This is a genomic window from Janthinobacterium sp. Ant5-2-1 (assembly GCF_001445815.1).
In the GTDB taxonomy this organism is placed as follows: Bacteria; Pseudomonadota; Gammaproteobacteria; order Burkholderiales; family Burkholderiaceae_D; genus Janthinobacterium; species Janthinobacterium lividum_E.
Genome location: NZ_LNCE01000008.1, coordinates 1 through 57,054 on the forward strand (window position 1 = coordinate 1; position 57,054 = coordinate 57,054).

54 protein-coding genes (1 of these 54 only partly in view) are annotated in these 57,054 nt (G+C 62.4%); 36 read left to right on the forward strand and 18 right to left on the reverse strand.

The genetic code is table 11. The features are described from left to right. From ASN89_RS28895 to ASN89_RS01950, 6 genes are all read left to right on the forward strand, one after another. The coding region (locus ASN89_RS28895) for a hypothetical protein (RefSeq protein ID WP_058048079.1) at window positions 1-510 on the forward strand (510 nt) is incomplete at its 5' end. After that, window positions 507-2,279 carry an ABC transporter ATP-binding protein gene (locus ASN89_RS01930; protein WP_058048080.1) on the forward strand — a complete coding sequence of 591 codons (1,773 nt, stop codon included), beginning with the start codon at window positions 507-509 and terminating at the stop codon, window positions 2,277-2,279. The genes ASN89_RS28895 and ASN89_RS01930, both read left to right, overlap by 4 nt. Window positions 2,280-2,289: 10 nt before the next feature. Beyond that, window positions 2,290-2,691: a GFA family protein gene (locus ASN89_RS01935; protein WP_058048081.1), complete on the forward strand. Its 402-nt coding sequence runs from the start codon at window positions 2,290-2,292 to the stop codon at window positions 2,689-2,691. A gap of 160 nt (window positions 2,692-2,851) precedes the next feature. After that, a complete protein-coding gene (locus ASN89_RS01940; protein WP_035818984.1) occupies window positions 2,852-3,166 on the forward strand; it encodes a hypothetical protein in 315 nt (104 codons plus the stop codon). Between the two features lie 32 nt (window positions 3,167-3,198). Then, window positions 3,199-4,005: an OBAP family protein gene (locus tag ASN89_RS01945; RefSeq protein ID WP_200968945.1), complete on the forward strand. Its 807-nt coding sequence runs from the start codon at window positions 3,199-3,201 to the stop codon at window positions 4,003-4,005. 54 nt (window positions 4,006-4,059) lie between these two features. Then, window positions 4,060-4,308, forward strand: coding sequence for a DUF3297 family protein (locus tag ASN89_RS01950; protein WP_058048082.1), 249 nt, complete (start codon window positions 4,060-4,062; stop codon window positions 4,306-4,308). 76 nt (window positions 4,309-4,384) lie between these two features. On the opposite strand, the gene ASN89_RS01955 is transcribed toward ASN89_RS01950, so the two are convergent. The 7 genes from ASN89_RS01955 to ASN89_RS01985 all read right to left on the reverse strand — a co-directional run bounded on the left by ASN89_RS01955 (window position 4,385) and on the right by ASN89_RS01985 (window position 11,809). Beyond that, window positions 4,385-5,263, reverse strand: coding sequence for a DNA-binding domain-containing protein (locus ASN89_RS01955; protein ID WP_058048083.1), 879 nt, complete (start codon window positions 5,261-5,263; stop codon window positions 4,385-4,387). After that, entirely contained in the window at window positions 5,253-6,182 is a 930-nt protein-coding gene (locus tag ASN89_RS01960) for a DUF692 domain-containing protein (protein ID WP_058048084.1), read from the reverse strand. Before ASN89_RS01960 ends, ASN89_RS01955 begins: the two co-directional genes overlap by 11 nt. Then, entirely contained in the window at window positions 6,182-8,206 is a 2,025-nt protein-coding gene (locus ASN89_RS01965) for a ferritin-like domain-containing protein (RefSeq protein ID WP_058048085.1), read from the reverse strand. The genes ASN89_RS01960 and ASN89_RS01965 overlap by 1 nt, the downstream gene beginning before the upstream one ends. Before the next feature lie 270 nt (window positions 8,207-8,476). Then, a complete protein-coding gene (locus ASN89_RS01970) occupies window positions 8,477-9,124 on the reverse strand; it encodes a hypothetical protein (protein WP_058048086.1) in 648 nt (215 codons plus the stop codon). Then, window positions 9,121-9,975 (reverse strand): hypothetical protein, encoded by an 855-nt coding sequence (locus ASN89_RS01975; RefSeq protein ID WP_058048087.1) that lies wholly within the window; start codon window positions 9,973-9,975, stop codon window positions 9,121-9,123. The genes ASN89_RS01970 and ASN89_RS01975 overlap by 4 nt, the downstream gene beginning before the upstream one ends. Window positions 9,976-10,056: 81 nt before the next feature. After that, entirely contained in the window at window positions 10,057-10,875 is an 819-nt protein-coding gene (locus ASN89_RS01980) for a glutaminyl-peptide cyclotransferase (RefSeq protein WP_200968947.1), read from the reverse strand. A 25-nt stretch (window positions 10,876-10,900) separates the two neighbouring features. Next, a complete protein-coding gene (locus ASN89_RS01985) occupies window positions 10,901-11,809 on the reverse strand; it encodes a LysR family transcriptional regulator (RefSeq protein WP_058048088.1) in 909 nt (302 codons plus the stop codon). 103 nt (window positions 11,810-11,912) lie between these two features. Here ASN89_RS01985 and ASN89_RS01990 point away from each other — a divergent pair, with 103 nt between their 5' ends. The 16 genes from ASN89_RS01990 to ASN89_RS02065 all read left to right on the forward strand — a co-directional run bounded on the left by ASN89_RS01990 (window position 11,913) and on the right by ASN89_RS02065 (window position 25,011). Continuing rightward, a complete protein-coding gene (locus ASN89_RS01990) occupies window positions 11,913-12,371 on the forward strand; it encodes a CidA/LrgA family protein (RefSeq protein WP_058048089.1) in 459 nt (152 codons plus the stop codon). Beyond that, window positions 12,368-13,057 carry an LrgB family protein gene (locus ASN89_RS01995; RefSeq protein ID WP_058048090.1) on the forward strand — a complete coding sequence of 230 codons (690 nt, stop codon included), beginning with the start codon at window positions 12,368-12,370 and terminating at the stop codon, window positions 13,055-13,057. Before ASN89_RS01990 ends, ASN89_RS01995 begins: the two co-directional genes overlap by 4 nt. Window positions 13,058-13,151: 94 nt before the next feature. Continuing rightward, the gene (locus ASN89_RS02000; protein WP_058048091.1) at window positions 13,152-14,243 is read left to right on the forward strand and encodes a hypothetical protein; all 1,092 of its coding nucleotides are present in this window, start codon (window positions 13,152-13,154) and stop codon (window positions 14,241-14,243) included. Between the two features lie 52 nt (window positions 14,244-14,295). Then, on the forward strand, window positions 14,296-15,381 hold the full coding sequence (locus ASN89_RS02005) for an HBL/NHE enterotoxin family protein (RefSeq protein WP_058048092.1): 1,086 nt from the start codon (window positions 14,296-14,298) through the stop codon (window positions 15,379-15,381). Next, entirely contained in the window at window positions 15,378-16,190 is an 813-nt protein-coding gene (locus ASN89_RS02010) for a hypothetical protein (RefSeq protein ID WP_152988408.1), read from the forward strand. The genes ASN89_RS02005 and ASN89_RS02010 overlap by 4 nt, the downstream gene beginning before the upstream one ends. Before the next feature lie 90 nt (window positions 16,191-16,280). Beyond that, complete coding sequence (gene mnmH, locus ASN89_RS02015) at window positions 16,281-17,372, forward strand: tRNA 2-selenouridine(34) synthase MnmH (protein ID WP_058048094.1); 1,092 nt, start codon at window positions 16,281-16,283, stop codon at window positions 17,370-17,372. 45 nt (window positions 17,373-17,417) lie between these two features. Further along, on the forward strand, window positions 17,418-18,482 hold the full coding sequence (selD, locus tag ASN89_RS02020) for a selenide, water dikinase SelD (protein ID WP_058048095.1): 1,065 nt from the start codon (window positions 17,418-17,420) through the stop codon (window positions 18,480-18,482). A gap of 29 nt (window positions 18,483-18,511) precedes the next feature. Then, a complete protein-coding gene (locus ASN89_RS02025; RefSeq protein WP_058048166.1) occupies window positions 18,512-19,390 on the forward strand; it encodes a putative selenate ABC transporter substrate-binding protein in 879 nt (292 codons plus the stop codon). A gap of 127 nt (window positions 19,391-19,517) precedes the next feature. Continuing rightward, window positions 19,518-20,330, forward strand: coding sequence for a phosphonate ABC transporter ATP-binding protein (locus ASN89_RS02030; RefSeq protein WP_058048096.1), 813 nt, complete (start codon window positions 19,518-19,520; stop codon window positions 20,328-20,330). Between the two features lie 17 nt (window positions 20,331-20,347). Continuing rightward, the gene (locus ASN89_RS02035) at window positions 20,348-21,160 is read left to right on the forward strand and encodes a PhnE/PtxC family ABC transporter permease (RefSeq protein WP_058048167.1); all 813 of its coding nucleotides are present in this window, start codon (window positions 20,348-20,350) and stop codon (window positions 21,158-21,160) included. Then, complete coding sequence (gene phnE, locus ASN89_RS02040; RefSeq protein ID WP_058048097.1) at window positions 21,157-21,954, forward strand: phosphonate ABC transporter, permease protein PhnE; 798 nt, start codon at window positions 21,157-21,159, stop codon at window positions 21,952-21,954. Before ASN89_RS02035 ends, phnE begins: the two co-directional genes overlap by 4 nt. Before the next feature lie 26 nt (window positions 21,955-21,980). Next, entirely contained in the window at window positions 21,981-22,346 is a 366-nt protein-coding gene (locus tag ASN89_RS02045) for a hypothetical protein (RefSeq protein WP_152988409.1), read from the forward strand. 56 nt (window positions 22,347-22,402) lie between these two features. Then, the gene (locus tag ASN89_RS02050; protein ID WP_235501825.1) at window positions 22,403-23,047 is read left to right on the forward strand and encodes a hypothetical protein; all 645 of its coding nucleotides are present in this window, start codon (window positions 22,403-22,405) and stop codon (window positions 23,045-23,047) included. Between the two features lie 2 nt (window positions 23,048-23,049). After that, a complete protein-coding gene (locus tag ASN89_RS02055; protein ID WP_058048100.1) occupies window positions 23,050-23,535 on the forward strand; it encodes a GNAT family N-acetyltransferase in 486 nt (161 codons plus the stop codon). A gap of 40 nt (window positions 23,536-23,575) precedes the next feature. Further along, window positions 23,576-24,154: a hypothetical protein gene (locus tag ASN89_RS02060; protein WP_152988410.1), complete on the forward strand. Its 579-nt coding sequence runs from the start codon at window positions 23,576-23,578 to the stop codon at window positions 24,152-24,154. A gap of 206 nt (window positions 24,155-24,360) precedes the next feature. Further along, window positions 24,361-25,011 (forward strand): hypothetical protein, encoded by a 651-nt coding sequence (locus ASN89_RS02065; RefSeq protein WP_152988411.1) that lies wholly within the window; start codon window positions 24,361-24,363, stop codon window positions 25,009-25,011. On the opposite strand, the gene ASN89_RS02070 is transcribed toward ASN89_RS02065, so the two are convergent. The 7 genes from ASN89_RS02070 to cyoA form a co-directional block, all read right to left on the reverse strand. Continuing rightward, window positions 25,012-25,548 (reverse strand): response regulator transcription factor, encoded by a 537-nt coding sequence (locus ASN89_RS02070; RefSeq protein WP_034748067.1) that lies wholly within the window; start codon window positions 25,546-25,548, stop codon window positions 25,012-25,014. Continuing rightward, window positions 25,538-26,887, reverse strand: a complete 1,350-nt coding sequence (locus ASN89_RS02075) for an ATP-binding protein (RefSeq protein WP_034748064.1) — start codon at window positions 26,885-26,887, stop codon at window positions 25,538-25,540. The genes ASN89_RS02070 and ASN89_RS02075 overlap by 11 nt, the downstream gene beginning before the upstream one ends. Then, entirely contained in the window at window positions 26,871-27,698 is an 828-nt protein-coding gene (locus ASN89_RS02080) for an SURF1 family protein (protein ID WP_058048103.1), read from the reverse strand. Before ASN89_RS02080 ends, ASN89_RS02075 begins: the two co-directional genes overlap by 17 nt. Continuing rightward, a complete protein-coding gene (gene cyoD / locus ASN89_RS02085) occupies window positions 27,695-28,081 on the reverse strand; it encodes a cytochrome o ubiquinol oxidase subunit IV (RefSeq protein WP_034748058.1) in 387 nt (128 codons plus the stop codon). Before cyoD ends, ASN89_RS02080 begins: the two co-directional genes overlap by 4 nt. After that, window positions 28,078-28,716, reverse strand: coding sequence for a cytochrome o ubiquinol oxidase subunit III (gene cyoC / locus ASN89_RS02090; protein WP_034788486.1), 639 nt, complete (start codon window positions 28,714-28,716; stop codon window positions 28,078-28,080). The genes cyoD and cyoC overlap by 4 nt, the downstream gene beginning before the upstream one ends. After that, complete coding sequence (gene cyoB, locus ASN89_RS02095) at window positions 28,709-30,712, reverse strand: cytochrome o ubiquinol oxidase subunit I (RefSeq protein WP_046682725.1); 2,004 nt, start codon at window positions 30,710-30,712, stop codon at window positions 28,709-28,711. Before cyoB ends, cyoC begins: the two co-directional genes overlap by 8 nt. Before the next feature lie 84 nt (window positions 30,713-30,796). Then, complete coding sequence (gene cyoA, locus ASN89_RS02100) at window positions 30,797-31,780, reverse strand: ubiquinol oxidase subunit II (RefSeq protein WP_046682726.1); 984 nt, start codon at window positions 31,778-31,780, stop codon at window positions 30,797-30,799. Window positions 31,781-31,997: 217 nt separating this feature from the next. On the opposite strand from cyoA, the gene ASN89_RS02105 reads away from it, so the two are divergent. Further along, window positions 31,998-33,344 (forward strand): MFS transporter, encoded by a 1,347-nt coding sequence (locus tag ASN89_RS02105; RefSeq protein ID WP_058048104.1) that lies wholly within the window; start codon window positions 31,998-32,000, stop codon window positions 33,342-33,344. A gap of 345 nt (window positions 33,345-33,689) precedes the next feature. Here ASN89_RS02105 and ASN89_RS02110 read toward each other — a convergent pair whose 3' ends face one another. Continuing rightward, window positions 33,690-34,142, reverse strand: coding sequence for an Hsp20/alpha crystallin family protein (locus ASN89_RS02110; RefSeq protein ID WP_058048168.1), 453 nt, complete (start codon window positions 34,140-34,142; stop codon window positions 33,690-33,692). Window positions 34,143-34,422: 280 nt separating this feature from the next. Between ASN89_RS02110 and ASN89_RS02115 the strand changes: the two genes are divergently transcribed. The 4 genes from ASN89_RS02115 to ASN89_RS02130 are packed head-to-tail and all read left to right on the forward strand — an operon-like array spanning window position 34,423 to window position 42,862. Further along, window positions 34,423-37,905, forward strand: a complete 3,483-nt coding sequence (locus tag ASN89_RS02115) for a response regulator (RefSeq protein ID WP_058048105.1) — start codon at window positions 34,423-34,425, stop codon at window positions 37,903-37,905. Beyond that, window positions 37,905-38,786 (forward strand): CheR family methyltransferase, encoded by an 882-nt coding sequence (locus tag ASN89_RS02120; protein WP_058048106.1) that lies wholly within the window; start codon window positions 37,905-37,907, stop codon window positions 38,784-38,786. Before ASN89_RS02115 ends, ASN89_RS02120 begins: the two co-directional genes overlap by 1 nt. After that, complete coding sequence (locus ASN89_RS02125) at window positions 38,776-39,966, forward strand: hybrid sensor histidine kinase/response regulator (protein WP_046682729.1); 1,191 nt, start codon at window positions 38,776-38,778, stop codon at window positions 39,964-39,966. The genes ASN89_RS02120 and ASN89_RS02125 overlap by 11 nt, the downstream gene beginning before the upstream one ends. 7 nt (window positions 39,967-39,973) lie before the next feature. Next, window positions 39,974-42,862: a PAS domain S-box protein gene (locus tag ASN89_RS02130; RefSeq protein ID WP_058048107.1), complete on the forward strand. Its 2,889-nt coding sequence runs from the start codon at window positions 39,974-39,976 to the stop codon at window positions 42,860-42,862. On the opposite strand, the gene ASN89_RS02135 is transcribed toward ASN89_RS02130, so the two are convergent. After that, on the reverse strand, window positions 42,856-46,056 hold the full coding sequence (locus tag ASN89_RS02135) for a PAS domain-containing protein (protein ID WP_235501826.1): 3,201 nt from the start codon (window positions 46,054-46,056) through the stop codon (window positions 42,856-42,858). The genes ASN89_RS02130 and ASN89_RS02135 overlap by 7 nt on opposite strands. Before the next feature lie 140 nt (window positions 46,057-46,196). Here ASN89_RS02135 and ASN89_RS02140 point away from each other — a divergent pair, with 140 nt between their 5' ends. The 5 genes from ASN89_RS02140 (at window position 46,197) to ASN89_RS02160 (ending at window position 50,048) form a co-directional block, all read left to right on the forward strand. Continuing rightward, window positions 46,197-47,111 (forward strand): alpha/beta hydrolase, encoded by a 915-nt coding sequence (locus tag ASN89_RS02140; protein WP_058048109.1) that lies wholly within the window; start codon window positions 46,197-46,199, stop codon window positions 47,109-47,111. A 12-nt stretch (window positions 47,112-47,123) separates the two neighbouring features. After that, window positions 47,124-47,645, forward strand: coding sequence for a demethoxyubiquinone hydroxylase family protein (locus ASN89_RS02145; protein WP_058048110.1), 522 nt, complete (start codon window positions 47,124-47,126; stop codon window positions 47,643-47,645). A gap of 288 nt (window positions 47,646-47,933) precedes the next feature. Beyond that, window positions 47,934-48,167 carry a hypothetical protein gene (locus tag ASN89_RS02150; protein ID WP_058048111.1) on the forward strand — a complete coding sequence of 78 codons (234 nt, stop codon included), beginning with the start codon at window positions 47,934-47,936 and terminating at the stop codon, window positions 48,165-48,167. 151 nt (window positions 48,168-48,318) lie between these two features. Next, window positions 48,319-48,741 (forward strand): hypothetical protein, encoded by a 423-nt coding sequence (locus ASN89_RS28505; RefSeq protein ID WP_152988412.1) that lies wholly within the window; start codon window positions 48,319-48,321, stop codon window positions 48,739-48,741. Window positions 48,742-48,818: 77 nt separating this feature from the next. Then, the gene (locus tag ASN89_RS02160) at window positions 48,819-50,048 is read left to right on the forward strand and encodes a hypothetical protein (protein ID WP_161911727.1); all 1,230 of its coding nucleotides are present in this window, start codon (window positions 48,819-48,821) and stop codon (window positions 50,046-50,048) included. Between the two features lie 339 nt (window positions 50,049-50,387). Here ASN89_RS02160 and ASN89_RS02165 read toward each other — a convergent pair whose 3' ends face one another. Continuing rightward, window positions 50,388-50,918 carry an SRPBCC family protein gene (locus ASN89_RS02165; RefSeq protein ID WP_058048114.1) on the reverse strand — a complete coding sequence of 177 codons (531 nt, stop codon included), beginning with the start codon at window positions 50,916-50,918 and terminating at the stop codon, window positions 50,388-50,390. A gap of 130 nt (window positions 50,919-51,048) precedes the next feature. Here ASN89_RS02165 and ASN89_RS02170 point away from each other — a divergent pair, with 130 nt between their 5' ends. Genes ASN89_RS02170 through ASN89_RS02185 form a run of 4 tightly spaced genes read left to right on the forward strand, consistent with a single transcriptional unit; the run spans window position 51,049 to window position 55,690 of the window. Next, window positions 51,049-51,483 carry a MarR family winged helix-turn-helix transcriptional regulator gene (locus ASN89_RS02170; RefSeq protein WP_058048115.1) on the forward strand — a complete coding sequence of 145 codons (435 nt, stop codon included), beginning with the start codon at window positions 51,049-51,051 and terminating at the stop codon, window positions 51,481-51,483. A 56-nt stretch (window positions 51,484-51,539) separates the two neighbouring features. Beyond that, the gene (locus ASN89_RS02175) at window positions 51,540-53,045 is read left to right on the forward strand and encodes a DHA2 family efflux MFS transporter permease subunit (protein ID WP_152988418.1); all 1,506 of its coding nucleotides are present in this window, start codon (window positions 51,540-51,542) and stop codon (window positions 53,043-53,045) included. A gap of 29 nt (window positions 53,046-53,074) precedes the next feature. Next, window positions 53,075-54,499: an efflux transporter outer membrane subunit gene (locus tag ASN89_RS02180; protein ID WP_235501828.1), complete on the forward strand. Its 1,425-nt coding sequence runs from the start codon at window positions 53,075-53,077 to the stop codon at window positions 54,497-54,499. Between the two features lie 21 nt (window positions 54,500-54,520). Next, the gene (locus ASN89_RS02185) at window positions 54,521-55,690 is read left to right on the forward strand and encodes an HlyD family efflux transporter periplasmic adaptor subunit (protein ID WP_058048118.1); all 1,170 of its coding nucleotides are present in this window, start codon (window positions 54,521-54,523) and stop codon (window positions 55,688-55,690) included. A 97-nt stretch (window positions 55,691-55,787) separates the two neighbouring features. Here the strand turns inward: ASN89_RS02185 and fusA are convergent, their stop codons facing one another. Next, window positions 55,788-57,054 carry the 3' portion of an elongation factor G gene (gene fusA, locus ASN89_RS02190; RefSeq protein WP_046683072.1) on the reverse strand. Its footprint extends 842 nt past the window's final position, so the window shows 1,267 of its 2,109 coding nt (coding positions 843-2,109); the start codon falls outside the window, past its right edge; the stop codon is at window positions 55,788-55,790.

Here is a 57,054-nt window from a genome sequence, read left to right on the forward strand (position 1 = left end):
GCCGTCGCCGGCAATATCTGGCTGACCCTGGCGGTGCTGCGCGCCAGCCGCCGCGAACGCATCGCGCCCACTGCGCTGGAGCCGGGCGAGCCGCTGCCTGCCGTGCAAGCCCGTCCGCTGGCTGGCGGCGCGCGTTTCCAGCCGGGCGCCGCCAGCCAGGCGGCCGTGCTGCTGTTTTTGGCCAGCCGCTGTCCGAAATGCGCGGAAAAGCTGGCGGACATCGAACTGCTGCTGCCGCTGGCACGCGAGGCCGGCCTAGCCATGTGGCTGATCAGCGAAGAACCGGCCCGGAGGCTGCGTGCCTTCTTGCCCGGCAACGCCTTGCGGGAAGCGGCGGCGCGGCTGACGCTGCGCGATTACCGGCGCGTGAATCCAATGATGAGTTCGCCTTCCTATGTGTTCGTCAATCACGAGGGTACGGTGGAAGCGACGGGCCTGATCGGCGATGAAGACTGGCTGGCCCTGGCCGGACAATTGAACGCCGTACCGTCGCAGGAGCGCGCCGCATGAGCAATATGAACTTCAGCCCGCATCTGGAACGCCTGCGCCTGCTGTACCCGGTGCGCTGGCGCATCGCCGCCGGCCTGCTGTGCATGGCCCTTACTGTGGGCGCGCAACTGGCCTTTCCGCAAGCCATTGCGTATTTCATCGATAACGTGGCGGAACTGACGCAGCGCGGCGTCACGCCGGGCATGGTGGCCGCCATGCTGGCCTTCAGCCTGCTGTATGCGCTGGCCTCGGCCGCCCGCTTCTATCTGCTGCAGTCGGGCGGCCACATGATCGTCATGGGCGTGCGCCGGCGCCTGTTCGACGTGGTGATCAACCAGCCCATCGCCTTTTTCGACAAGCACCACGGTGGCGAACTGAACAGTAGGCTCACGTCCGACGTGTCGGCTCTGCATGAAAGCCTGACCATCGGTGCGGCCAATGCCTTGCGCTCGCTGTGCGTGTTTGTGGGAGGCATCGCCATGCTGCTGCAGCTGTCGCCCATGCTGAGCTTGCCGCTGGCCCTGTTCATCCCCATCAGCCTGTATCTCGGCAAGTTATCGGGCAGCAATTACCGGACGCGCGCACGGGCCATTTCCGCCACCCTGGCCGCCAGCGGCAAGGTGGCACAGGAATATTTTGCCCATGCGCGCCTGGTGCAGGCCTTCAACCAGCAAGGCGGCGCCATGGCGCGCTACGCGCAAGCCATGCGCGAGCTGCTGGGCGTGTCCCTGGCCGGCACGCGGCTGCTGGCAGTGTTCCAGGGCGCGCAGGGCTTGCTCGCCTTTGTTGCTCTGCTGACCACCTTGTGCTTCGGCGCCCACCTGATCGGCCAGGGCCGCCTGAGCGTGGGCGAGCTGACGGCCTTTGTCATCTATGCCAGCATGGTGACGGACACGGCCGGCTCCATCAGCGAATTCTGGAACACGTGGATGCGCACGATGGGCTCGACCGACCGCATCTTCGAGATCCTGCGCAGCCACCGTGCCGTGCCCGAAGCGGTGCCACAACCGCCGCTGGCCGGCCATATCGCGCTGCGCGACGTGCGTTTTTCCTATCCCGAGCGCATGCAGGTGACGGCGCTCGACGGCGTCAGCCTGTCCATCCGCGCGGGCGAAAAAATCGCCCTCGTCGGCGCTTCGGGCGCGGGCAAGTCCACCATCGCCAGCCTCGTGCTGGGGCACTACCAGATAGACGCGGGCAGCCTGCAGTTCGACGGCATCGATGCGCACGTGCTGGGCGTGACGCAGCTGCGGCGCCAGATGGCCGTGGTGGAACAGGAACCGGCGCTGTTTTCCGGCAGCATCGCCGACAATATCGCCTTTGCCGTGCCGGACCGGGTCGTGGCGCGCGAAGCGATGGTGGCGGCGGCACGACTGGCGCATGCCCACGATTTTATTGCAGCCTTTCCGGACGGCTACGAAACCCTCGTGGGCGAACGGGGCGTTCAATTGTCCGGCGGACAGAAGCAGCGCATCGCAATTGCCCGCGCCATCCTGCGCGCGCCGAAAATCCTCATCCTGGACGAAGCGACCAGTGCGCTCGACGCCGCCAGCGAACAGCTGGTGCAGCACGCCCTCGATACTCTGATGCAGGGACGCACCACGATCATCATCGCCCACCGCTTTTCCACCATCGTCAAGGCGGACCGCATCATCGTCATGGACAAGGGCCGGATTTGCCAGCAAGGCACGCACGCCGAGCTGCTGCGCGCGGGCGGCCAGTATGCGCGGCTGATGCAGCAGCAGCTATCGCAATTCCAGCAGTTGCATGATAGTGCGGCAACCTTGTAAAGTAGGCCAGATGAAAAAAACCTACCATGGCAGTTGCCACTGCGGCGCCGTGCGCTTCGCGGCCGAGATCGACCTGGCTGCCCCCAGCCTGCGCTGCAACTGTTCCTACTGCCTGAAAATCCGCTGCTGGGCCAGCCTGGTGCCGCCTGCGGATTTTCGCTTGCTGGCCGGTGAGGCGGACTTGAGCGAGTATCGCTTCGGCGCCCGCCGCGAACGCCATTATTTTTGCCGCCATTGCGGCGTGCGCCCGTTCGGCCACGGTAATTCTCCCCGCAGCGGACCGTTCGTCGGCATCGGCGTCAGCTGCCTCGATGACGCCTCGGCGGCCGAGCTGGCTCAAGTACCCGTCACCTTTGTCGATGGCCGGCATGACGAGTGGGACATGCCGCCGCAGGAAACGCGGCATCTGTAGTAGCAATGTAGAAATGGTTGTCTGCTACCCCGGAGTTTTCCTACGTGGCGACAAGTCGTGTCCCTATGGCTAAGCCCGACGCAGGCAGCGAGAATGGTCTCAACGGTGCAGCCAATGTTGAACCGGATGATTTCGCAAATCAACCATAGGGGACACGACCATGACTTCGAACAGCAATGACAAATCGGGCAGCCAATCGGACAAACAGCAATCGGGCCAATCGGGCAGCCAGCAGTCGGACAAACAGTCCGGCACCCGTCAATCGTCGGGCGGCACCCAAGGCGGCACGCACGAGCAGCATGTCGAGGCGGGCCGCCAAAGCCACAAGAATGACGGCGACAAGCAATCGGGCTCGCAGCAATCGGGCCAACAGTCGGGCCAGCAATCGGGTTCCGGCACGGGCACGCGCGGCGGCACGCATGAGCAGCACGTGGAAGCGGGACGTCAAAGCCACAAGAATGACGACAAATCCTGATCCTCGGGCATGGCCCGATGCGCCTTCCTGATATGAAAGCACTGACGGCCATGCTGTGCGCCGGGCTGGGCATGGGCCTTGCCGCCTGCGGCGCCAGGAATACGGCATCGAACGTGGAGGCGCCGGGCACGCCGGCCGGGGTCTCCACGCGCGTACTGGACGCGGGTGCCGACGCATTGCAAGCCCGGCCGCCGATTGCGGCGCTAAACGCCTACCTTGACGGTTTTCATTTCTATAATGGCAATCTGCGCGGCCAGATGGAAGCGCACCACTATTGCGCCATCGTCAATGAAGAACTGATCCAGTGCGTGATCTACGACGGCAATGTCAAGGATGCCAAGCTGATGGGCGTCGAATACATCGTCAGCGCCAGGCTGTACCAGAGCTTGCCGGCAGAGGAAAAAGCGCTGTGGCACAGCCATGTGCATGAAGTCAAATCAGGCCAACTGATTGCCCCCGGCATTCCCGCCGTGGCGGAAAAAGCCTTGATGCAAAAACTCGTCGCCACGTATGGCAAGACCTGGCATACCTGGCACACGGATCTGCACAAGACCTTGCCGCTGGGCGTGCCGCAATTGATGATGGGTTTTACAGCTGATGGCCAGGCCGACGCCGCCATGGTCGCCGCGCGCGACCGCCGTTTCCGCATCGATTCCGCCGACAAACGCCGCCAGCGGGCCGATATCGCTGCGCCAGCCATCGTAGCCGGGGCCGATGCCTGGCAGCACGGCAAGACCATCCAGCTGGCCGACCCGACGGGAACGCAGCACGGTTCCTCATCACTACCGTCACCCTCCACGCACACGGCCGAACCCGCCATTTCGCGTCCGGCTAGATAGCCGGCACGCGAAAGGCCGTTGTCTGGAACCGCATTCTGGGCGATAATTACGCCCATGAACGATACCACCACCTTACCCCTATTGCCCGATCGCCTGTCGATCGACCCTAGCAGCCCTTACCACGTTGCAGCCGTGTTCGAGAACGACGTCGGCATCCGCTTCAACGACAAGGAACGTCTTGACGTGGAAGAATATTGCATCAGCGAACGCTGGATCAAGGTCGCTTCCACCAAGTCGCTCGACCGCCGCGGCCGTCCGCTGCAGATCAAGCTCAAGGGCAAAGTCGAAGCGTTTTACCGTTAAGCACTACTTGCAGTTGTTCCTGCAGTGTCATCGAGGCCGATTTTCATCGGCCTTTTTTGCGTCTGCCGCCGTCCGCTCACGCATCGATGATGACCAGCCCTGCCGCGGCAGCCATGGGCAGCCACAGCATGGCGTCGGCCAGCACTTCGTCCGGCTCCCTGCCACTGGACCGCGCCGCCTGCTGTGCACATTGCGCCAGCGGCGCGCCGCCGGCCTGCGCCTGCAGGTAATAAAACTGCCACGGCTGCAATTCCTGCATGGCAAGCCGGTAATGCAGGCGTGAAATGGCGACAAAGGCGGGAGCTGGCTTCGGCTGGGCCGGCACGGCGTCGTCGGGCGCGGCTTGCGCCTGTTGCCAGAAAGCACACATCGGAAACGACAGGGCAAGCAGCCGCGTGCACGGCGCCAGGCGCCAGGCCGGCGCATTTCCTAATAGCAAGTCAAGTCCGCAAGGCAAGATGGGCGGCGGGCGTTTTTCCAGCCCCGGCGCCCTGCCCGCCTCGCTGCGCGCCCGCTCCAGCTGCGCCAGTTCGACGGCAAAGCGCAAGGCATCTCCCTGTGCCCCGGCGGCACGCTGGCTGGCGGCGAGAAACTCGGCAAAACCGTCGCCCAGGTCATACAAGGTGGGCGAAGCGGATGGGTGGCGCCACACATAGGCGCGGGCAAAGAAGGCGAACAGCTCGTCGCCCATCACCTTGTGCAAGACGGGATAGTCGGCCTGCAGGCATTCGAGCAGGCGCTGCACGTAGCCGTCCGCATGGATGTGCAGCGGCGCAGGCCCGCCCCGCGCCCGTTTCAGCACTTGCTCCTGCGTCAAGCCGTGGCGCTCGCTGGCCAGCTGCGCACCGCGCACGGCGCCGCCGGGCACCGTCATGGCCGTCAGGAACCAGGCCTGCAATTGCGCCAGCGGCACGCCGGTTTCGCCAGCCTCGCCTGCGGCGGTGCTACGGCGCATGGGCGGCCTCCAGGTGAAAGCCCAGCGGCGTGGAGACGGCGGCGGCAACCTTGGCTGGCGCGGCGTCCGCGAATTCGCCCCGCCCGACCGCGCGCGCCTTGTCCAGCTCAAGCAGCAACTGCGGATACGGGGGAATCTCCGCATCCCATTCCAGCAGGGCCGACACGCCGCCCGTCAGCTGCTGCGCCAGCGCGTACAGGCGCCAGACCGCGTCCGGCACGGGCGCATCGTGGGTATCGATCAGCACGGCGCCGCAGACGGTGGGACCGGCCAGGTGGATCTGCACGATGTGGTCGTGCGGCAACTGGCGGATGTAGGCGGCCGCGTCATAGTCGTGGTTATGCGCGCTGACGTGGACATTATTGACGTCGAGCAAGAGCCCGCAGCCCGTGTCCTCGGCCAGGCGTCCCAGGAATTCCCATTCCGGCATGCTGGACTGGGCAAACTCGACGTAGGTGCTGGGGTTTTCCAGGATCAGGGGACGGCCCAGGAATTCCTGCACCTGCCGCACGCGTGCGCCCACGTGGCGCAGGCTGGCCTCGTCCAGCGGCAGCGGCAGCAAGTCGTGGCTGTTGAGCGAGGCGGCGCCCGTCCAGCACAGGTGGTCGGAAATCCACGCGGGCCGGATCTCGGCGGCCAGCTGGCGCAGCTTGCGCAGGTAGGCCAGGCTCAGGGGATCGCTGCTGCCGATCGACAGCGACACGCCATGCATGACGATGGGCACCTGCGCCGCCACCTGCTCGAGCACATGGCGCGCATAGCCGTGGTTGTCGATGAAATTTTCGCTGATGATCTCGAACCAGTCCACTTGCGGCCCGTGGCGCAGAATGTGCTCATAGTGCGGCGGGCGCAGCCCCACGCCCAGGCCCAGGTTCGGCAGGCCCAGGCGCGGCCGCGCCTCGTGCAGGATGCCCCGCATCAGGTCGACGGCGGCAAGGCCAGGCGCAGGTCGGTGGGCGCAGGCGGCGCTCCCACCGGCGTGCCGCGCGCCGCCATCACCTTGCCGTAGGCTTCCCAGGCCTTGTCGTAGACATTGTCGCTCAGCGCAAAGCTCATCGTCTGGCCCAGCGGCTTGCTGCGGTGATCGGGCGCGGGGCCGAAATCGTACAAGGTCATGGTGGCGGGCTCGGGCGGTTCCTTGCCTGTGGTGTTCGGATACAGCTGCGAGGCCGAAATCGGCACGGCGCAGCCGCCAAAGCTCGCGCATTTGTTGTCGCTGGGCGCGCTGTAGACTTTATCGGCCTCCGGTGGCGGTGGCGGCACATAGCACGGCGTGCCCGGCGACGCGGCGGCCTTGACCGAGTGGCCGCAGGACGAACCGCCCGTGTCGGCCTGGGCGAAGCCGCAGCCGCCCTGGGCGTGGCAGCCGTTGGAGCCACGGCATGTATGGTAGACGGCCAGCGCGGCGCAGGTGGACGATGCTTCGCCCTCCAGATGCATGCCCTGGCAAGCGTGGTACAGCACGGACTTGTCGGCCAGCGGCACGCCCGTCGCCAGGTTAGGCGCCTGGCCCAGCACGGCCCAGCAGATGGCCATGCGGTCGCCCGCGCCCACCATCGACGGATACGGGAAGTCCAGTTGCTGGTTCAGCCAGTACTGGTCCAGCACGGAAGTGATGCCGTAGATGGCGCCCGTGGCCACCGTGCTCAGCATTCCCAGGGTGCCGCTGGTATCCTTCAGGCGGTTCAGGGCGCCCGCCACGGCGGCCGGCGCGGGAATGTTCTTCGGCGCAGTGGCCGGATTGTAGCGCTCGTTGGTCAGCATGGCCTCGCTCCAGCGCCCGCCGTCCCTGTGCCAGCCGGCCCACGTCTTCACGGGCAGCATGGACTTGACTTGGCCGAAGCGCTCGTAGTGGTCGAACGGGGCGCTGTCGTGGCGCGCTTGGGCGTCGCGCGATTCGGCCTCCTTGCCATTGTTCGCGTAGGACGGGTAATCGCACTGCAAGGCGGCCAGGTCTTCGCGGTAATCGGGCTGCACGGCCATCAGCCGCTGCGCCGCGTCGCGGCGGTAGCGCTGGATGGCCGCTTCGCTGCCCTCACCCTGGTCCGTGATGGCCGCCATCATGTCGATGGCCTTGTTGAACGAACCCGTCTGGCCGCCATCCTGGTCCTGCGGGCCGAAGCAGGTGTCGAAGCGGGGAAATTCCGCCCGCGCATGGCCCTGGACACGGCTGTTGAACATGTCTTGCTGCACCGAACCGTTGACGAACAGTTTTTGCCACAGGGTCTGGCCATCCGTGTATTCGATGCTGATGTAGCGCGCATAGCATTCGTACATATAGCCGATGGTGCCGAACAGGGGCAGATCGTGCACGTGCTTGCCCGGCGTCCAGCCCGGCAGCGGCACCTCGGGGAAGTATTTCGTGTGGTCCTGGCTGTCGAACTCGGCCAGCTGGGCGCGGGCCTGCGCCTCGGGCTGCTCGATGGCGAGGAACAGGTCGCACTGGTTGTCGTTCAGCTCTTCCAGGTTGACGCGCACGTGGCGGTAGCCGGACGTGTCCTGCAAGTCGACGATGTGCGGGATCACGGTGCAGTGCTCGCCGTAGCAGGTCCAGCCATGGTCCTGCGATTGCAGCTCAGACCCCGTGAAGCATGGCGCCGTGCCGATGGCCGTGGCCAGGTTGGCCGCCATCTGCAAGTGCAGCATTTCTTGGATGAAGACGCTGAAGATGATATTGAAGGCTTTCTGCTCGGCCAGTTCGGGGCGGGCCGTGGTGCCCATGCCCGGCCACTGGCGGCCTTCATAATAGGTGATGCCTTTCGAGTTGATCTGGTGCGTGCCGTGGATCGAATACATGGTGGCCATGTACAAGGGAATGGTGAACAGTTCCACGCTGACGGCTGCCTGGGCGATAGCGCGCACGGCCGCCTTGTCGGTGTCCAGCATATCGAGCGGACGATTCGTGATGGCGGGCTGGGTGCTTCCTAAAACGGGCATTTTCATTCTGTATCTCCACAGGCAGGATGCGTTTCGGATATCGGGCCGGGCCGCGCCATCTGCGCGCGCTGTTCACGGCAAGGAAATCATACGCCTGAGAAAAATACTTTTGCGGCAAGATTTATGCGCTGGCCGGGAGGCAGCGCAGCCTGCATTGCGCCATGAAAATAGGCGTTTTCAGCCCCCATTCGATGACAATTGAATAGAATCGGCAAAACGCACGCGTGTATAAGCGCCGCACCGGCAGGCGCCGGCGCGTGGCTTGCATGGTGATAGTCAGGCGGCCGGCGGCGGCTGGAAGGCGCAAAAGCCGGGCCACTGCTCGCGGCTGTCGCACACTTTCAGGCAACCTTTATTGTCCTTGAACGTGGCGACGACCTTGATGGGAAAACCATAGTGTGGCGTGGTGGCCAGGAAGGCGGATGGGCAGCTTTGCTCGTTGCTGAAGCGGAAAGTGATTTCTTCGCGGCGGCCCTTGCGCTCAAAGCTCAGCATGAAGGTTTCATTGCTGTTCCACTGCGCCTTGCCCGGCACGCGGAAGCGGTAGCGCGGGTTGCCCGGCTGCTGGCCATCCAGTTTCTGGCCAAAGACGCGGCTGCTGGCCGTGGCCGTCTCGACCTTGGCAACCGGATACACGATGCCAAAGATATAGGTGCCGGCAAACCCCTGGTCGAAGCCGAGTCCCTTCTGGTAAAACGGCACGACGATATGCGGCGCGCCCGCGTATTCCACGGTATTGCGCGCCGTCGTGCGCGACGTCAGCTTGTCATCGGGCTCTTTGCCGAAGACGACGTCCAATTCCAGCAAGGCTTGCTGCTTGTCGATATCTTGCGCCAGATAATCCTTGGGGAACGTTTCTCCGTGCACGCAGCCAGCCAGCAAGGAGGCGGCGAAGCAGCCGGCGATCAGTTTGGATATTGTCATGGCTGTTTTCCTTCCGGCGGCGCGGAAATGAGGCCCAGCCCCGTCACTTGCAAGCCGTTCGTGCCTTGTTTCCATTGAAATTGCTGGCCGAACCAGGCCAGTTCCAGCTCGCGCCGGATACGGATCGAATCCGTGCGGCCCTTGCCCGCCTTGATGGCGGCGCTCGCCTGCGCGGAAGCGGTCTCCGACAAGGGTTTCAACCACCGTTGATAGGTATCGGGCGGCAAGGCCAGCACGCCAGCGACGCCGTCGTCGCGCGTGGCGACGATAATCCCCACCTTCGTCAGCGCATTCGTCAGATAGGCGCCGCGCCGCCCGTCGGGCGAGACGGAAACCAGCATGGACTGCGGATAGTCGCCGCTGACGTTGCCCGGCACGTCAAACCACAGCAGTTCGCCCGTGCCCGTATCGAGCGCGCGGCCGTCGCGGGGAAACAGCAGCACCTCGGGACGGCCAGGCTGCGGCACGCCCCATTCGGGGTCGCGTTCCGTGCGCACCATATTGTCGCGCTGCAAGGGACTGATGGGGCGCATCAGCGGTTCGCCATTCTGCACGCCAATGAGTATCGTGCCCTGACCCGTATAGCCCTTGGTAAAAGCCAGCAGCATGGGCTGGCCTTCGCGCGTGGCCTTGATGGGGCGCACTTCCACCACTTCGCGCGCGCCGCCGGGCCAGTAGCCGTGCCGGCGGAAAGACAAGGTGACCAGAGAGTCGTAACGGCCATTCGTGACGGCAAAGTCGCCGTATTGCCTGACCACCGGCATGTTGGGCGTCTGCGCCTGTGCGGCGGGCCAGATGGCGGCAAGCAGGCTGGCGGCGGCCGCCAGGCGGCATAAAGAGAGGGACAGCATGGCATCCTGTAAAGGTCGCACTGGGCGAAGAATCAGAATTCTAAACGATTCCTCCTCAGCAACACTGTCCAATTGAAAACATCAACGGCGCTGGATTTCGATCAGCTCGATCTCGAACAGCTTCGGCCACAGTTTGCCCGTGACAAACAAGCGCTTGCCCCGTGCATCCCAGGCGATGCCGTTGAGCACGGCGTCGGGATTGGCCGTGCCCCGCTGTTCCGGTGGCAGCAAGCCTGTCAGGTCGATCCAGCCGACAACCTTGCCGCTGGCCGGATCGATGCGGGCGATCACGTCCGCGCCCCACACATTGGCGTACAGCTCGCCGTCGACCATTTCCAGTTCGTTCAGGCGCTCGATGGGGCGGCCCTCGGCCTTGACCTCGAAGCGGCGCACCTCGGCCAGGGTTTTCGGATTGAGCACGCGGATGGCGGAACTGCCGTCGCTCATGTAGACGAATTTGCCATCGCTGGCCAGGCCCCAGCCTTCGCCCTGGTAGCTGAAGGTGCGTTTGAGCTTGAACGTTTTCTGGTCGAACACATAACCAGTCTTCGACACCCACGTCAAACCGATGATTTCATCGCCCACGTCCGTGATGCCTTCGCCAAACACTTTTTTGTCGAGCATGCTTTTCTGCAGCACCTTCCCCGTCGCCAGTTCCACCTTGCGCAAGGAAGACTGGCCATTCTGGCCCGTGCTTTCGTACAGATGGCCATCCTTGAACAGCAAACCCTGGGTAAATGCCTGGGGGTCGTGCGGATAGGTATTCTTGACGAAATAGCCATACACGGGAATGGCGGCCTGGGCATAACCCATTTCACTCATCAGGCCCACGGTGCATAGCAATCCCAGCAGCAATGAGCCTGCCGTGCGTTTCAGTCTGGCTTTACCTGTGTTCTTCATATTCTTGGCGGTGGTTGGCGAGCGCCTATTGTAATCGCCCGGGCTGCGCCATGCGCGCCCTGACGAGCTCCAGCCACGCGCGCGCGGCGAATGACAGCCGCCCTCCCCGGCGCCAGGCCAGCATCAGATTCCACTCCACAGGGGGACCATCGAGGGGAATGACTGTAAATTGCGTTTGATCCAGGGTATCGCAATACATCTTCGGCAGCAGGCAGATGCCCACACCCAGCTGTACCAGCGAGGCAATGAAATCCCACTGGCCGCTGCGGCCCGTGATACGCGGGGCAAAACCGGCCCGCTGGCAGGCATCGAGCACGATGTCATTCAAGGCAAACGCGGCGCCGTAGAAAATGAAGGGACTGCCGGCCAGCTCGGCCAGGGCCACGGAAGAGCGTCCCTGCCACTGAGAACCGGGCGCGGCCAGCAGGCACAGCGGCGAGCGCACGAGGGGCAAGGCTTCGAAATCCTGCCAGGTGGCCGCATTGCCCGGGTAGTCGAGCATGGTGCCCAGTTCCACCGTGCCGGTGCGCAAGTCGCGCTCGATCGCCTGCGTGCCGCTTTCGTACATCTTCAACTCGATGCCCGGATAGCGCTGGTGGTACTCGGCCAGCCACGGCGCCAGGGTCGAGTGCGTCTGCGGCGACACGCCGACGCGCAATTCACCCCGTTCCAGATGTTGCAAGTCGCGCAATTCCACCTTCAGTTCCCCGTGCAGGGCCAGCAACTCATGCGCGCGCGACAGCACCACCTTGCCCGCGTCCGTCAGGGTAAAGCGCTTGCCCGCGCGGTCCAGCAAGGCCAGGTCCAGCGACTGTTCCAGCTGGGCGACCATCTTGCTGACGGTGGGCTGCGTCACGTGCAGCTTGGCCGCCGCGCGCGTAAAACTGTTTTGCTCGACCACTTCGACGAAGTAGCGCAGGGAGCGGATATCCATGATGCATTCCAAAATCGAATGATAATCATGAGTTTAAGTCATTTTATCTTTTGATGCGGGCTCCCTACAATGAAACCTTCCCCCTGCCGCTAGAAAGCCTGCCGTGAAAGCCGTCCCTTATTCCACTACCGCCACACTTTCCGGCCCTGCCTGGCGCCACCCCGCGCAGACCGTGTGGCAAGTGGGCATCTTGATCGCCGCCTGGTGGCTGGCCGACGAAGCTGCCTCCGCCTTGCACTTGCCATTTTCCGGTGGCGTCGTCGGCCTGTTCGTGCTTGTGGCCCTGCTGCTGGCGGGCTGGGTGCGGCCCGCCGCCATCGAACTGGGTGCGAACTGGCTGCTGGCCAATATGCTCCTGTTCTTCATTCCGTCGGTCGTGTCCGTGGTGCAATTTACGCAACTGTTGAAGTCACAGGGTTTGATGCTGTTCGTAAATATCGGCCTGGGCTTTGCCAGCGTGATGCTGGCCACGGCCTTGACCGTGGAATGGGTCTGCCGCTATGAACGCCAATTGCGCCTGCAAAAACTGCTGCGCCAGCGCGCGGCCAGGGCGGCAGCATGAGTACTTTGCTCCTGTCGCTGCTGTTCTTGTTGCTGACCCTGGTGCTGTTCTACGCCAACCAGGCGCTGCACCGCCGCCATCCACACTTCCTGCTCACGCCCGCCATCTGCACCTCGGCGATACTCATCGTCATCGTGCAGGCCACCTCGACACCGTTCGCCACGTATTTCGGCGAAACGCGCTGGCTGCCGTGGCTGCTGGGCCCCGCCACCATCGCGTTCGCGCTGCCCATCTTCCAGGAGCGCAAGCTGATCCGCAAGCACTGGCTGGCCCTGTCGCTGGGCAGCTGCGCCGGCATCGTCGCATCGGTCGCCGCCACCCTGCTGCTGGATAGTCTCTTGGGCGTGCATGGCGACATGGCGCGCAGCCTGCTTGCCCGTTCCGTGTCGACGCCGTTCGCGCTGGAAGCGTCGCGCCACATGGGCGGCTCGGCCCAGTTGACGGGCATCTTCGTCGTCATGACGGGCCTGTTCGGCTTGATGCTGGGCAAACCGCTGCTGAAACTGCTGCCCTTGCGCATGCGCATCGCCCGTGGCGCCCCGTATGGCGCGGCCGCGCACGGCTTTGGCTTGTCCGTGGCGCGCCGGGTCGGCACGGAAGAAGGCGCCGTGGCCAGCCTGACGATGATCTTTTCCGGCGTCGTGACGGTGCTGCTGGCGCCGCTGCTGGGGCGATTGCTAGCTTAACGTTCCCTTGGCGCGATTGCGGCAGGTCAAAGCGGCAAGCGCGGGTTGGGCGATAGTGTGCGGAGTCCCGTTCGCCCACCATCCTGGAAACCCTATGGCAAGCACATCCAATCCAGGGCCGCAAGCCTTGCAAGTCGACTATTTTTCCGCCAGCGACCAGTTCCTGTTTACCCAGACGGCCGCCGATCTGCTGGAGCAGCAGGCCAATCTCGACCTTGACGCCCAAGTCGATGCCGGCCTGGCCTATCAGGTCAGCCAGTTCCAGTCGCAAATGAAGAGCCGGGCGATGGCCGCCGGCGACCGCATCCTGCCTTCCTACATCGGTTTGCTGAGCCAGGCGACGGCCTTTGCCGCGCTATGGGACGCCGCCTACCAGCTGCACCGGCCCCGGCTGGCGCAAGCGGCGCAAGATGGCGCCACGCGCGCCGACATCGCGCAGGTCTACCGGCAACTGGCGGTGCAGTCGGGACACATCAACCAGCAAGCCCAGGCGCTGACGGGCGACATGCGGGTGATCGCCGGCGAACTGGCGCCGCTCAACGCGGGCTTCAATACGGCGCTGTCCGCAACCATCGCCGCCCTGGGCGCCGCAGCCAGCGCGTCATCGGCCAGCATCGACCAGCTGAAAGCCGCCATCAACACGAATATCGCCGATATCGTCGCCGGCGCCAACAAGACGGGCGCTGCAGTGACGGAATTGATCGTCAAGACCATGACCACGATCCGCGATGCCCAGGGTGATGGAAAGACCGCGCCATCGGGCGACTTCGTGGTGCAAGGCATCGATGCGGCGGAACAGGGCGTGGCCGAAACGGCCCAGGCCCGCGCGGCCCTGAACGCCAACAATGCGCTGCTGGCCAGCGCCTACCAGCAACTGGCCGGCGCCAATGCGCTGGTGGCCGTGGCCAAGGTGGTGCAAGTACAGAACAGCCAGTTCAGCAGCGCCTTTCACAACGCACTCGATACGGCCCAGGTGCTGGCCGAGGACTGGGGCAAGTCGCCGCAGGCACCGCCGGCGACGGGCATCAGCGCCGGCCTGGCCGCCTTTGCCGATGCCGTCGCCGGCATGGCCAGCAATGCCGACGCCGAGACGCTGGGCGGTCAGCTCGATTACGCCAACACGGCGTGGCAGCTGCTGGCCGCCAGCCTGGCGCCGCTGGAGCAAGCCATGACAGGCGCGTCCTGAATGGCGCGCCACCGCTTGTCCCCATAACAATCCACCCGACCAGGAGCCGCGCATGTCGAATCAAAACCAGGCAGCACAAGGCATCAGCACCGCCAACAAAGCGCAATGTTCGCAGGCGCTGCTGATACAAACCTACGCCAACAGCATCAACGAGCAGCCCAGCGTGGATTTTTCGGGCGACGCCAATTTGCTGAAATACCAGTCGCAAATCAACGATGGCCTGAGCCAGGCGCAAACCCACGCCACCGCCTACCTGAATGTCATCCAGCCCACGATCATTGCCAACATCGCCAATATCGGCAATTACTATGCGCTCAACAACGCCGTGCTGACGGCCTTGCCAACCGGCTCGACCGAGGCGCAGTGGATCGCCACCCTGACGGCGCTGCAACAGCAATCCCAGCAATACCAGACGGCCGCGAACGGCGTCGTCAGCGCCCTGCAGACCTTGCACGACAACCTGACCACGGATTCCGCCTCGTTCGCCACCACCGTCAGCGACTTGAACGCGGCCGTGAATGGCGACAATGGCGTGCTCAGCTCCATCAACAGCCAGCTCGGCACCATCCAGGGGCAGATCGACGGCGCCATTGCCGGCACCGTGCTGAGCGGCCTGGCCATCGTGGGCGGCACCTTCATGGTTGTCGTCGGCGGCGTGGCCGATTTCGTCACGGCAGGCACGTCGACGCCGCTCGTGGTGGCCGGTGTTGCCGTCGTGGCCGCCGGCATAGGCGGCGAAGTGGCGTCGGCCATCACCCTGAAAAACCTGAACGATGAAAAGGCGACCCTGCTGGGACAGGAAGCGTCGCTGACGGCCGAAGTCAAGCTGGCCACCGGCATCAGCGGCGGCTATGCCAGCCTGTCGAACCAGGTGCAGGCAGCCGTGCAATCGGCCACGCAGATGGAAAACGCGTGGGAATTCCTCAGCAGCGACCTGGGCAGCCTGATCGGCGACCTGCAGCAAGGCATACAAAACACGGACACCATCCGCACCCTGTTCCTGACGGCCGCCAACACGGAAATGCAAGCCGTCACCACGGACATCACCACGATCAAGGGCCAGATGACGGGCGTCACCAGCATCGTCGCGCCCAAGGGCCAGACGGTGGGCGAAGCGGCCGTTGCCGCAGCGGCGTGAGCGCCATGGCCGGCCTGTTGACGCAAACCATTGCCAACCTGCTGGCCGCGCAGCAGCAGATCGCGGCCCTCGGTGGCTTGCCGCCAGCCGCCCAGCAGATCCAGGCCGGCTGCAACGCCTTGATCCAGCCCATGGTGGCGCAGACGCGCGCGCTGCAACAGAGCGTCGCCGCCTTCGTCCAGACGGCAACGCCGCAGCTGGCGCAAGTACAAAGCATGCTGTCGGCGCAAGCGCCGCTGCCCGATATTAAGGCGGCGATGTCGGCCCTGCAACAGCAGGCACGGCAGCTGCAAGGCACGGCCAATGGCACGGCGGGCACGCTGACGGCGCAGACGGCGCAATTGAGGGGCTATTTCAACCAGCTTGCCGGTGTCGAGGCGGGTTTGCAAAGCCAGGTCACAAGCTTGCAGGGACAACTGGGCGACGCGCAAAGCGAACTCGATGCGGCGCAGAAGCGCTATTACTATCTGCTGGCGCTAGGTCCGTTCGGCCTGGTCGGCCTGGCCGTGGCGCTGGGCCTGTACTTGAAATGGAAGTCCGACGTCAGCGACCTGCAAGGCCAGATCGCCGGCCTGAACGGCCAGATCGGCGCCTTCAGTGGCATGAAGGCGGCGTGCCAGCAACTGGGCACGGATTGCCAGAGTCTCGCCGCCAGCATTTCGGGCGTGCGCAATGCCGTCAATTTTCTCGTCAGCGACTTGCTCGAGGTCAGCGGCGACCTGGACGCGGGCGACGCCGCGGTCGTCATTGCCCTGATGGCGACGGCCGCCAGCACGGAACTGGCCACCCTGGGCACGGATGCGGCTTGAGCCGCCTGAGGTCCATTGCTTGCAGGGACTGACGGCACGGGCGTTTATCGGGGATAATACGTCTTTCCCCTTGCCAGCACCCGCGCCACGATGAAATACCCCGCAGTTCAGCCTTTCAGCGATATCCTGCCCCGCTTGAGCGAGTTCGATGCCATCATCGACGTGCGCAGCCCGTCCGAATTCGCGGAAGACCACTTGCCGGGCGCCATCAACCTGCCCGTGCTGGACGACGAGCAGCGCGTGAGGGTCGGCACCCTGTACAAGCAAACGAGCGCCTTCGAGGCGAAGAAGCTGGGCGCGGCGCTGGTGGCGAAGAATATCGCGCGGCATATCGAAGACGGTTTGCTCGGTCATCCGCAGCACTGGAAACCGCTCGTCTATTGCTGGCGCGGCGGCAACCGCAGCGGCGCCATGGCGCACATTCTCGCGCGCATCGGCTGGCCCGTCACGCAGCTCGAGGGCGGCTACAAGGATTACCGGCGCCACGTGAATGCCGAGCTGGCCACCCTGCCAGAGCGCTTCGACTTCATCAACGTGCTGTGCGGCCCCACGGGCAGCGGCAAGAGCCGCTTGCTGCAAGTGCTGGACAGCCAAGGCGCGCAAGTTATCGACCTGGAAGACCTGGCGGCCCACCGCGGCTCCGTGCTGGGCGGCTTGCCCGAGGAAGACCAGCCATCGCAAAAAACATTTGAAAGCGCCCTGTGGCAGCAACTGCGCACTTTCGACCCGCAGCGGCCCGTGTTCATCGAATCGGAAAGCAAGAAAGTGGGCCGTTTGCGCGTGCCCGATGCGCTGATGGAAAAGATGCGCGCGGCCGATTGCACGGACGTGCTCCTGGCCACGAACCAGCGCGTGCAATTGCTGATGCAGGACTATGCGCATTTCGTCGGCGACCCGGCCCGCCTGAACGTGCAGCTGGCCCTGCTGACGCAGCTGCATGGCAAGGAAAAAATTGCCCACTGGCAGCAACTGGCTACTTCTGGGCGCATGGCAGAACTGGTGGAAGAATTGCTGGTCCAGCATTACGACCCCGTCTACCGCCAGTCGATCGCCCGCAACTTCAGCCGCTACGCCCAGGCGACGCCGCTGGTGCTGCCCGACATTTCAGAACATGCCTTTGAGCAAGCCGCACGCGCATTATGTGCTATCGTCGGCGGCAACCGTACCGCCAGCGCCGCGTGATGCCTGGCTTGCCACCCAATTACTTATTTCAGCAGGATGAAGACCATGTCCGATAGCGCAGCAACACCCAATACACCGATCCGATTGACCGAATTTGCCCATGGCGGCGGCTGTGGCTGCAAAATTGCGCCGGGCGTGCTGGCCGATATTTTAAAGGGCAGCGGCGGTTTTCCCCTGCCGAAGGAATTGCTGGTCGGCATAGAAACCTCGGATGACGCGGCCGTCTACCAGCTCAACGACGAGCAGGCGCTGATCGCCACGACGGACTTCTTCATGCCCATCGTCGACGACCCGTTCGACTTCGGCCGCATCGCCGCCACCAACGCCATTTCCGACGTGTACGCCATGGGCGGCACGCCCATCATGGCCTTGGCCCTGGTCGGCATGCCGATCAACAAGCTGCCCGTGGAAACCATCGGCCTGATTTTAAAGGGTGGCGAAACCATCTGCGCCCAGGCAGGTATTCCCATCGCGGGCGGCCACACCATCGATTCCGTCGAACCGATCTATGGCCTCGTCGTGCTGGGCCTGGTCCACCCGTCGCAAGTGAAGCGCAACGCGGGCGCACGCGCCGGCGACAAACTGGTATTGGGCAAGCCGATCGGCGTGGGCATCTTGTCGGCCGCGCTGAAGAAGAATGCGCTCGATGCGGGCGGCTACGCCTCCTTGATCGACAACACCACCAAATTGAATACCCCGGGCAAGAAACTGGCCCTGCTCGACGGCGTGCATGCGCTGACGGACGTGACGGGCTTCGGCTTGCTGGGCCACACCCTGGAACTGGCGCGCGGCGCCAAGTTGCAGGCGCGTATCGCCATGAATGATGTGCAGCTGCTGCCGCAAGTGCAGCAACTGGCGCAAAACGGCAACATCACGGGTGCATCCGGCCGCAACTGGCAGGGATATGGCGCCCAAGTGGCGCTGGCCGACAGCCTGAGCGCCATCGACAAGGCAATCCTGACGGACCCGCAAACGGCAGGCCCCCTGCTGGTGGCCTGCGCGCCGGAAGCCGTCGAGCAAGTGCTGGCGATTTTCCGTGCCGAAGGCTTTGCCGACGCCGTCGTCATCGGCGAGATGCAGGAAGGCACGACCGGGGTTTCCGTCATCTAATGAACAAATTTTTTTGCAAAGGCACTCCCATGACCACGTTCTCTAACTCATTTGGCAAGTTCCCTGCCATCCTGGCCACCGTCGCCGCCACCCTGGCCATCCACAGCGGCCTGGCGCAAGCGCAGCAAGTGCTGCGCGTATCGGCCATTCCCGACGAAGCGCCGACGGAATTGCAGCGCAAGTTCAAGCCGCTGGGCAGCTACCTCGAGAAAAAGCTGGGCATGAAGGTGGAATTTACGCCCGTCACCGATTACGCGGCCTCCGTGGAAGGCTTGATCAATAACAAGCTCGACATGGTCTGGTTCGGCGGTTTTACTTTCGTGCAAGCGAACGTGCGCAGCGGCGGCAAGATCGTCCCGCTGGTGCAGCGCGAGGAAGACACGAAATTCCGCTCGGTGTTCGTGACCACCAGCAAGGACATCAACCAGTTGTCGGACCTGAAAGGCAAGAATTTCACGTTCGGTTCGGAATCGTCGACCTCCGGTCACTTGATGCCGCGCTACTACCTGCTGGCCGCCAAGATCAATCCGGACACGGACATGAAGCGCATCGCATTTTCCGGCGCGCATGACGCCACCGTGGCAGCAGTGGCCGGTGGCAAGGTCGATGCAGGCACCTTGAATATCTCCGTGTGGGAAAAACTGGTCGAAGCGAAAAAAGTCGATCCTAGCAAAGTGCGCGTGTTCTACACGACGCCCGGCTACTACGACTACAACTGGAGCGTGCGCGCCGACATGAACCCGGCCGTGCGCAAGAAGCTGACGGACGCCTTCCTGGCGCTGGACCCATCGACGGCCGAAGGCAAGGAAATCCTCGAACTGCAGCGCGCCACCAAGTTCATCCCGACCAAGGCCGAGAACTACAAGGATATCGAAGCGGCCGCGCGCGATGCGAAGCTGTTGAAGTAATTGACACCGACGCGTTTGCCGTAGGTCGGATTAGCGGCGAAGCCGCGTAATCCGACACCAGCAATAATGCCAACAATGTTGTCGGATTAAGGCCTACGGCCTAATCCGACCTACCGACTTCACAAGCATGACATTCCAACTTCACAAGGTCAGCGTCCACCACGCGGGCGCCGCCGGTAATGCGCTGGCCCTGCGCGAGCTCAACCTGGACGTGGCCCAAGGTGAACAGATCGCCCTGATCGGCCCTTCCGGCGCTGGCAAGACCAGCTTGCTGCACACCCTGGCCTGCGCGCTGCGCCCGGAATCGGGTACATTGAACATTCTTGGCACTTCACCCTGGCAAGTCGCCAGCGCCGCGCGCCACCGCTTGCGCGCGCGCCTGTTCCTGGCGCCGCAGACGCCGCCGCTGCCGCCGCGCCAGCGCGTCGTCAACGCCGTGCTGGCAGGCCGCTTGCCGCAATGGAGTTTATGGACAGCCATCCGTTCGCTGCTGGCGCCAGTCGACCCGCGCGCCGCGTGGGAAGCGCTCGGTAAATTCAACCTGCAGGATAAACTGTATGCGCGTGTCGACCGCCTGTCCGGCGGCGAACGCCAGCGCTGCGGCATGGCCCGCGCGCTCGTGTCGGATGCGGAAGTCTTTCTCGTCGACGAACCCTTGTCCGCGCTCGACCCCACACTGGCTTTGCAGACCATCAATGTGCTGCAGGCCGAAGCGACGGCGCGCAACGCCACCCTGATCTGCAGCCTGCACCAGGTGGAAATCGCCCGCGCCTGCTTTACGCGCATCGTCGCACTGCGCGACGGCAAGGTCGTGTTCGATGCGCCCAGCAGCGAAGTCAGCGACGCCATGATCGCCGAGCTGTACCGCAACAAGGCCGATCCCGCACCGCAATTCGAGGCCGTGGAAACGCACCTGGACGCGGCGAGGCCCCTTTGCTGAAGAACGCCGACGCCGCCATGCCCCACGACCCCGCTTGGCGCGGCCGCCTGACCGGCGCTGCCGTCGTGCTGCTCGTGCTGTGGCCGATGCTGGTGCAGGCCGAATTCAAGCCGTGGATTTTATGGGATGCACAAAGCCTGGCGGCCACCTGGCAATTCATCGCCAGCTTCGTGCCGCCCGCCCACTCGCTGGAATTTCTGCAACTGGTGGCCATTTCCAGCTGGGAAACCATTGCCATGGCCACGGCCGGCATGGCGCTAGCCATGCTGGGCGCCATTCCATTAACCTTGCTGGTGACGGAGCGCCTGTCGATTTCGCGCATCGGCAGCGGCACCGTCTCGCCCTTGGCCGCCGCCCTGCGCCACGCAGTGCGCGCGCTGCTGGTGCTGCTGCGCAGCGTACCGGAACTGGTCTGGGCATTGTTATTGGTACGCATAGTCGGCCTGGGGCCGACGGCGGGCGTGATCGCCATCGCCCTCACCTACTGCGGCATGCTGGGCAAGGTCTACGCGGAAATCCTCGAATCGTCGGATGCGTCCGCCTGCAACGCCTTGCTCCACAACGGCAGCGGCCGCTTGAAAGCCTTGCTGTACGGCGCCCTGCCCGAATCGGCCGCCGAACTGGTGTCGTACACGATTTACCGCTGGGAATGCGCGATCCGCGGCTCCGTCGTCATGGGCTTTGTCGGCGCGGGCGGCCTGGGCCAGCGCATGGATGAATCGATGAAAATGATGGCGGGCAATGAGCTGGCCACGATGCTGATGGTCTTCGTGCTGCTGGTGGCGGGCGCCGATGCCGTGTCCGCCATGCTGCGCCGGAGGCTGGCATGAGGCATTTCACCGCGATGCCCGCGCCTGCGCCCGTGCGCTGGTCGACCTGGGCCTTGCTGGCCGGTTTGCTGCTGCTGGTCATCGCCAGCTTCGCCACCCTGCCCCTGAAATGGGGCGAGTTCTTCAGCGCCGACGCCGTGCGCACGAGCGCCGACTTCCTGCATGGCTTCGCCCCGCCCGAACTGGCGCCCAACTTCCTCATGAAAGTGGGCGTCGCCACGTTCGAGACCCTGGCCATGTCGGCCATCGGCACGGTGATCGCGGCACTCGTGGGCGCGCTGCTGGCCCTGCCCGCCAGCGGCCGCTTTGGTCGCTTGGCGCGCAATGCCACGCGCGCGATACTCAACGTGCTGCGCTCGATTCCCGAACTGGTATGGGCTTCGATTCTGCTGATCGCCGCCGGCCTGGGCCCGTTCGCGGGTACCCTGGCGCTGGCCCTGCACACGGTGGGCGTGCTGGGCCGACTGTTTGCCGACGCGTTTGAAAACTGCCCGCCCCTGCCTGCCGCCACCTTGCGCATCAATGGCGCGCGCCCCGCCGTGGCCTTTTTGTACGCCACCTTGCCGCAGTGCAGTCCGCAGATGATGTCGTACACCTTGTACCGCTGGGAAAACAATATTCGCGCCGCCGCCATCCTCGGCGTCGTCGGTGCGGGCGGCCTGGGGCAAATGCTGAAATACCATCTGTCGCTGTTCCAGATGCAGAACGCGGCAACCGTCATCGTCGCCATGCTGCTGATGGTGGCCGCCGTCGATGGCCTGAGCTACCTGCTACGCCGCGCCATGACCCGTTAATTCTTTACTTTTTACAAGGAAAACCCATGTCAGGCTGGTGGACCATTATCTCGACAGACACACCGGAACAAATGGCCGACATGACGAAAGTCAACAAGGACGCTTTTCTCGCCACGTGGGAAGCGGGCCTGTTCGGCGCCGACTGGATCGCCCAGCTGTGCCACGATGGCAAGGCAACCCAGCTGTCGTCGAACGGCTTTCCCAACCGCTACACGGCGCTGGCGAACGTCGTCGTGCCCCTGCTGCAGGCGGGTATCGCCGAAGCGCAGGATGGCGAATTTCCGCAGGACCGGCTCACAGGCTGGCCCGGCTGCATTACCGTGCACCAGGACCGCATCGCCGCCTGTGAACCGGGTCAACTGCTGACCATCGAAGTGTGGGATCAATCGTAAATGATGATCGAAGGCAAATGGTTTAGACTGATGCGCAGCTGCAACTAGAGGAGTTCATGATGGGATTGGCAATTTCGGTCGGCGCCCTTGCCGACCTGCAGGAAGAAGACCCGGAAGGCGCGCAGTGGCTCGTCACCGCTTTGGACGAAGCCAATCTGCTGCTGCAAAAGGCGGGGCTGCCACAGCACAGCGAACCGGCGACGCTGCCGCAACTGGACTCGCGCGTCATGCTCGATTCCTTTCCATACAGCTTCCTGCACACCCTGCGCCGCGCGTATGCCCATGCGCGCCTCGATGCGCAATGGCGCGCCACGCCACTGGCCGAAAACGAGGATGCAACGGAGGATCCGGTGCTCGATGCCGCGCAGGATGACTTTGACAGCCACTTGATCTGCCATTCCGACTGCGAGGGCTTTTATTTCCCCCTCGTCTTCGAGGAAGTCATTTTTGCCGATGAGGAACACGCGCTGCTGGGTGGCATGCTGGGCTCCTCGTACAGCCTGCGTGCTGAACTGGTCACGGTCGCGCCCGCGCTGGGCATCTTCCTGCTGGGCGACGAACTGAGCGATGAAGAAGCGGCCCGCATCAATGCGCGCATCGACGCCGAAGAAGGCCTGGAACGCGAACTGGTCGCCTGGCTGGCCGCTTACGAGGCATGCCGGCTCAGCATCGAACACAAAACGGCGATCGTCTTCAATTGAGCATGCGTATACGCTCCACCATCGTCAGCGACTGGCCGGCCTTGAAAGCCACGCGCCTGGCCGCCCTGCTCGACGCGCCCACGGCCTTTGGCGCCAGCCACGCCAGCGCTGCCGGGTTTTCCGATGCCGACTGGCAGCAGCGCGCCATCAGCACGCCACAGCGCACCTTTTTCCTCGCCTTTGACGGAGAACGCCCCATCGGCCTGGCCGCACAAGTGGTGGCCGGCAATGGCGAGTGTCATCTGATCGCCATGTGGGTGCATCGGGAATATCGGGGCCGGAATGTCGCGCAAGGCCTGGTCGACGCCGTGAAACAATGCGCTGTCGGCAATGGCTATCGTCGCCTGGTGCTCGACGTGGCGCCGGAAAATGCGCGCGCGGCGGCGTTTTACCAGAAACAGGGCTTTGTCTTTTTACCGGAGTGGGAAGCGCTGGAAAGCCATCCGCATATCCAGGTGCAGAAGATGGAGTGGCTGGCGCCTGCATAAGTATTAACCAATGGAGAGGTGCAAAGCGATGTTGCGATCTATGTCGACACTCCTTCTATTGACTGTCCTTGCCGGCAAGGCGAGCGCAGCGAATATTCCGGATATCGTTCTTGAATATGCCCATGCGTTTGCGCAAACACAGGCGGCGGACAAGCAACCACCTGCGCCGCCAGCCGAATATGCGCAATGGTTCTTTCAAGGCTTGACCCATCCCTCAGGCGGCATCGTAACGCAATCGGCCGCCATGCGTGACGCCTACGTGAATGGCCAACGCTATTGGCGCGATCATCCGTCCGAACGGACCAACATCATGGCAGGCTATGGCTACCGTGCCATCGAGCGCGATGGCGTCTGGTCGCGGGGCTTTGAAAAGAGTGTCTTCCAGCCGGTCTCTATTGACCTGGACGGCGACGCCGGCGACGACGCATGGTGGTTCAACTCCTTCGGCAGCGTCGCGTGGCACGACATCGGCCTGGAGGCGCCCAACTCAAGCTATCAGCAGCCGCGCGTGCATATTGTCGGCTATCTCAGTCCCAAAGGCCATTATGGCCATCTGGGCGCCTATGAACGTGAAGTCCTGGTCACGTCGGGCGTCGCCGTGCAAGCCGCAGATCATTGAGGGCGAATCCGGATAAACGCGATTTCAAGCACTCCATTCATCCCGATTGACATCCTGTCTTAAAAACCTCCTGGCGCCTGTGTTTTTTTCTACACTCATGCCAGCCATTAATTGAGATGAAGAGGATGAATATGCGTGCAATAGCTGGTCTTATGCTGTGTTTATGCGGCGCTGCGGTGCAAGCCCGGGCGGACACGGCGCAAGCCATGGAGCCATCCGTCAATGTGAAGGGCATCCGGGATCCGGACTGGAAGCCCTACAGTGCCATGCTCAAGGGCGTCAAACGCTTCGAGGAAAAACATGGTCTGGCACCAGGCGCGCAACTGCGCTTCATCCTGGAGCCACGCAATGCCGATGTCGACATGCACGCCATCGCGCTGCGGCTGGAAAGCGACGAGGCGGGGATGCCGATACCGCTGGGCGAGCGCAATATCTTCACCTTGCCCGTCGAACAGGGGCCGCTGTATGAGAAGGCCGAGCTGACCGTGAACCGCAAGGCGGGGTCGGTCAGGTGGATTCCCTATGTCAGGAGCGCGCCCACGAGCGACACGCTCCGCCGGCTGGGCGACCTGCGGCTGGCGTGCGAAGTGCATTGGGCCATCGACAAGGACACCTTGCCTTTTGCGATGCGCACGGCGATGGGCGCACTGGGCGGGCCGTGCAATTTCGTGTCGCAAAAAGGAACCTACAGCTTTTCCGAGCCACGGCGCATCACGGCCGCGACGATCAGCTACAACGGCAAAAGCGCGCCCGTGCCCTTCAACGGATCGTCGTTCACGCCGCCGTTGCGGGAGCAGGACTGGAGCGATGACAGCATGATCGAACTGACATTCGACAATGACCAGACTGCGCGGTGATTATTTCACCCGCTGCTTTTCCAGCTTGCGCGCCAATGTGCGCCGGTGCATGCCGAGGCGGCGGGCCGTTTCCGAAATATTAAAGTCCGTCTCGGCCAGCATTTCGTGGATGCGTTCCCATTCCAGGGTCTTGATGTTGGTGGCGCGGTTCGTCAGTTCGATGTCGGCGTTGCCGGCCACGTGGCCGAAGGCCGCTTCGATGTCGTCCGTGTTCGACGGTTTCGCCAGATACTGGCAGGCGCCCAGCTTGATCGCTTCGACGGCCGTGCCGATGCTGGCGTAGCCCGTCAGGACGACGATCAGCATGTCCGGGTCGTGCTGGTGCAGCATCTGCACGCAAGCGAGGCCCGAAGTATTGCCATTCAACTTCAGGTCGACGACGGCGTAGTCGGGGCAATGCTGTTCCAGCAAGGCGCTCGCTTCGTCGAAATTGGTGGCCAGGATGACCTGGTAGCCGCGCCGCTCGAACGAGCGGCCCAGGGTGCGGGCAAACGCGGCGTCGTCTTCCACGATCAGTAACAGACGGTCATCCTGCATGGTGGTCGCTTTCTCTTTCCAGTTTGATGGCCGCCAGCGGCAAGGCCAGGTGCACCACCGCCCCGCCCTGCACCCGGTTGCGCGCCGTTACCGTGCCGCCCAGGGTGCGCGCGACATTGACCACCAGGAACAAACCGAGGCCGCCGCCCGGCTTGCCCTTGCTGCTTTGGTACGGCTTGCCCAGGTGCGTCAGCATTGACGGCTCGAAGCCGGGACCCGCATCGGTAATGACCAGGTGCAACGCGTCCGCTTCGCGCGTCGCTTCGAAACGCAGCCACTCGGGCGACGCTTCCAGCGCATTGTCGAGCACGTTGCAAATGGTTTGCTTCAGGGTCGAATCGAATACGACGGGCACGTCGTGCTCGATGCGGTTATCGTACTCGAAACCCTGGATCGGGCGGCTGGTGCGCCACTCGTCGACCAGGTCGTTGAGGAAGGTATTGATCGTCGTTTTCACGGAAGATTCCCCGCGCGCCTCGCCCGCCGACAATAAAATACCGCTGACGATGCTCTTGCAGCGCTGCAGCTGCGCCTGCATTTCCGTGATTTCTTCCAGCAATTCGCTGTTCTTGCTCAATTCCGGCATGCGGCGCCAGTCGCCGAGGATGACGGAGAGTGTTGCCAGCGGCGTGCCCAGCTCGTGCGCGGCGCCCGACGCCAGCAAGCCCATGCGGATGATGTGCTCTTCTTCCGCCGCGCGCTGCCGCAAGTCCGCCACCTTGGCGTCGCCGGCGCGCTGGTTGCGGTTGATGCGCGTGATGAAGACCACCAGCAAGGCCGCGTTCAGGATGAAACAGATCAGCAAGCCTTGCACGTACAGGCTGGAAAAGCCCCGCTCGGGGTCGATCGGCAGAATCAGGGGGCCGGGCAGCAAGGCCAGGCCGGCCAGGCACAGGCTCGTGATGGCCACCATGATCCACGTCGACCACACTTCCAGCAGGACGGCGCTGAGGATGACTTGCAGTAAATACAGGAAGGCAAACGGATTGCTGATGCCGCCGCTCAGGTAAAGCTGGGCCGTCAGCACGGTGACGTCGACCAGCAAGGCGAGGAACAGGGCCGTGTTGGAGACGGGCTGGCGTTCGTGCCAGCGCAACAGGCTGGCCAGGTTGAAGGCGATGAGGCAGGACAGCACTTCGAGCATGTAGGGCACGGGCAAGGCGATGCCCAGTCCCACGCCCACGCCGAAGATCGTGCTGATCTGGCCGATCACGGCCAGCCAGCGCAGCTGGATCAACAGCTTCATGTTCTGGTGGCCGGCCGGATGTTCCATCTCGGCCGCCACCGCGCCGCGCTCTAACACTTCGCGGTTGGGCAGGATCTCAATCCTGCCCGGCATGGTCGCTCTCTTGCGTGCCGGCAGCGCGGCGCGCGCGACGGCGCTTGTCTTCGCGCACGATCCACCACGTGATGCCGGCCACCATCAGGGCAAGCGCGAACCACGTCAAGGCGTACACGAGGTGGTTGTTGTGGAAGGAAATCACGGTCAGGCCGCCGACGGGTGCGTCGCTGGCCGTTTCCGATTTTGCCTTTGCATCGACAAAATATGGCGCCACCTTGGTCAGCATGTGCGAGGCGCCGATGGCGGCCACGTCGCGCGAATACCAGTGCTGCGTGGCGGGACTGTTTTCGCGCAAGAAACCGCCGCCCGTCTCGCTGACGCGCAGCAAGCCGTCGACGTGCACGATGCCGGCCGGCGTGCCGGCGGCGATGCCTTCGCGTTTCGGCACGAAGCCGCGGTTGACCAGTACGGTGCTGCCATCGGCCAGACGCAAGGGCGTCATCAGCCAGTAACCGCTGCCCAGTGCCGTCGTTGCTTGCACCAGGGTATTGAAAATGGGGAGATAGGTACCGGAGAGTCGCACATGGCGGTATTCATCCGTTTGCTGCGTGATGCTGGCCCAAGCTGCGGGTCCAGGTGCGTCCGTTGCGGGCGCATGTACGCGTTGTTCGACGCGCTCGATCAGGTCAAGCTTCCAGAACAGGCGCTTGACTTGCCAGGTGCCCAGGGCACAGAAACCGGCAAACAAGATCCCCGCCAGCAAGGCTAATGCGTAGCGCACAGCCATGCCGCGTGGGCCTGGCGCGGCATCTTGCGATGCGGCGCCAGGGGCGCGCCCGGTGTTGCTAGGGCGCGTTTGACTCATCATGGAGCCGTTTTCGTATGCATGTATTCAGGCATCAGATCCGGCATCATGTTGTGGTTCATGTGGTACATGACCCACAGGGAACCGGCCATGGCAATGCCCACGATCATGATGGTGAAGATCAGCGCCATCATGTTCCAGCCGCCTTCGGACTTGGTGTTCATGTGCAGGAAGTACACCATGTGTACCACCACTTGAACAGCCGCGAACGCCAGCAGGACCAGGCCCATGGTGCCCGAGTTGGTGATGGCTTTCGTCATCACCAGCCAGAACGGAATGGCCGTCAGGATCACCGACAGGATGAAACCGATCGTGTAGCTTTTCAGGCTGCCATGATCGTGGTTGTCATGGTGGTGGCTATCGCCGTGTGTGTGGTGGTCGCTCATGGCAGCACTCCCATCAGGTAGACAAAGGTGAAGACGCCGATCCAGATGACGTCCAGGAAGTGCCAGAACAGCGACAGGCACATCATGCGGCGGCCGTTTTCCGGGGTCAGGCCATGCTTGTTCAACTGGAACATCAAGGTCACGAGCCAGATCACGCCGAACGTCACGTGCAAGCCGTGGGTACCGACCAGCGCGAAGAACGACGACAGGAACGCGCTGCGCTGCGGACCGGCGCCTTCGTGGATCAGATGAATGAATTCATACATTTCCAGCGACAGGAAGGCCAGGCCGAACAGGCCCGTGATGCCCAGCCAGACCAGGGTGCTGCGCAATTGCTTGCGCTGCATGGCCAGCATGGCGAAGCCGTAGGTGATCGACGACAGCAGCAGCATGGCCGTGTTGACGGCCACCAGCGGCAGGTCGAACAGCGCGGCGCCCGTCGGGCCGTCCGCGTAGCTGCGGCCGACCACGGCGTACGTGGCGAACAGACAGGCGAAGATCAGGCAATCGCTCATCAGGTAGAGCCAGAAACCCAGCAAGCTGCCGTTTTCCGGGTGGTGCTCGCGCACAAAGTAGCTGCGCGTGCTTGGTGCGGCGCCAGCGGCGCCGGTGTTATGGGCGATGGTATCAGACATGGCTGCTCAGCAATTTAGTATAAGCGTCTTCGGTACGGACCACTTCTTCCGCAGGAATGTAGTAATCGCGCTTGTAGTTAAAGGTATGGACGATGATGGTAACCATCATGATCACGAAGCCAATGCTGGCGACGAGCCACATTTGCCAGATCAGGCCAAAACCGACCAGTGCGGACAGTGCGGCGATCACGAAACCAGCCCAGGTGTTCTTCGGCATGTGGATCTTCGTGAAACCGGACGTCGGACGCTGGTAACCGTGTTTCTTCATGTCAGTCCATGCATCGAGTTCGTGCACTTGTGGCGTGAAGGCGAAATTATAGTCTGGCGGTGGCGACGACGTCGACCATTCCAGCGTACGGCCACCCCATGGGTCACCGGTCACGTCGCGCAGTGCGTGACGGTTGCGGTAGCTGACGAAGAACTGGATCAGCATGGAGCCGATGCCCAGTGCGATCGAGACGGCGCCAAACCAGGCGATGATGGTCCAGATTTGCAGCGATGGATCTTCGAAGTGGTTGACACGACGGGTCACGCCCATCAGGCCCAGCACGTACAGCGGCATGAAGGCCAGGTAGAAGCCGACGAACCAGAACCAGAACGAGCACTTGCCCCAGAACACGTCGAGCTTGTAACCGAAGGCTTTCGGGTACCAGTAGTTGATCGCAGCGAAGACACCGAAGACCACGCCGCCGATAATCACGTTATGGAAGTGGGCGATCAGGAACAGGCTGTTGTGCAGCACGAAGTCAGCTGGTGGTACGGCCAGCAATACGCCGGTCATGCCGCCGATGGTGAAGGTGACCATGAAGCCGATCGTCCACAGCATGGGCAGTTCGAAGCGGATACGGCCGCGGTACATGGTAAACAGCCAGTTGAAGATCTTCGCGCCCGTCGGGATCGAAATGATCATCGTCGTGATGCCGAAGAAGGAGTTGACGCTGGCGCCCGAACCCATGGTGAAGAAGTGATGTAGCCATACCAGGTACGACAGGATCATGATGACGCAGGTGGCGTACACCATCGAGGCGTAGCCGAACAGACGCTTGCTGCTGAACGTGGCGACGACTTCCGAGAACACGCCGAACAGTGGCAGGATCAGGATGTAGACCTCCGGGTGACCCCAGATCCAGATCAGGTTGACGTACATCATGGCGTTGCCGCCCAGTTCCGTAGTGAAGAAGTTAAAGCCTGCGACGCGGTCCAGCGACAGCATGGCCAGCACAGCCGTCAGTACCGGGAAAGCGGCGACGATCAGGATGTTGGTGCACAGTGCGGTCCAGGTGAAGACTGGCATTTTCATCCAGGTCATGCCTGGCGCGCGCATCTTGACGATGGTGGCGATCAGGTTGACACCGGACAATAGCGTCCCGACCCCGGCAATCTGCAAGGACCAGATGTAATAGTCTACCCCCACGTCCGGACTGCCGACGATGCCCGACAGCGGTGGATATGCCAGCCAGCCCGTACGGGCGAATTCGCCGACGAACAGCGAAGCCATGACCAGGGCGGCGCCCATGGTGGTCATCCAGAAGCTGAAGTTGTTAAGGAAAGGGAAAGCCACGTCGCGCGCGCCGATTTGCAGCGGCACCACGTAGTTCATCAGACCCGTCACGAAAGGCATCGCGACGAAGAAGATCATGATCACGCCGTGGGCGGTGAAGATCTGGTCGTAGTGATGCGGTGGCAGGAAGCCGGCATTGTCGCCAAAGGCAACAGCCTGCTGGGTACGCATCATCAGCGCGTCGGCAAAGCCGCGCAGCAGCATGACGAGGCCCAGGATCATGTACATGATACCGATTTTTTTATGGTCGATACTGGTGATCCAGTCGCGCCACAGGGTACCCCAGACGCGGAAATACGTCAGTGCCGCAACGAGTGCGATACCGCCCAGGGCAACCATGGCAAAGGTCACCAGCAGGATAGGTTCGTGAAATGGAATTGCATCCCAAGTCAGACGGCCGAATATAAGCTTCGTCAGATCAATATGGTCTAGCATTGTTACTCTCAGAGAAAAAAGGGAGGCGCCAGGCAAACGGCGCCAGTATCTGCAGCGCAATGCGCTGCGGGATTCATGCAGTTGTTACTTGGCTTGAACGCCCTTTTCAACCACTGCATCGCTAGCGACTACTGCCGTTACGGCCGCTACCGGGCTATTTGCCATCGTCAATTTATATGGCTGGACCGGCGTCACGCACAGGGCGTCGGAAACGATGGTGCGGTTCAGGATTGCCTTGTACAGGTCGTTAGGTACGGCGCTGTAGCGGCGCACCGGGTCGCGTTCGCTAGGCTGGGCCAGCGACAGGTAGTCGTCGCGGTTCAGCGCGCCGCCACCGGCACGTGCCGATTCCACCCATTTGTCGAAGTCCGCATCATTGACACCGTGGAACTTGAAGCGCATGCCCGAGAAACCGGCACCGCTGTAGTTCGCGGAGAAGCCTTTATAGACGCCAGGCTTGTTGATGACGGCATTCAACTGCGTTTCCATGCCCGGCATGGCGTAGATCTGACCTGCCAGTGCGGGGATGAAGAACGAGTTCATGACGGACGACGCGGTGATCTTGAAGCGGATTGGACGATCGACAGGCGCGTACAGTTCATTCACGGAAGCGATGCCTTGCTCCGGGTAGATGAACAGCCATTTCCAGTCCAGGGCCACGACTTCGACGATCATCGGCTTGTGGCTGGCAGGAATTGGGCGGTTGGCGTCGATACGGCTCAATGGGCGGTATGGATCGAGGGTGTGGGTGCTGATCCAGGTCAGCAGGCCCAGCACGATGATGATCAACAGGGGCGCGCCCCAGATAATCAGCTCGAGGCGAGTCGAGTGGTCCCAGTCCGGCTCGTATTTGGCCGCGGTGTTGTTTTTTCTATAGCGCCATGCGAAAAGCAGGGTCAGGGCGATTACCGGAACGATAATCAACAGCATCAGCAATGTCGAGATGACAATCAGATTGCCTTGCTGAACTGCGATGTCACCAGACGCGTTCAGTACCACCGTATTGCAACCAGCCAACAATGCGAGAGGTAAAAGAAGCAGTCCGCGACGAACTTTTAATGAAAACATACAGGAAAGTCCAGTACAGGGGATGAAGATATGGTACTGTATTCTCACTGGAGCGCGTTGGCAATTGGACGTTTTGTCCACCCCCTTGCTCGGATTTTCACTGGGTGGTTGCGGAGTTTTCCTACAACTACCTATTGAATAGTCCTACTCCGGGCGTGAGACACCCGGGGTATGTTACGCGTTGGCCGAACTCGAAACTATATTGGAGACGATCATCATGTCCAGCACGCGCATACACAGCGGGGATGTACCCGCCGACTTTTCCCCCCACTCCCTGCGCGACGCACGCGGGGCCGGCACGGTCGAATCGCATATCGACCCCGGTGAGATCGCCGTCGGCGTGATCATCGGCCGCGCTTCCGAATACTTTGACTTCTTTGTCTACGCCATCGCCTCGGTGCTGGTGTTTCCACGCGTCTTCTTCCCATTCGAAGAACGCCTGGAAGGTACCTTATATGCATTCCTGATCTTTTCGTTCGCCTTCATCGCCCGTCCGTTCGGCACCGTGATATTCATGGAGATCCAGCGCCGCATGGGACGCAGCGCCAAGCTGACGTTCGCCCTGTTCCTGCTGGGCGTGTCGACAGCCGGCATCGCCTTCCTGCCGACGTATTCCCACCTAGGCTTTGCCGCCATCATCTGGCTGTCCGTGCTGCGCATCGGCCAGGGTGTGGCGCTGGGCGGTTCGTGGGACGGCTTGCCGTCGCTGCTGGCCCTGAACGCGCCGGAAAACAAACGCGGCTGGTACGCCATGCTGGGCCAGCTGGGCGCACCGGTCGGCTTCCTGATCGCCGCCGGCCTGTTCTGGTTCATGCTGACCACCCTGACCGATGAAGATTTCCTCGACTGGGGCTGGCGCTATCCTTTCTATGTGGCTTTCGCCATCAACGTGGTGGCCCTGTTTGCCCGTCTGCGCCTGGTGTCGACGAATGAATATGCGCGCCTGCTCGACGAACGTGAACTGCAGCCCGTGAGCGTGTTTGAAATGAGCCGCGGCCAGGGCCGCAACGTGCTGATCGGCGCCCTCGCCGCGCTGGCCAGCTACGCCCTGTTCCACCTCGTCACCGTGTTCCCGCTGTCGTGGATTTCCGTCTACCAGACGCGTTCCGCTTCGGACTTCCTGCAAGTCCAGATGCTGGGCGCCGTGCTGGCCGCCATCGGCGTGGTGATTTCCGGCTTGCTGGCCGATAAAGTGGGCCGCCGCACCACCCTGGGCGTGCTGGCCGTGCTGATCGCCATCTTCAGCGCCTTCGTGCCAACCCTGATGGGTGGCGGCAATACGGGCCAGGACGTCTTCATCCTCGTCGGCTTCAGCCTGCTGGGCTTGTCCTACGGCCAGGCAGCCGGCGCCGTGACGGCCAACTTCCCTGCCCGCTTCCGCTACACGGGCGCGGCCTTGACGTCCGACCTGGCCTGGCTGGTCGGCGCCGGCTTCGCACCACTGGTGGCGCTGGGCCTGTCGGCCAACTTCGGCCTCGCCTATGTCAGCTTCTACCTGCTGTCGGGCGCCGTCGCTTCGCTGGCGGCCCTGAGCCTGAACCGGGCGCTGGAAATCCGCGACTGACATTTGGCAGCGCGCCGCCACCCGGAACACCCCAGAAAACGCCGGCACCGTCCGGCGTTTTTTCGTAGGTCGGCTTAGCCCGCAGGGCGTAAGCCGACAGGCGCCGCCACAAAGATCGTCAGATTACGCTGCGCTAATCTGACCTACGCAGCTAAAATTGACATATATAGGCAATCTGGGTCGCAGCGCGCCGCCACCCGGAACACCCCAGAAAACGCCGGCATCGTCCGGCGTTTTTTCGTAGGTCGGCTTAGCCCGCAGGGCGTAAGCCGACAGGCACCGCCACAAAGATTGTCAGATTACGCTGCGCTAATCTGACCTATGCAGCTAAAACCCCGGCCCGGCTCACTGTATCGCCAGTTGCCGCCCGCCCGTGCCTTCCTTCTTCGGCAAGTCCAGCAGCAGTACGCCATTTTCATAGCGGGCCTGCGCGCCGGCCTCGTCCACCTCGTGCGGCAGCACGAAGCTGCGGTATTGCTGGCCATACTCGCGTTCGCTGCGCACGGTCTTGCCACCACTGTCGCGCGTCACTCTTTCATCCTTGAGTTCGGCGCTGATGGAGACGCGGTTGCCGTCGATGGAAACCTTGATATCGTCCTTATTCACGCCGGGAATGTCCGCCTGTACCTGATAAGCTTGTTCGGTTTCGGAAATGTCGACACGCATGCGTGACGAACCGCCATCGCGCAGGCGCAAGGCGGGCGCGAAAAAGTCGTGCATGAATTCTTCCATGTCGCTGAACGGGTCGAAACGTGCCAGCGGGTTTTGCGGATCGCGACGGATCAGTTGATTAGCCATGATGTCCTCCTGCATGGGCTGGTTTGCACACGGCGGCCGTCCGCAGGGACGTCGCCACCTCTTGCATCTTAGGATGCTAACAACCAATCTCTTTGATCTGCCTCAATCGTGGCCAGCTTGATTTTCCTTCTCCTTCATCTGTGCGTTGCCCCGCATTGCACTGCCTTGCGACTGCGGAAAATGCCCCAAGGCTGTTATGCTAGCGCACGCTATGCTTGACCACCAGAAAGCTTGCATTTCAATTAAAATTGACTTTTCGCGACAGCCTTACACGGACATAATGAATACCAAGACCCCGATCGACTCCTTCAGCTTTCGCCGCATCCTCGCCCGCAACGTGACCTTGCCGCTGGTCATCGGGGTCGTCACGGCCCTCGTGTTCGTCGGCCTGATCGCCTATTTGCTGTCGGCCCTGCGCTCGGTCGAGCATTCCGAACGGGTGATCGGCAATGCGAATGAAGTCATGAAGTTGTCGGTCGACCTGGAAACGGGCATGCGCGGCTATTTGCTGACGGGTGACGAAACGTTTTTGGCGCCATATAAGTCGGGCAAGGCGAAGATCGCCGTCGAAATGAGCACCCTGCTGGAATTGATATCCGACAGCTCCATCCAGGTGGACCGCTTGCGCCGCATCCGCGCGCTGCAAGGCCAGTGGCTCGATTACGCTGAAGGCGTGATCGCCCAGCGCCGCAACAACCAGGAATTCCTTGCGCGCGTACGCCAGGGCGAAGGCAAGCTGGAGTTCGACGAAATCCGCCGCGAATTCCTCGCCTTCCTGTCCATGGAGCAGCGCTTGCGCCAGGAACGGGCCGATACGGCCGAAAGCCGCACCATGCTGGCAGTCATCGTGTTCCTCGTCCTCAGCCTGGGATTGTCGGGCCTGCTCGCCTACCTGGGACGCCGTGAATTGCTGCGCCTGTCCGATATCTACAACGATGCGCTCGAGCAGCGCGGCAAGGATAACGACGTGTTGCAGGAGCAAGCCTGGCTGCGCACGGGGCAGACGGAACTGGCGGCCCACACGAGCGGCCAGCTGGGCTTGCCGCAACTGGGACGCCATGTGCTGGACTTCCTCGCCCACCGCCTCGACGTGGCCATCGCCACCCTGTACGTCGTCGACGAGGATGGCAGCCTGCGTCGCACGGCCGTGTATGGCTTCAACGATCAGGGCGTGAAGGACAAGCAGGTGTTCAAGCTGGGCGAAGGCCTGGTGGGCGAGACGGCGCGCGAAAAGCGCCTCAAGCATGTGCAGCAAGTGCCCGAGAATTACCTGACCGTGACGTCGAGCCTGGGCCGCGGCGCGCCGCTGGAACTGGTTTTAGCACCCGTCAACAATGAAGGCGTCGTCAACGGCGTCATCGAACTGGGTTTTACGCATCCCGTCAGCGCCCGCGCCAAGGAATGGCTGAATCTGATTGCAGCGAATGTCGGCACCTCGCTTGAGGCTGCCCTGTACCGCCAGCGCCTGCAAAACGTGCTCGAAGAAACCCAGCAACTGAATGAAGAACTGGAAGTGCAGCAGGAAGAACTGCGCACGGCCAATGAAGAGCTTGGCGAGCAGTCGCGCGTGCTGGAACAGTCGCAAGCCCACCTGGAAGAGCAAAAGGCGGCGCTGGAGCAGTCGAACGAGCAGCTGGCCGTGCAGGCCCTGTCGCTGGACCAGAAGAACATGGCCATCGTCCAGGCGCACGCCCAGCTGGAAGCGCGCGCCGAGGAACTGCAGCGGGCCAGCCGCTACAAGTCAGAATTCCTGGCGAACATGTCGCATGAGCTGCGCACGCCGCTGAACAGCTCGCTGATCCTGTCCAAGCTGCTATCGGACAACACCAGCGGCAACCTGACGGCCGAGCAAGTGACATTTGCGCAAACCATCTATTCGGCCGGCAACGATTTACTCACCCTCATCAACGATATCCTCGACATTTCCAAGGTCGAGGCCGGCAAGCTGGAATTGACGCCGGAAAGCGTGCCCTTCGACGAACTGCTCAGCAGCATGAAAATGCTGTTCGGCGCCCAGGCGCAGCAAAAGAAACTGACGCTGAGCGTCAAGGTGGCGCCGGACTCTCCGCCTTCGCTCGTCAGCGACCGCCAGCGCCTCGAGCAAATCCTGAAAAACCTGCTGTCGAACGCCATCAAGTTTACCGATACGGGCACGGTGTCCCTGCACGTGAGCACCGATGCAGCCGGCCAGGTACGCTTCCAGGTGCAGGATTCGGGCATCGGCATTGCCGACGACCAGCAGCACAAGATTTTCGACGCTTTCCACCAGGCCGACGGCACCACCAGCCGCCGCTATGGCGGCACGGGCCTGGGCCTGTCGATTTCGCGCGACCTGGCCGCCTTGCTGGGCGGCAGCATCGAGCTGGCCAGCACGCCAGGCCAGGGCAGCACGTTTACCCTGGTGCTGCCGGCCGTCATGCCGGAGCGCGCCGTGGAAGCGGAGCCGGCCCCGGCCGCAGTGCCGCAAGCGCCCGCAAAAATCGCGGCCGCCGCGCCCAAGGCGGCGCCCGCCGCCAAGCCCGTGCCGCTGCCCATCTTCCAGGATGACCGCGACAGCGTGCCGGCCGCCAAGACGGGTCAGCGTTCCGTGCTTGTAATCGAGGATGAACCGTCGTTTGCCGGCATCCTGTTCGACCTCGCGCATGAAATGCAATACCGTTGCCTGGTGGCGCACGGCGCCGATGAAGGCTTGCGCCTGGCCGAGGAATTCCTGCCCGACGCCATCCTGCTCGACATGGGCTTGCCGGACCGCCCGGGCTTGCTGGTCTTGCAGCAACTCAAGGAAAACCCGCTGACGCGGCACATTCCCGTGCACATCGTGTCCGGCAACGACCAGATGCAGGAAGCCATGCAGCTGGGCGCCATCGGCTACGCCACCAAGCCGCGCACGCGCGAACAGTTGAAGGAAGTGTTCCGCAAGCTCGAGTCGAAATTCACGCAGCAGATGAAGCGCATCCTGCTGGTCGAGGACGACGAACGCCAGCGGGAAAGCGTGGTGCACCTGATCAGCGACGACGACGTGGAAATCACGGCCGTGGCCTTGGGCGAGCAGGCGCTGGAGTTGCTGAAAACGCAGATTTTCGACTGCATGATCATCGACTTGAAGCTGCCCGATATCCAGGGCAACGAATTGCTCGAACGCATGGAACATGAAGAACTGTGCTCATTCCCGCCCGTCATCGTCTACACGGGCCGCAACCTCAGCCGCGAAGAAGAAGCGGACCTGATGAAGTATTCGCGCTCCATCATCATCAAGGGCGCCCGCTCGCCCGAACGCCTGCTCGACGAGGTCACCCTCTTCCTGCACAAGGTGGAATCCGAACTGTCAAGCGAGCGCCAGGGCATGCTGCAGCAGGTACGCAGCCGCGAACGCGTGTTTGAAGGGCGCAAGATTTTGCTGGTGGACGACGACGTGCGCAATATCTTTGCCCTGACGAATGCGCTGGAACAGCGAGGCGTGGTGGTGGAAATCGGCCGCAACGGCTTCGAAGCCATCAGCAAGCTCAACAGCGTGGACGATATCGACCTCGTGCTGATGGACGTCATGATGCCGGGCATGGATGGCCTGGAAGCCACGCGATTGATCCGCGCCGATGGCCGCTACAACAAGCTGCCCATCATCGCCATCACGGCCAAGGCCATGAAGAATGACCAGGAAGAATGCCTGCAGGCGGGCGCGTCCGACTACCTGGCCAAGCCCATCGACCTCGATCGTTTGTATTCGCTGCTGCGCGTGTGGATGCCGAAGATGGAACGCATCTGATGTCCCAGCGCACCACAGACGCGCAACTGCACGCGCTGATGGAAGCGCTGTATCAGCGCTACAGCTATGATTTTCGCGACTATTCCCTGCCCTCGCAACGGCGGCGCCTCAATCACGCGCTTGACCGTTTGCACTGTGCAGACGTGGCCGCTTTACAGCAGCGCGTGCTGGACGACCCGGTCGCCTTCGGCGCGCTGCTGCAGATTTTGACCGTACCGGTCACGCAAATGTTCCGAGACCCGGCGTTTTTCCGCGCCTTGCGCGAACACGTGGTGCCCGTGCTGAAAACCTACCCGTCGCCGACCATCTGGGTGGCCGGCTGCTGCACGGGGGAGGAAGCGCTGTCGCTGGCCATCGTGCTGCACGAGGAAGGCTTGCTCGAACGCAGCACGATCTACGCCACCGACATCAATCCGCAAGCGCTGGCCACGGCCGCGCGCGGTGCGTATCCGCTGCACCGGATCGACGAGTATGGCGCCAACTATCTGGCTGCGGGCGGCCTGGGCCATCTGGCCGACTACTACACGGTCGAGCATGCCACGGCGCGTTTCCAGCAGCGTCTGCTCGACAGTATCAATTTTGCCGACCACAGCTTGTCCACGGACAGCGTGTTTATTGAAACGCAACTGATTTTGTGCCGTAACGTACTGATTTACTTTAATAAAACCTTGCAGGAACGGGCCCTGGGCCTGTTCCACGATTCGCTGTGCCACCGGGGATTCCTGGGCCTGGGCAGCAAGGAAAGCACGCATTTCACGCGCTTTGCCGCCGACTTCGAACCATTGCCGGGTCCCGAAAAGCTCTACCGCAAGCGTGCGCCGTCGCACGCCGCTTCCCACTACGCTGGGCGGCACATGCCAGGAATGAAACATGATGAATGAAACGAGCACCAAACTATTGATCGTCGACGACTTGCCGGAGAACTTGCGCGCGCTCAATGCGCTGATACGCGAGAGCGACCGCAGCGTCTACCAGGCCTCGTCCGGCGAAGAAGCGCTGGCCTTGCTGCTCGAGCACGATTTCGCGCTGGCCATCCTCGACGTGCAAATGCCGGAAATGGATGGTTTTGAATTGGCGCAATTGATGCGCGGCACGGAAAAGACGCGCCACATCCCCATCGTCTTCGTCACGGCGGCCGGCAAAGAAATGAATTTCGCCTTCCAGGGTTATGAAAGCGGCGCCGTCGACTTCCTGCACAAGCCGCTAGACATCAATGCCGTGCAAAGCAAGGTCAATGTTTTCGTTGCCCTGCACCAGCAGCGCAGCGAGACGCGGCGCCAGGTACAGGCGCTTGAGCACAGCCGCCAGCAGCAGGAAGCGCTGTTGAAGGAATTGCGCGCCACGCAGGCGGAACTGCAGCGCTCGCTACGCCTGCGCGACGAATTCATGTCGATGGTGGCGCACGAACTGCGCACGCCCTTGAACACCTTGTTCCTGGAAACGCAGATGCGCACCGTCAACCTGGAACGGGGCAACCTGGCCGCCTTCGAGCCGGACAAGCTGGGCAAGATGGTGGCGCGCGACGGGCGGCAAATCCGCAGCATGGTGCGCCTGATCGACGACATGCTCGACGTGTCGCGCATCACCAGCGGCAAGCTGTCGATCCGCCGCGAAGCCGTCGACCTGACCAGCCTCGTGCGCCGGGTGGCGGACGACCTGGCGCCGTATGCGGCCACGACGGGCAGCGTGCTGGAAGTGATGGCCTTCGAGCCCATCGAGGGATTCTGGGATGCCTTCCGCGTCGAGCAAATCGTTGTCAACCTGATCAGCAACGCCGTGCGTTACGGCCAGGGCCAGCCTGTGGAAATCAGCCTGGCGCATACGCAGAACAGCGCCGTCATCGAAGTGCGCGACCATGGCATCGGCATCAACGCGCGCGACCAGGAACGCATCTTCGACGCTTTCGAGCGCGTCATGCACCAGGACCGCACGGGTGGCCTGGGCCTGGGCCTGTTCATCACCAAGCAGCTGGTCGATGCGCATGGCGGCGCCATCACCCTGCAAAGCCAGCCCGGCAATGGCGCCCTGTTCAGCGTCACCCTGCCGCTGGCCGGCAGCTGAGGCCGGCATGACCAGCACACCCGTCCCCCGCAGCCAGGCCGGCGCCAGCGGCGTCGCCTTCCTGCTGCAACTGGAACGCCGGCTGCGCCTGCTGCAAGACACGGGCGACATCCTTTCCTTGTCGGCGCAGCTGCTGGGACAGCGCCTGGGCGCCCAGCAAGTGGCCTGTTTCGATATCGACCAGACCCTGCAACGCCCCACCCTGCAGCATGCGTGGAACGATGGCCTGGCACCGGGCGCCGCCGGCGAGTATTTCCTCGGCGATTATGCGGCCCGCCTGGCCGATGCGCTGGCCTCCGGCCAGGCGCTCGCCGTCAGCGACGTGGCCAGCGACCCGCGCACGGCCATGCCGGCCGCGCTGGCCACGTTCGCGCGCCTGGGCATCCGCGCCTTCCTGAACATTCCGATTGCCAAGGATGGCCAGCTGGCGGCCCTGTTCGTCGTGCACAGCAGCGCGGCGCGCCTGTGGCATGCGGACGAGATCGAACTGGCTGTGCAAGTGTCGGAACGCGTCTGGTCGACCATTTTGCGGGCCCGGGCGGAGTCGCGTTTGCGCGCCCTGACTGCCAGCATGGAAATACAAGTGGCCGAGCGCACGCGCGAATTCGGCCGCACCTGGAACGTCAGCCCCGACTTGTTGGGCGTGCTTAATCTCGACGGCTATTTCGAACACTCGAACCCCGCCTGGCAAGCCACCCTGGGCTGGTCGACGGAAGAAATCCGCACGACGAAATTTTTTGAGCTGATCCACCCGGACGACTTGTCGCGCACCTATGCGGCCTGGGACGCGGCCAACCAGGGCCAACCGGCGCTGCGCTTCGAAAACCGCTACCGCCACAAGCTGGGCGGCTGGCACTGGCTGTCGTGGGTGGCCGTGCCCGAAGGTGAGAAGGTGTATTGCAGCGCGCGCGACATCACCGTGGAAAAGAAGCTGGAAGCGGACCTGGCCGCGCGCAACAGCGAACGCGAGCGGCTGTGGCGCAGCGCGCAAGACCTGATGGTGGCCATCGATGCCGAGGGCTGCTTTGCCGCCGTCAACCCGGCCGCCGGCGCCATCCTGGGCTGGCTGCCCGAAGAAATGCTGGGCCGCAGCATCTTCGACTTCGTGCTGCCCGAGGATGCGGCCGCCACGCACCAGGCGCTGGAGCAAGTGAGGCAGGAAGCCATGTCCAGCGTTGAAAACCGCTACCGGCACCGCGATGGCGGCCACCGCTGGCTGTCGTGGGTGGCGGCCATCGAAGGCGACCTGATTTTCGCCACCGGGCGCCACGTCACCGTGGAAAAAGAGGCGCAAAACACCCTGCGCAGCATGCAGGAATCGTTGCGCCACAGCGAGATGGCCCTGCTGCAATCGCAAAAGCTCGAAGCGCTGGGCAAGCTGACGGGCGGCGTGGCACATGATTTCAATAACGTGCTGCAAATTATCTCGGGCAATCTGCAGCTGCTGCAGCTGACCTTGGACCGCGATCCGCTGGCCGCCAAGCGCATCGCCAGCGCCTCGGCCGCCGTGGAACGGGGCGCCAAGCTGTCGGCCCAGCTGCTGGCCTTTGCTCGGCGTCAACCGCTCAAACCGCTGGTGACGGATTTGGCGCACCTGCTGCGCTCGACGGAAGAGCTGTTGCGGCGCGCCACGGGTGAAACCATCGAAACGCGCTGGCTGCTGGCCGACGACTGCTGGCGCGCCCTGGTCGACCCGCACCAGCTGGAAAACGTCATCCTCAACCTGGCCATCAACGCGCGCGACGCCATGGATGGCCAGGGCCAGTTGACCATCGAACTGAGCAACATCGTGCTGGGCAGCGACTACGCGGCCCGCCATGCGGACGTGGCGCCCGGCGACTATGTGCAGCTGGCTGTCTCGGATACGGGCACTGGCATTCCCGCCGAGCTGCTGGACAAGATTTTCGAACCGTTCTTCACGACCAAGAAGGAAGGCGAAGGCACGGGCCTGGGCCTGTCCATGGCGTACGGCTTCCTGCGCCAGAGCGGCGGCCACCTGACGGTGGACAGTTTGCCCGGTCATGGCAGCACCTTCCGCATCTATCTGCCGCGTTCGCTGGAAGCGGAAACGGAACTGCCGCTGCAGCTGGGCGGCCCCGTGCTGGGCGGCAAGGAAACCATCCTCGTCGTGGAAGACGACGTGCAGGTGCAGACGACGGTGGTCGACATGTTGCGCGGCCTGGGTTACGTCGTGCTGCGCGCCAGCGATGGCGAAAGCGCGCTGGCCGTCATCGGCAGCAGCGTCCCCATCGACCTGCTGTTTACGGACGTGGTGATGCCGGGCAAGGTAGCCAGCACGGCGCTGGCGCGCCAGGCCCGCGTGCTATTGCCGCAACTGGCCGTATTGTTTACCTCGGGCTATACGCAGGATGCCATGATGCAGGGCGGCCGGCTGGAACCGGGGGTCGAATTGTTGAGCAAACCGTACCGGCGCGAAGACCTGGCGCGGCGCATCCGCCACCTGCTGGCCAACGGCCGCCACGTGACGGCCCTGCACCAGTATCGCGCGCAGCTGGCGCCGCAACCTGCCGCACCCGCGCAGCCGGCGGGACGCCATATTTTGTTGGTGGAAGACAATGCCGACGCGCGCGCCATGACGAGCGACCTGCTGGCCATGCTCGGCCACACGGTGCTGGCCGTGGGCACGGCCGAGGAAGCCTTGCCCCTGCTGGGTACGCCGGGACTGGAACTGCTGCTGACCGATATCAGTCTGCCGCAGATGTCGGGCGTCGAGCTGGCCGAGGTCGCGGCGCGCGAGCAGCCGCAGCTGGAAGTGGTGTTTTCCACCGGCCATGCGCCGGCCAATTCCGGCGTGCTGGACCCGCAAGCGCGCTTCCTCGTCAAACCATTTAGCGTCGAACAATTGCAGCTGGCGTTGCTGGCGCCAATTCAGTAAACGTCGAGCCGGCGCGTCTTCAGTGCGCCGGCCAGCTCTTCCAGGCCAAACGGCTTGCGCAGGAAGCGCGCGCTGGCGTCCTGCATCAGGCTGGCGCCCCAGTCGTGTCCTGAAGCAAACACCACGTCCAGCTGCGGCCAGTGCGCGCGCGCATGGCGCGCCAGTTCCAGGCCGGACATGGTGGGCAGGCTGATGTCCGTCACCAGCACGTCCAGGCCCGGCATGGCCAGGAGCGGCATGGCCGCTTCCGCGCTGGCCACGCCGTGCACGGTGTGTCCCAGCATATTGAGCATTTCCGTCGTCATTTCGCGCGCATCGTCGTTGTCTTCCACCAGCAGGATGCGCCGCCCGGACGGGTCGGGCGCGCCCACCAGGCGGCGGTCGGCCAGCAAATGGCGGATGCGCCGCGCCAGGTCTTCGCGCTGGTAGGGTTTGCTGAGCAGCTCCACGCCCGGGTCCAGGCGACCGCCCTGCATGATGGCGTTGTGCGTGTAGCCCGAAGTAAACAATACGGCCAGCTCCGGCAGCAGCAACTTGGCCTGCTGCGCCAGTTCCTTGCTGCTGACGGGACCGGGCATGACCACGTCCGTAAACAGCAGGTCGATGGCCACGCCCGTGCCCAGCAGGGCCAGGGCCGAGGCCCCGTCATCGGCATGCAGCACGTCGTAGCCGAGGCCGCGCAGCATGTCGACTACCGTGTGTTGCACGGGCGCATCGTCTTCCACCACCAGGATGGTCTCGCCACCGCCCAGCACGGGGCCCGTCAGGCTAGCAGGCGGCTCGGCCAGTTTTTCCAGCGAGCGCGGTAAATATATTTTGAACGTCGTGCCGGCGCCCGGCGCGCTGTGCACCTTGATGTGGCCCGCGCTCTGGCGGATGAAGCCGTAGGCCATGGACAGACCCAGGCCCGTGCCCTCGCCTTCGCGCTTGGTGGTGAAGAACGGTTCGAAGATCTGGTCGATCACGTCCCGCTCCATGCCGTGGCCCGTGTCGGTGATGGTCAGCAGCACGTATTGCCCCTCCAGCACGTCCGCATGCTGGCTTGCGTAGGCGGCGTCGAGCGTGACGTTACTCAAGGTGAACGTCAGGCGTCCGCCCTTGTCCATCGCGTCGCGCGCATTGATGGCCATGTTCAGCAGCACGTTTTCCATCTGGTTCGGGTCGACCAGGGTATGCCACAAGCCTTCGCTGATAAAGGTTTCCTCGCTAATCGCCTCGCCCAGCGCGCGGCGGATCAGCTCATGCATGCGGCGCAACAAGCGGCCCAGGTCCGTCACCAGCGGTTTCAACGGCTGGCGCCGCGCAAAGGCCAGCAGCTGCGACGACAGCTTGGCGCCCCGCTCGACGGCCGAGGCGGCCGAATCGAGGCGCCGGGCTGCTTGCGGATTGTCGGCCACCGTCAGTTTCAGCAACTGCAAATTGCCCGAGATAATTTGCAGGACGTTGTTGAAATCGTGGGCCACTCCGCCCGTCAGCTTGCCGATCGATTCCAGTTTTTGCGCCTGCAATAAAGCTTGCTCGCTGCGCACCAGCGCCAGCCGCGCCTCTTTTTCATCGGTGACGTCGCGGCCGATGGCGTGGATCAGCTTTTGCGCCGGCACGGCCGTCCAGGAAATCCAGCGGTAGCCGCCATCTCGGCGCCGGTAGCGGTTTTCCATGCGCAAGGTGGGCGCGCCGTGGGCCAGGCGCGACAAGTCCTGCAGGGCCGCCATGCGGTCGTCGGGATGCACGAGGCTGATGAAATCCATGCCCAGCGATTCGACTTCCGGGCGCTCGAGTATCTTGCTCCAGGCCGGATTGACGGCGATGATCATGCCAGACAGGTCCGCTACCAGCATGATGTCGGTCGACAGTCGCCACATGCGGTCGCGGTCGGCCGTGCGGTTGGCCATTTCCACTTCCAGCGAGGAATTCAGGTAGGCCATCTTTTCCAGCACGTTCTTCTGTTCCTGCACGTCCGTATTCGTGCCCACCCAGCGCAGCACCTTGCCGGCCTCGTCGAACAAGGGCAAGGCGCGCGCCAGGAACCAGCGGTAGGCGCCGTCGCTGGCGCGGCGCATGCGGAACTCCTGTTCATAGGCGCTGGCCGTGGCGACGGCACGGTCCCAGCTCTGTTGGGTGGACAGCAAGTCGTCCGGATGCACGCAGTGGCGGAAACCGCTGGACACGAGCGACTTCATCGATTGTCCCGTGTATTCGCACACCTGTTCGTTGACCCAGTAGGTGGCGCCGCTGCCATGCGCCAGCCAGGCTTGGTTGGGCATGGTGGAAGCGAGCGAACGGAACTGCGCCTCGCTGTCGAGCAAGGCATTACGGGCCTGCCAGTGTTCGTCGATATCCTCGCACGAGCCATACCATTTCACGGCTTGGCCGCGCTCGTCTCGCCGGCAATATGCGCGCGAATGCACCCAGCGGTACTGACCGTCCTGCCGGCGCACGCGCATTTCCTGGTCGAAAGGCTGGCCGCTGCCCACCGCTTCGCTCCAGGCCGCCAGGGAATGGGGGATGTCTTCCGGGTGGATGGCGTCCAGCCAGCTGGTGCCCAGACCGTTGCAGCCCGTCCATTCGCGCCAGCGCTGCGCGACATAGTCGAGCTTGCCGTCGACATCGGCCGTCCACAGCACCTGCGTGTTCAGCTCGATGGCGTAATGAAAGTGTTCGCGGCTGTCGTGCAGCGCCTGTTCCAGCTGGCCCCGTTCGATGACATGCGCGGCCACGCGTGCGGCCAGCGCCAGCAGTTCGATCTCCGGTTGCGTGGGATGGCATGTCGCCTGGAAAAACAGGCCCAAGACGCCCAGGATATGCCCCTTGGCGCCAAAGACGGGGGCGACCCAGCAGGCGCGGTAGCCATGCAGCAAGGCTTCCTTGCGTCCCGCGCTCCAGTGCACGTCGCGCGTGATGTCGCCGCAATACACGGGCGCGCCGGAAAAGGCCGCCGTGCCGAACGGGGAAGGCTGTTCGCCGCCGTGGCGCAAGGCCAGGCACAGGTCTTGTGGCAGGCTGGGTGCGGACAAGCCGCAAAAGCGGTCGGACTCGTCGATCAGCACCAGACAGGCATGCGCGCCGCCATCGGCCAGCTCTTGCAGCGCCAGCAACAAATGCTCCAATGCATGGGCCAGGTCGGCGCCTGCCGCGATGCTGCCCAGCGCACTATGCTCGGCGTCCAGCAAGGAAAGAATGTTGTTTGCGTGCACCGTGTCGATAAGGGGAAAACTGATGCCCGGAATATACCATGTGGCACCCCTCTTGCAGGAGGAAAACAGCGTACTGCTTGATCTCTGCGACCGTGCGGCCCTATGCTAAAGTGTTGCTCTCTTCTCAAGCGAAACCCAGCATGCCTACTTCCTTGCCCTCCTCCCTGATCGCCACCGCCCTGCTCGCCTCTGTCCACGGCGCCGTCGCCGCCCCCATGAGCCTGGACGACTACCTGGCCCTGAACGGCCCTCCGCCCACGGCGCAGATCGCCTATGGCCCCGCGCCATCGCAATACGCGCAGCTGTTCCGGCCGGCAGGCACGGGACCGTTCCCCGTCGTCGTGCTCGTGCATGGCGGCTGCTGGACGGTGGCCTTCGGCGGCATCAAGCAGATGCGCAACGTGGCCGGCGCCCTCGTCGCGCAAGGCATCGCCGTGTGGAATGTCGAGTATCGGCGGGTGGACGAGCCGGGCGGCGGCTATCCCGGCACCTATGAAGACATGCACGCGGCGCTCGACAGCCTGCAGCAGCACGCGCCCCAATACCAGCTGGACGTGAACCGCATCGTCGCCATGGGCCACTCGGCCGGCGGCCAGCTGGTGCAATGGATCGCCGGACGGGAAAAACTGCCCAGGACCAGTCCCCTCTACCGCGACAACTACCTGCCAGTGAAAAACATTGTCAGCCTGGGCGGCCTGGCCGACCTGCGCCATGAAAAGGAATTGATCAAGACCAGCTGCGAGCGCGACATCGCCCAGCTGGCAGGCCAGCCCAGCGCAACGCGCCCCGACATCTACAGCGACACCAACGCCGCCGACCTGATCCCCAACGGCAGCCATACCGTACTGGCCACGGGCGAACTCGACACCATCTCCCCTCCCCGCGTGGCGCACGACTATGCGGCCAAGGCCAAGCTGGCTGGCGACCATGCGGAGGTGCTGATTTTGCCGGGGGCAAGCCATTACGACGAGATTGCGGCGACGTCGAATGCTTGGGGGATGATTTTGCCGGTGGTGCGTGGGATGCTGGGGATGACGGACGACAAGAGCCAATAAGGTACACGATCAATGCATGCAAATACGCAGTTTTCGAACCGGGCAATGAAGGTGAACCATGCGGGAGAGCAAGGAGCCATCAGTATTTATACGGGCCAGATTTTCATAGCCCGTCTGACCGCAAGCCATCTCGTCCAGGAACTGCGCGCCTTCAGGACGCATGAACTGGAACACCGCACGATATTTCACAACGTTCTCAAGCGCCGTGGCTTGCCGCGCTGCCGCAGCTATTACCTGTGTGCGATTGGCGGCTATGCGTTGGGTATCGCCACAGGGCTGTGCGGCGCACGCGCGATCTCGCTGACGACCGTGGCCGTCGAACGGGTAGTCCTCCAGCATCTGCGGCACCAACTCGCCATGTTGGGCGACGACGATGACGCGACAAATGCCATTAGAGCGATCCTCAGGGACGAACAGGAACATCACGACCAGGCATCGACCCGCACGCAAGGCAGCGGGATGTTCGGACGCATGCTGAGCGCTATGGTGTCCGGCGCCACGGAATCGGTGATCTGGTTGGGAATGCGCCTTTAATCATGAGGAAACACGACGGCCTGCAACAGCATCAATATCTATAGGACGGTTCTCAGCCAGGCTGGGAATTCACGCACATCGCAGGCAACAATATCACGCTGTCTTTGCAGTTCTCCGTGCCTGGCGGATCGGCACGAGAACGCATGTCCGCAAGAAATAAAGATGAAGACTTGGCAAAACGCGTGTACGAGGCAGCCCTGCTGCACAGCGTACCTATACGCCATATCGAAGCCTGAGTTATTGAAGCCAGTGCCATCTTGACCATTTATGAAAATCCGACATAAACACATGCTGAAACCTGTCAATGTCCGTCACGCGTTCACCTGCCTGCTGCTTGCGGAGTACACCTCGTTTGCCTCAGCCGCCATCAAGCAGGAGCTGGAACAGTTCGCCCGCGACAACCGCTGCACGCTGACCGACTATATTGGTTTTGCACATGAACTGCGCGAAGTGGCGATCAAGAACAAGGGGCCCAAGGCCTACTATGCGTCCCTGATCTGCCACGAGCGCGATACGTCGTAACATTTCCTCGCGTGGCCAGTCTGCAGATGCAATTAGTGTACGACGTCGACGACGCCCTGCCAGGCTACGCCGCATGCATGCTGATCGATGCTGACAGCGAGGCGATGCACGCGAATTTATTCATTACCATTATTCCGGTTTGGGACCATGCATGATACAAGTAGAAATTCTCGACGAAAGCTTTTCCTGGCCATTCACGATTCCTCCCGGCCGCAGCAATCACGATGGCGCTCCACCGCGCGTGGCCGAACTCAGCGCAAATGCCAAGTCCTGGTATTTAACCGGGTGGAGGGACGGTAGTTCGAATTCCATCGGGATAGCCAGAAATAACCAGGCAATCTCGATTGACGTTGAGCACATAGAGGCATTATCGGTTTGCTTCATGCGCAGGGCGAAGGGTCCCGGCTTTGTTTCCTTTGAGGTAAAGTTGCGGGAAAACCGCAGCTCTGTGGTTCTTTTCGCGGCGGACCGTTTCAATGAGGATGCATTGCTCTGGCTACAGAGCAATACAGCTAAACTAGCAGCCTTATTTGGCATACCGATAACAATCGACGACGGTGGCTTGGATGACTAACTATCCGTCCAATCGCCAAGGTTTGACTTGCAGCGGAAGCAACCAAGATCTGTCACCGGCCAAAAACAGCCTTTCGATTGAAAATTCGACATATTGAGAAGAGTCTTCCAACTTGGCGATCATCTATCGAAGCAGTACTGGAGAATGCATTGATTGGTACATACGAAATAACAGACTTGCAATCAATAGGTATACCTGGAGTTGAAGTTGCGGGGAGGAATTTTCACCTATGCGACCTGCATGAAATGATTGGTATTGAAAGGAACATGACCTGTTTTATGTTTCGGCATAACAGCAAAGCTGAAACTGACTACGGATACATGGTCACCGGGGTTCTGCTCAACAAAGTTGACATGAACGAGAAAACAGACGAGCTTGATAACAGTAACTCATCTTTTAACGATCTAGCGGTTTTACGCATAGACTGCCGAGATCCTGCGCTAAGTATTCAACAAAGAAAGACTTTAAAGTACAAGGGCGTCACTATCAAGGATCTCCTTAAGATCTCTTACGCAACCTTTAACCGCCAGACGCTCCGTCACCCAACAGGCAAGAAGATTGTGCCGAACATTGTTTTAGTTGAAGTTGACACTTCAAAGATAGACGCACAGAAGCTGCTAGTAAATTATCTAGTCATGAAACATAACGGCGGAACTGCGTTGATCGATTATGAAAAAGAAGACCTAGTCGGGACAATGCTGGGCATGCGAAACAATACAATCGATAGTCGCGTCCTAGAAACTTTTGGCTTTACCGTGAAGTCTGCAAGCGAGAACGTCAACATTCAACTTGCATCGTTAAACGCAAAAGCTGCACGAAATGCTCTATCCAAGGAAGAGTTAGAAGCCAAAGCTAGCTACGAATTCGTTAAGCGAGTAGCGGCAATTGGCGCTGTCTGCGCTGAGCTTGAGAGAGCAAAATTAGGAGGCCAGTCATTGACGTTAGAAAGTGATGCTGCGAAAAGGATACTTGCTAACGCCATCGGGTTTAACCCGTCTGTTCTAATGCACGGGAAAAAGCAAGTCTTCTGGGATTTGCAATCCTACCTGCACATCGTAATGCGACACATAGATGCCTATCAGGTTGGTAATTTTAAGGGAAAGACGGTCCTTCCTTATGAGCTTACGGACCTTAAGAATCTGATCGAGAAAGTCTTAGATAGTATTCGCGAAGAGCTTGCTCTTCACTTCGAGACGAACTCGGGAGAATTTGTCAGATCAGGTCGCATGGCAGTACTCTTCAATGGCGATTACTTCATCTTAAGGATCGATCCAAATGGACGCCTTTGCCAGTTCTACAGTCCTTAGCAGCAAGACAGATGAAATCGCACACATTTTTCGAATATTACTTTCCATGCGCGACTATGAATAGATTGGTCAGACTTGCACAAATAACCCGAACTCAGGCGAGTTGGACCAATTTAATGTCGGGTTTGGGAAAATGCAGACCTTCCTAAACCGCAAACTGGCAACGATAACAAGAACAGGCCCGCGCCCCAAGCAAGGGCTCCCCGGGCCCAGCGAGCCTGAAAAATGGCCAGGGCAAGGCGCGCGGGCGAAGACAGTACGCATGTACGGCGAGCCCAAGCAACGCAGCCATGGACATTTTTTCACGCCCGCTGCTCTGGCCCGCCATTCAATCAGAACTTACTGAACACGGGCCAGGTATTGGGCTAACTGGGCGAACGTCGCTCTGAACCCCTGCGTCATCGACTCATGCCCCTCGACAAAAGTCTCATGCTGCTCATCCGTCGCCTTGTGCGGCGTGGACCGTAACGTCATCGTCGTCTTGCCATTTTCCTCGCTCAAGGTCATGACATTGAACGATTCCAATGGCCAAGTAGCGCTGACGGGGTGCTGCACGGCGTTACCCTGCTTGTCGGCAAACGACAGGATGGAAACGATGCGTTCAGGCGCTTCGATCTCCTGGTAAGTAAATTTTCCCCACATTTCATAGCCATTGTCGGCGCGCATGCCGTAATGGAAAACGCCGCCCGGTTTGAGGTCCAGCGCCAGCACGCTCAGTTCGAAGCCGACAGGTCCCCACCATTGCGCCAGACGTTCCGGCTCCACCCACGAGCGGAACACGAGTTCGCGCGGCGCGTCGAAAGTTTGCGTGATGACAAAGTCGCTGCTGTCGCGGAGCTGTCCGTCCTGCTTCTGTTTTTCCGTCGTCATGCTGTCTCCTGATGGTGATGGGCTGACTGTTAATGTACCAGCGGCGCCAATAAACGGGAAGGCCTGTACGCCTTTGAAACCTGCATGCTAGAATATTAGTTAGATACCTAACCATTAGACGACTCACCTTATGACTTCTATCGAAGAGCGCTTTTCCGCCGCGCTCCACAAGACGGCGCGCGGCTGGCGCCATGCGATCGACCGGCGCCTGAAAGACCTGGACCTGGGACAAGCAAGCTGGATGTGCATCGCCATGATCGCCAAGTCGCCCCAGCCACCCTCGCAAAGCGAGCTGGCCCATCAACTGGGCGTGGAAAACCCCACCATGGTGTCGATGCTGGACCGGCTTGTGAAATCGGGCTTCGTGCAGCGCCAGCCATCGGAAACGGACCGTAGAGTAAAACTCGTCGTGCTGACCGAGGCGGGCATGCAGGTGTATGACACCGTGCGCAAGGAAGCGGATGGCTTCCGCAAGGAACTGCTGCAGGGCATCGATCCCGACCAGCTGCGGGCCGCCACGGAACTGCTGGAAGCGCTGCAAGCGGCGACGGAGAAGTTCGCGTGAATTCCGTGACGGCAGCGCCCCTTCCCGCCTCGCAAGATCCTACCTTGAACCGGCGCATGATCACGGTTTCGATCATGCTCGCCACCATCATCCAGGCGCTCGACGGCACCATCGCCAACGTCGCCCTGCCCCACATGCAAGGCAGCCTGTCAGCCTCGCAAGACCAGATCACCTGGGTATTGACCTCGTTTATTGTCGCCGCCGCCATCGCCACGCCCCTGACGGGCTGGCTATGCGACCGCTTCGGGCAGAAAAATACCTTTCTCGTGTCCGTGGCCGGCTTTACGCTCTCCTCCGTGCTGTGCGGCCTGTCCGGCACCTTGTCCGAGATCGTCGCAGCGCGCCTGCTGCAAGGCGTGTTCGGCGCGGCTTTGGTGCCGCTGTCGCAGGCGGTGCTGCTCGACATCAATCCACGCGAGAAACACGGCTCGGCCATGGCCATCTGGGGCATGGGCGTGATGATCGGTCCCATCCTGGGACCGACACTGGGCGGCTGGCTGACGGACAGCTACAGCTGGCGCTGGGTCTTCTTCATCAACATCCCCATCGGCGCCATGGCCTTCTATGGCATCTGGCGCTACATCCGCAAGGACCCGCCGAACCGCCGCATGAATTTCGATATGTTCGGTTTTGCGACCTTGAGCCTGTCCATCGGCGCGCTGCAGATGCTGCTGGACCGGGGCGAGCAGAACGACTGGTTTTCTTCGACGGAAACGTGGATCGAAGCCATCGTGCTGGCCATGAGCATCTGTTATTTCATTGCGCATACGGCCTTGCGTCCGGCAGGCAAATCCTTCCTCGACTACCGGCTGCTGAAGAACTCCAACTATGTGAGCGGCTTGCTGTTCATCTTCATCGTCGGCATGGTGCTGTTCGCCACGCGCGCACTGACGCCGTCGATGCTGCAAGGCTTGATGAATTACCCGGCGGCCATCGCCGGTCTGGTGACGGCGCCCAGCGGCCTGGGCACGATGCTTGCCATGCTGATCGTCGGCAAGCTGACGGGCAGGATCGACACGCGCATCCTGCTGGGCGTGGGCTTTTCGATTACAGCGTTCTCGCTCTGGCAAATGGCCAATTTCACCCTGGACCTGGTGCCGAAGACCGTCGTGTGGAACGGCATCATCCAGGGTATCGGCCTGGGCCTCGTCTTCGTGCCCCTGAGCGCGGCCACGTTTGCCACCCTGTCGCCGCAGATGCGGGCGGAAGGCACGGCGATCTACAGCCTGGTGCGCAATATCGGCAGCAGCATCGGCATTGCCCTCGTACAGACCTTGCTGGTGCGCAATACGCAAATCGCCCATGCGTCCTTGACGGAACACATCAATATCGCCAACCCGGCCTTGCACGACCCCGGCATATCCCAGGTGTTCGACCTGGGCACGAGCACGGGCATGGCGGCGCTGAATGGCGAAATCACGCGGCAGGCGTCGATGATCGCCTACCTCGACGACTTCTGGCTGATGATGTGGCTGACCATCCTCGTGCTGCCGCTCTTGCTCCTGATCAAACCACCGAAGAAGAATGCGCCTGTCGTGGTCGACCACGCGGCCATGGAATAACCCTCATGCACACACCTATGAAACTTTCCTTGAGCGTATTAACGTTGAGTCTGGCTTTGGCCGGCTGCGCCAGCATCCCGCCCGACGCGCAACAGTTGCCGCAGCAAGACCTGGCCAAGGCGCAACTGGCGGCCGACATCCACCTGGCCAGCGAAGGCTGGCCCGCCGCTCAATGGTGGCGCCAGTTCCAGGACGCTCAGCTGGACCAGCTGATTGACAACGCCCTGTCCGCCAGCCCCAGCCTGGACGTGGCCAACGCCCGCATCGGCTCGGCCCTGTCCGCGTTCGATACCCGGCATGCGGAACGCGGCCCCAGGCTGGACCTGGACGCCAGCGCCAACCGCCAGCGCTATTCGGCCAATGGCCTGATGCCCGCCCCCATCGGCGGCAATTACTACAATGAAGTCACCGTGGGTGCGCAAGCCCATTACGACCTCGACTGGTGGGGCAAGCACAAGGCGCAGATCGCGGCCAGCCTGGGTGAAGTCAACGCGCGCCGCGCCGAGTACGCGATGGCGGAGCAGATGCTGGCAGCCGAAATCGCCCGCCACTACTTCAGCATGCAAAATGGCTGGGCCCGCATGGACAACCTACATGCGCTGGTGAAATTGCAGCAGCAACTGGTGGAAGACAAGGAAAAGCGCATCGCCCATGGCCTGGGTGTCAGCGACGACCATCTGTCCGCGCAAACTCGCTTGAGCCTGCTGCAGCAACAAATTGCCCTGCTGGAAACGCAGATCGTCACGGAACGCGAAGCCTTGCGCGCCCTGCTCGGTGCGGACAGCACGGCGCTGGCCGGCCTGCAGCCGAAAGCAGCCCAGCCGCTGCCGCACGCCCTGCCCGGCAAGCTGGGCATGGAATTGCTGGCGCGCCGCCCCGACTTGCAGGCCGCGCGCTGGCGAGTCCAGGCGGCCATGAGCAATGTCGAGGCGGCGCAGGCGTCGTTCTATCCCGATATCGACCTGGGCGCCTCGTTCGGCCTGGATGCCATCAAGCTGGGCAAGCTGCTGCAATCGGGCAGCCGCACCCTGTTCATCGGCCCGGCCCTGTCCCTGCCCCTGTTCGACAGCGGCCGCCTGCAGGCGCAGCTTGCCGGCGCGCGCAGCGAACGCAATGAACTGATCGCAGACTACAACCAGAACGTGTTCAATGTGGTGCGCGACGTGGCGCAAGCGGGCGCCAGGGTGCAAGGCGTGGAAAACCAGTTGCGCCTGCAGCAGGAAAACCTGCGCGCCAGCGAAGCGCAATTGCGCAACGCCAATGCCAGGCTGAAACAGGGATTGGCCGACCGCGCCACGCAGCTCAATGCGGAAATGACCGTGCGCGGCCAAGTCGACCTGGGCATGCAGCTGCAAAACCAGCGCCAGGACGCGGAAATCAGCCTGAGCGTGGCACTGGGCGGCGGCTACCGGGGCAGCAGCGATTTTTCCGCCAACGCCACCGCACAACAATAACCATCGATTACGGACTACATCATGAGCAGCGATACCACAGCAACGACCTCCCCAACCGAACAGCCGGGCAAGCGCAAGGCCGTCCTCATCGCCATCACGGCCGCCTTCCTCGTGGCCGGCGCAGCCTGGGCCGCCTATTATCAGCTGGTGCTGGCCAAGGAAGAAGTCACGGATAACGCCTACGTGGGCGGCAACCTCGTCACTCTGTCCGCGCAAGTGACGGGCAATGTCGACGCCATCCGCGCCGACGAGACGCAGATGGTCAAGGCGGGCGCGCCCCTGATCACCCTGAACGCCATCGATGCGGACCTGGCCCTGAGCCAGGCCGAGGCACGCCTTGGCAACGTCGTGCGCCAGGAGCGCGAACGCTATGCGAATGTGGCGCAGTACGACGCCGTCATCGAACAGCGCCGCCTGGCCCTGGCCACGGTGCAGGGCAACCTGGCGCGCCGCGCGCCGCTGGCCTCGGACCAGACGATCTCGGGCGAAGACCTGGCTCACGCGAAACAGGCCGTCGATGATGCGAAAGCAGCCTTGACCGTGGCCCAGCGACAGGCGGAGTCGGCCAAATCGGGCGTGGCCGGCGTACTCCTGGCCAGCCATCCGGCGATTTTGTCCGCCAGGGGCGATGTGCTGCAGGCGTGGCTGGCCGTGCGCCGCAATGCCGTGGTCGCGCCCGTCTCGGGCTATGTGGCCAAGCGCAGCGTGCAGCTGGGCTCGCACGTGACACCGGGCACGCCCTTGATGTCCATCGTGCCGCTGGACCAGTTATGGGTCGATGCCAACTTCAAGGAATCCGAATTGCGCAATATCCGCGTGGGCCAGGCGGCCACCATCGAAACGGATTTGTATGGCAGCAAGGTGGTGTATCACGGCAAGGTGCTGGGCATGTCGGCCGGCACGGGCAGCGCATTTTCCCTCTTGCCGGCGCAAAACGCCACGGGCAACTGGATCAAGGTGGTGCAGCGCGTGCCCGTGCGCATCACGCTCGATCCCAAGGAACTGGCCGCCCACCCGCTGCGCATCGGCCTGTCGACCACGGTAACGGTCGACACCAGCCATGGCGAAGGGGCCACTTTGGACCAGCCGATGGTGGCCTCCACCGTCTACACGACCAAGGCGCTGGAACAGCCGGTGGACGAGGCGGAGAAGATGGCCGATGCGATTATTGCGCAAAACCTGATGAATTGATGCGTAGGTCGGGTTAGCGCAACGCGCGTAACCCGACACCACCACCGGCCTCGGCCAAGAATGTTGTCGGATTACGGCCCGGTGGGCCTAATCCGACCTACTTGGCCTTGCCAGCCGCCGCCACCTGATCCAATATATGCTTGGGCACGGCGGCATAGTGTTTGAATTCCATCGTGTACGTGGCGCGGCCCTGGGTCAGCGAACGCAGGGTGGTGGAATAGCCGAACATTTCCGCCAGCGGCACGAGGGCCTTGACGATGCGCCCCGCGCCGCCGGGAATGTCGTCGACGCCTTGCACCATGCCGCGGCGGGCCGTCAGGTCGCCCATGACGTTGCCCATGAACTCTTCCGGCGTTTCCGCCTCCACCTGCATCATCGGCTCCAGCAACACGGGATGGGCTTTGCGCATGCCATCCTTGAAGGCGATGGAGCCGGCCATGCGGAAAGCATTTTCGTTCGAATCGACGTCGTGGTAGGAGCCGAAGGTCAAGGTCGCCTTCACGTCGACGACCGGGTAGCCGGCCAGCACGCCCGACTTCAAGGTTTCAATGATGCCCTTGTCGACGGCGGGAATGAATTCGCGCGGCACGACACCGCCCTTGATGGCGTCGACGAACTGGTAGCCCGTGCCCGGCTCCAAAGGTTCAAGTTTCAGCACCACGTGGCCGTACTGGCCCCGACCGCCCGACTGCTTGACGAACTTGCCCTCCACGTCTTCCACCGCGCGCGTGATGGTTTCGCGGTAAGCCACTTGCGGCTTGCCGACATTGGCTTCCACGCCGAATTCGCGCCGCATGCGGTCGACCAGTATTTCCAGGTGCAATTCGCCCATGCCCGACATGATGGTCTGGCCCGATTCCTCGTCCGTATGCACCCTGAACGACGGGTCTTCCTGTGCCAGGCGGTTCAGGGCGATGCCCATCTTTTCCTGGTCCGGCTTGGTCTTCGGTTCGACCGCCTGCGAAATCACGGGTTCCGGGAAGATCATCTTTTCCAGCACGATGACGTGGTCGATGGCGCACAGGGTGTCGCCCGTGGTCACGGCTTTCAGGCCCACGGCGGCGGCAATGTCGCCCGCATACACTTCCTTGATTTCCTTGCGCTCGTTCGCATGCATCTGCAGGATGCGCCCCAGCCGCTCTCGCGCGCTCTTGGTGGGGTTGTAGACCATGTCGCCCGAATTCACCACACCCGAATACACGCGGAAGAACGTCAATTGCCCCACGAACGGGTCCGTCATGATCTTGAATGCCAGCGCGGCAAAGTGCTCGTCGTCCGTGGGATGGCGCTCCACCTCATTGTCGTGCTCGTCGTGTCCCATGATGGGCGGCACTTCCATCGGCGACGGCAGGTATTCGATGACG

Excerpts from the sequence above, each read along its gene's own strand:
- ASN89_RS01930 (WP_058048080.1), top strand. The coding sequence starts at position 507 with ATGAGCAATATGAACTTCAGCCCGCATCTGGAACGCCTGCGCCTGCTG.
- ASN89_RS01935 (WP_058048081.1), top strand. The coding sequence starts at position 2,290 with ATGAAAAAAACCTACCATGGCAGTTGCCACTGCGGCGCCGTGCGCTTC.
- ASN89_RS01940 (WP_035818984.1), top strand. The coding sequence starts at position 2,852 with ATGACTTCGAACAGCAATGACAAATCGGGCAGCCAATCGGACAAACAG.
- ASN89_RS01945 (WP_200968945.1), top strand. The coding sequence starts at position 3,199 with ATGAAAGCACTGACGGCCATGCTGTGCGCCGGGCTGGGCATGGGCCTT.
- ASN89_RS01950 (WP_058048082.1), top strand. The coding sequence starts at position 4,060 with ATGAACGATACCACCACCTTACCCCTATTGCCCGATCGCCTGTCGATC.
- ASN89_RS01955 (WP_058048083.1), bottom strand. The coding sequence starts at position 5,263 with ATGCGCCGTAGCACCGCCGCAGGCGAGGCTGGCGAAACCGGCGTGCCG.
- ASN89_RS01960 (WP_058048084.1), bottom strand. The coding sequence starts at position 6,182 with ATGCGGGGCATCCTGCACGAGGCGCGGCCGCGCCTGGGCCTGCCGAAC.
- ASN89_RS01965 (WP_058048085.1), bottom strand. The coding sequence starts at position 8,206 with ATGAAAATGCCCGTTTTAGGAAGCACCCAGCCCGCCATCACGAATCGT.
- ASN89_RS01970 (WP_058048086.1), bottom strand. The coding sequence starts at position 9,124 with ATGACAATATCCAAACTGATCGCCGGCTGCTTCGCCGCCTCCTTGCTG.
- ASN89_RS01975 (WP_058048087.1), bottom strand. The coding sequence starts at position 9,975 with ATGCTGTCCCTCTCTTTATGCCGCCTGGCGGCCGCCGCCAGCCTGCTT.
- ASN89_RS01980 (WP_200968947.1), bottom strand. The coding sequence starts at position 10,875 with ATGAAGAACACAGGTAAAGCCAGACTGAAACGCACGGCAGGCTCATTG.
- ASN89_RS01985 (WP_058048088.1), bottom strand. The coding sequence starts at position 11,809 with ATGGATATCCGCTCCCTGCGCTACTTCGTCGAAGTGGTCGAGCAAAAC.
- ASN89_RS01995 (WP_058048090.1), top strand. The coding sequence starts at position 12,368 with ATGAGTACTTTGCTCCTGTCGCTGCTGTTCTTGTTGCTGACCCTGGTG.
- ASN89_RS02000 (WP_058048091.1), top strand. The coding sequence starts at position 13,152 with ATGGCAAGCACATCCAATCCAGGGCCGCAAGCCTTGCAAGTCGACTAT.
- ASN89_RS02005 (WP_058048092.1), top strand. The coding sequence starts at position 14,296 with ATGTCGAATCAAAACCAGGCAGCACAAGGCATCAGCACCGCCAACAAA.
- mnmH (WP_058048094.1), top strand. The coding sequence starts at position 16,281 with ATGAAATACCCCGCAGTTCAGCCTTTCAGCGATATCCTGCCCCGCTTG.
- selD (WP_058048095.1), top strand. The coding sequence starts at position 17,418 with ATGTCCGATAGCGCAGCAACACCCAATACACCGATCCGATTGACCGAA.
- ASN89_RS02025 (WP_058048166.1), top strand. The coding sequence starts at position 18,512 with ATGACCACGTTCTCTAACTCATTTGGCAAGTTCCCTGCCATCCTGGCC.
- ASN89_RS02030 (WP_058048096.1), top strand. The coding sequence starts at position 19,518 with ATGACATTCCAACTTCACAAGGTCAGCGTCCACCACGCGGGCGCCGCC.
- ASN89_RS02035 (WP_058048167.1), top strand. The coding sequence starts at position 20,348 with ATGCCCCACGACCCCGCTTGGCGCGGCCGCCTGACCGGCGCTGCCGTC.
- phnE (WP_058048097.1), top strand. The coding sequence starts at position 21,157 with ATGAGGCATTTCACCGCGATGCCCGCGCCTGCGCCCGTGCGCTGGTCG.
- ASN89_RS02045 (WP_152988409.1), top strand. The coding sequence starts at position 21,981 with ATGTCAGGCTGGTGGACCATTATCTCGACAGACACACCGGAACAAATG.
- ASN89_RS02050 (WP_235501825.1), top strand. The coding sequence starts at position 22,403 with ATGATGGGATTGGCAATTTCGGTCGGCGCCCTTGCCGACCTGCAGGAA.
- ASN89_RS02055 (WP_058048100.1), top strand. The coding sequence starts at position 23,050 with ATGCGTATACGCTCCACCATCGTCAGCGACTGGCCGGCCTTGAAAGCC.
- ASN89_RS02060 (WP_152988410.1), top strand. The coding sequence starts at position 23,576 with ATGTCGACACTCCTTCTATTGACTGTCCTTGCCGGCAAGGCGAGCGCA.
- ASN89_RS02065 (WP_152988411.1), top strand. The coding sequence starts at position 24,361 with ATGGAGCCATCCGTCAATGTGAAGGGCATCCGGGATCCGGACTGGAAG.
- ASN89_RS02070 (WP_034748067.1), bottom strand. The coding sequence starts at position 25,548 with ATGCAGGATGACCGTCTGTTACTGATCGTGGAAGACGACGCCGCGTTT.
- ASN89_RS02075 (WP_034748064.1), bottom strand. The coding sequence starts at position 26,887 with ATGCCGGGCAGGATTGAGATCCTGCCCAACCGCGAAGTGTTAGAGCGC.
- ASN89_RS02080 (WP_058048103.1), bottom strand. The coding sequence starts at position 27,698 with ATGATGAGTCAAACGCGCCCTAGCAACACCGGGCGCGCCCCTGGCGCC.
- cyoD (WP_034748058.1), bottom strand. The coding sequence starts at position 28,081 with ATGAGCGACCACCACACACACGGCGATAGCCACCACCATGACAACCAC.
- cyoC (WP_034788486.1), bottom strand. The coding sequence starts at position 28,716 with ATGTCTGATACCATCGCCCATAACACCGGCGCCGCTGGCGCCGCACCA.
- cyoB (WP_046682725.1), bottom strand. The coding sequence starts at position 30,712 with ATGCTAGACCATATTGATCTGACGAAGCTTATATTCGGCCGTCTGACT.
- cyoA (WP_046682726.1), bottom strand. The coding sequence starts at position 31,780 with ATGTTTTCATTAAAAGTTCGTCGCGGACTGCTTCTTTTACCTCTCGCA.
- ASN89_RS02105 (WP_058048104.1), top strand. The coding sequence starts at position 31,998 with ATGTCCAGCACGCGCATACACAGCGGGGATGTACCCGCCGACTTTTCC.
- ASN89_RS02110 (WP_058048168.1), bottom strand. The coding sequence starts at position 34,142 with ATGGCTAATCAACTGATCCGTCGCGATCCGCAAAACCCGCTGGCACGT.
- ASN89_RS02115 (WP_058048105.1), top strand. The coding sequence starts at position 34,423 with ATGAATACCAAGACCCCGATCGACTCCTTCAGCTTTCGCCGCATCCTC.
- ASN89_RS02120 (WP_058048106.1), top strand. The coding sequence starts at position 37,905 with ATGTCCCAGCGCACCACAGACGCGCAACTGCACGCGCTGATGGAAGCG.
- ASN89_RS02125 (WP_046682729.1), top strand. The coding sequence starts at position 38,776 with ATGATGAATGAAACGAGCACCAAACTATTGATCGTCGACGACTTGCCG.
- ASN89_RS02130 (WP_058048107.1), top strand. The coding sequence starts at position 39,974 with ATGACCAGCACACCCGTCCCCCGCAGCCAGGCCGGCGCCAGCGGCGTC.
- ASN89_RS02140 (WP_058048109.1), top strand. The coding sequence starts at position 46,197 with ATGCCTACTTCCTTGCCCTCCTCCCTGATCGCCACCGCCCTGCTCGCC.
- ASN89_RS02145 (WP_058048110.1), top strand. The coding sequence starts at position 47,124 with ATGCATGCAAATACGCAGTTTTCGAACCGGGCAATGAAGGTGAACCAT.
- ASN89_RS02150 (WP_058048111.1), top strand. The coding sequence starts at position 47,934 with ATGCTGAAACCTGTCAATGTCCGTCACGCGTTCACCTGCCTGCTGCTT.
- ASN89_RS28505 (WP_152988412.1), top strand. The coding sequence starts at position 48,319 with ATGATACAAGTAGAAATTCTCGACGAAAGCTTTTCCTGGCCATTCACG.
- ASN89_RS02165 (WP_058048114.1), bottom strand. The coding sequence starts at position 50,918 with ATGACGACGGAAAAACAGAAGCAGGACGGACAGCTCCGCGACAGCAGC.
- ASN89_RS02170 (WP_058048115.1), top strand. The coding sequence starts at position 51,049 with ATGACTTCTATCGAAGAGCGCTTTTCCGCCGCGCTCCACAAGACGGCG.
- ASN89_RS02175 (WP_152988418.1), top strand. The coding sequence starts at position 51,540 with ATGATCACGGTTTCGATCATGCTCGCCACCATCATCCAGGCGCTCGAC.
- ASN89_RS02185 (WP_058048118.1), top strand. The coding sequence starts at position 54,521 with ATGAGCAGCGATACCACAGCAACGACCTCCCCAACCGAACAGCCGGGC.